Raw genomic sequence first — 56061 nt, 5'->3', positions numbered from 1 at the left:
CGCCCTTCGCCGTCGCTTCGACCACATCGCCCGCCACACTGACGGGTACGGTCACGATCTTGGTGGCAAGACAGGCGGGCAGCGTGGCAAGCATGCCGGCGATCAGAACTAGGCGAATGGCAGGCATGGCAAAGGCTCCTCTGGCTCTGGCCAGACTAGAGCAGAGGAATGTTTAAGCCATGTTACGAAATCAGCAGGCTAGTCCCGCGCCAGCGCCTCATCGATCAGGCGGGCCGTATTGGCCACACCATACAGCGCCGCGAAGCTGCCGAAGCGCGGCCCTTGGCTCTGGCCGAGCAAGACTTCATACAGCGCCTGGAACCATTCGCGCAGATTCTCGAATTCATGCTCCTTGCCGACCGAGAAGGTCAGCGTCTGGAGATTCTCCGAGGTCGGCTCGCCATCGAACGCCTTGAGGTGGGCAGAGAGGTCTTCCATCGCCGCGCGTTCCTTGTCCGTCGGCGCGCGATAAGTCTTCTGCGGCAGGACAAAGTCCTGGTAATAGCTCATCGCATAGCCGGCGAGTTCGTCGAGCAGACGGTTCTTCTCGGGTGAGGCCTCCGGCGCATATTGCGAGATGAAGCCCCAGAGCTGGCTCTTGTCTTCCGGGTTCGCCACGGCGACGAGGTTCAGCAGCAGCGCAAAGCTGACCGGCGTGGTCTCGGCGGGCGGGTTGCCGGAATGGATGTGCCAGACCGGATTTTCCAATTGGCGCGCAGGCTCCTCACTCGGATACTTCTCAAGGAAGGTCAGGTACTCGTCCACGGCCTTCGGGATGACGTCGAAATACAGCTTCTTCGCCACGCGCGGCTTCTGGAACTGGAACAGGCTGAGGCTTTCGTCCGGCGCATATTTCAGCCAGTCCTCGACCGAGATGCCATTGCCCTTGGTCTTGGAGATCTTCTCGCCTTTTTCGTCGAGGAACATCTCATAGACATATTGCTCGGGCGGCCGGACCCCCAGGATGCGGGTAATCTTGGAATAGATCGGTGCATTGGCCTGATGATCCTTGCCGAACATTTCAAAGTCCACGCCGAGCGCGGCCCAGCGCATGCCGAAATCGGGCTTCCACTGCATCTTCACATGGCCGCCGGTCACCGGCAGCGTGAATTCCTTGCCGGACGCATCTTCGAACGTCACGGTCCCCTTCTCTCCGTCCACGGCCTTCATCGGCACATAGAGCACTTCTCCCGTGTCCGGATGGATCGGCAGGAACGGGCTATAGGTTGCCTGGCGCTCTTCGCCCAGCGTTGGCAGCATCACATCCATGATGTCCTGATACTTCCGCGCGGCCTCCAGCAGCATGGCGTCGAACCGACCGGATTTGTAACATTCCGTGGCCGACAGGAATTCATACTCGAACCCGAACTGGTCGAGGAAGGCGCAGAGCCGCGCATTCATGTGCGCGCCATAGGAATCATGCGTGCCGAACGGGTCCGGCACCGCCGTCAGCGGCTGTTGCAGGTACGGCTCCAGCTTTTCCGGGTTCGGCACGGTTGGCGGCACTTTCCGCATCCCGTCCATGTCATCCGACACACAGATCAGGCGCGTTGTGTATTTGCTGCCCGTGAGCACTTCAAAGGCGTGGCGCACCATGGTCGTGCGAACGACTTCGCCGAACGTGCCGATATGCGGCAGGCCCGACGGGCCATAGCCGGTCTCGAAGGTCACAGGGTCGCCAGCCTCACGCTGGCCGGCCTTGATCTGCTGCTCCACGCGCTGTTCCAGCTTGCGGGCAAGCTCGAACGGCCAGGCCTTTGCGGAATGGGCGAGCGTGGAGAGATCGGTCATCGGAAATGTCAGTCATTGTTGAGAAATAAAGGGTCCGCCGGACCTAGAGGCCGCACGGGCTCTGGTCAAGCGGCGCGAACTTTCTTGTAAAAAATGTTTGACATGTCAAAAATCTTTGACCATATAGGGTGTGTAAGAAATTTTTGACCTACAAAGGAACTCCAACAATGTCTTTTCACGAAAAATCGGCCTGGATCATGGGCCTCCTCATCAGCCTGACCGGGGTCTGGTATGTGTCCAGGGTCTGGAAGATGTCTCAGGCGCTGGGCGAGACCGCGCCGCCCACCCTCGGCCTGATCGGCGGGGCCACACTCATGCTGGTCGTCGGCGCCATTATCAGCCACATAATCATTGCCAGCATTTCGCCGGAAGACGCCGACGATACCGAGGATGAGCGCGACAAGCAGGTGCTCCGCCGCGCCGGGAACATCTCCGGCTACGTGCTCGGCTTCGGCATCTTTGCGGGCCTCTGGCACTATTACATCAATTCAGATGGAAACCTGCTCTTCCACATCGCGGTCGGCAGCCTGATTGCCTCGCAAATCGCGGAATATGTCCTGACCATCCTGTTCTACCGCCGGGGCACCTGAGTCATGGCCAAACGCCCCCCTATCCTCAACCGCGTGAAGCAATTGCGCGAGGCCCATGACGGCATGAGCCAGGCGGCCCTGGCAAAAGAGATCGGCGTGACCCGGCAGACGGTGATCGCCATCGAACAGGGCCGCTATTCCCCCTCCCTCGAGAGCGCCTTCCGCATTGCGCGGGTCTTCCAGGTCGGCCTTGAAGACGTGTTCCAATGGGATGACACCGCCGAGGCCTGAGATCAGGCCCGGCGGCCATTCCGCGTCTGCAACAAACCGCAAAAACTGGATTGACAATCATTCGCAGTGTCGTGCAAATGGTTCTCATGATCATCTGTGTCTGCAACCGCATCAACTGCAAGAGCGTCCGCACCGCCGTCGACGCCGGGGCGCGCAGCCCCAAAGCCGTGCAGGCGCATCACGGGTGCAAGTTCCAGTGCGGAAAATGCAGCTGCTCCATCGGCGAGATCATCTCCGAAGAGATGGACCAGCGCCCGGTCAGCCCGGCCCTGATCGCCGCCGAATAGGCGCTCACCCCCTGAAATTGCTGGCCCTTTGGACGGTGTGAAACCGAATGAAGCGGATTTGCCCCGTTTAGACACGCGGCTGCAACTGTGTCGCACTTTCATATGCAATTGTTTTCATTGGATTTTTTGTTGCTCCCATGACACAATCACCCTAGGTGCTGGCCCATACGAAATCCAAAGCGCAGGAGCTCCCCATGAAAGGCGACCCGAAGGTCATCGAATTTCTGAACAAATGTCTCAAGAACGAGCTGACGGCGATCAACCAGTATTTCCTGCACTCGCGCATGCTGCACGATTGGGGTGTCAGCAAGCTCGGCGATTATGAATACAAGGAATCCATCGAAGAGATGGAACATGCCGACTGGCTGATCGAACGCATCCTGTTCCTCGGCGGCCTGCCAAACCTGCAGGACCTCGGCAAGCTGCGCATCGGCGAATCGGTCCACGAAATCCTCGAATGCGACCTGAAGCTCGAAAACGACGCCATCCCCCTGCTCAAGGACGCAATGGAATATTCCGAAAGCATCCGCGACTATGGCAGCCGCGACCTGTTCGGAAAGATTCTGAACAATGAAGAAGAGCATGTGGATTATCTTGAAACGCAATTCGACCTGATCGAACGCATCGGTATCGAGCGGTACACAATGCTCCAGTCCGAGGCCAACGGCTCAAAAGCCCAAGACTAGACCCTATCAGGCGCTGCTCTCTTCCGGGGCAGCGCCGGCTTGCGCTTCGGCCGCCTCCACGCGGTCCTGAAGCTTCTGCAGCTGCCGCTCGCGCAGCTCGTCCGAAAAGGCGCTGGCGAACACACCCGCCGGCAATGCGACCACCCCGATCCCCGCAATCGCAATCACGGACGCCGCGATCCGCCCCAGCACGGTGACCGGATAGATATCACCATAGCCGACCGTGGTCAGCGTTGCGATGGACCACCAGATGGCCCGTGGAATGGAGCCGAACTCCTCACGCCCCTGCCCCACGCCCTCGATGAAGTAGAGCAGCACGGCCGCGACATAGACCAGCGCCAGCGCCATGGCGAGCGTGGTGAGGAGCTGCGTGCCGGCCCGTTTCATGGCCGCGCCCAGAACGTCAAACGCCGGCACGAACCGCGCAATCTTGATCAGGCGGAACAGGCGGAAGACCCGCAATGCGATCAGCGGAATGCCGCCGCCGACCACCATGACGATCAGCTCCGGCAGGAAGGCCAGCAGGTCGGCAATGGAATAGAAGCGCGTGACATAGCGCAGCCGTCCGGTGAAGCCTGCATATTCCGGCCTCAGCCCGGCAATCGCGACCCGCAGGACGTATTCGACGGCGAAGACAATGACGACCCCGACATTGAACCAGTCAAACACCATACGCCATTCGGGAATGGCCAACAGGGTTGGCTCGGTCTCAAGCGCCAGGAACAGGAAGCTGGCCAGGACAAGGCTGATGATGATCCAGTTGGTAACCGAGATGCCGGACTTGCGGGCCTCGGGCACCAGTTCATTATGCAACCACCGATACAGCCCCATTCATCACCTTCGCAGCCGGTTTCCTGATAGCTAGCCTCTTAGCACGCCGCCCGTACCCTTGGCGACCGACGCGACCACCTTGTCCATCAGGGCCTGGATGTCTTCATCCTTCATCTTTTCCTGCGGCTGGACCGTCATTTCAAAGGCGACCGATTTCTGCCCTTCCGGCACACCCGTGCCCTCATAGACATCGAACACGTCCACTTTCGAGATCAGCTTCTTGTCGGCGCCCTGGGCATGGCGCACGAGATCTGCGGACGGGACGGACTGATCCACCACAAAGGCAAGGTCGCGGCGGATCGGCGTCAGCTCGGCACGCTCGAAGACCGGCTTGGTCTTGGTGGCCTTCGCCTTCATCTGCGGCAGCGCATTGAGGTTCAGTTCGAACCCGAACACCGGCCCGTCAACGTCCAGCTGTTTCAGCACGCCCGGATGCAATTGGCCGAAATGCGCAACGGTTACTTTCGGGCCGAGCTTCAGGCTGGCCGCCTGCCCCGGATGCCAGTGCGGCTGCGCGGGTGCGGCGACCTGGAAGCGTTCGCCCGGTTGCCCGAGGGCCTCCAGCACGGCGAACAGATCGGCCTTGGCATCGAAGGAATCATATGGCTCAGGCGCCCCCTGCCAGTGACGCTCATTGAACGGACGCACAAGCGCGGCCACGACGCTGCGCTGGTCTTTCGGCCCGTCCCCCAGATAGATCGGCCCGGCCTCGAACAGGCGCACGCCGCGCTCGCCATGATTGGCAGCGCGCTGGGCGGCCTTGGCCAGATTGCCAAGCACGGAGGGGCGCATATAGTCCAGCTCGCTGGCCACTGGATTGGCGACCGTCAGGGCCTCATTGATCTTGCCGAACAGCGCCGCGTCGGCTTTCGCCATGAAGCTCCAGCTGACAGTTTCCAGGAAACCGCGCGAGGCCATCACCCGGCGCGCCGCGCGCACACGCCCCTGCATCGGCGTGGTGATCGCCTTCACGCCGCCCTTGGGCGCAGGCAGGGACGCGGTCGGCAACTGGTCGAACCCGACAAGACGCGCAATTTCTTCCACGATGTCGGCAGACTGTTCCATGTCAAACCGGAAGGTCGGCGGACGCAGATACCAGGCGTCGCCAGCGTCCTCGATATTGAACTCAAGGTCTTTCAGCATGCGGCGCATGTCAGCGGGCTTGACGGTAAGCCCCGTCAGGCGCTCCACATCGGCCGGATAGAAGGTCACCTTGTTCGGATTGACCGGTGCCTCGCCGGCAAGTGTCGGTTTGGAAACGACCCCGCCGCCATATTCCACGATCAGCGCAATGGCGAGGTTCAGCCCGTCCATACAGCTATGCGGGTCCACGCCGCGCTCAAAGCGATAGCGCGCATCCGAATGAATGCCGGTCGCGCGGCCGGTGCGCGCCGTGCGCAGCGGATCGAACCAGGCGCTTTCGAGGAAGACATCGACCGTCTCGTCGGAGACAGCCGTGGACTGCCCGCCCATCACCCCGCCGAGGCCAATCACGCCGCTATCGTCCGCAATGACGCACATCTCTTCGCCGACAGGATAGGTCTTTCCGTCGAGCGCTTCCAGCTTCTCGCCCTTCCGGCCAAGGCGCGCCATAACCGGGCCAGACAATTTTGCTGCGTCATAGGCATGCAGCGGGCGGGCGCGGTCGAGCGAGATATAATTCGTCACATCGACCAAGAGGGATTTCGGCTGGATGCCAACGGCCTTCAGGCGTTGCTGTATCCAGTCTGGCGACGGACCATTCTTCACGCCGACAATGACGGCGCCCGCGAAGACCGGGCAGGCTTCAGGCGCGTCGAGCTTGATCTCGACAGGACAGGCCTTGGTACCGGTCACCTTTTTCACTTCGACATGCAGGAAGCGCCCTGCCCCGGCCGCCGCGAGGTCCCGCGCGATGCCCTGCACGCCCAGCCAGTCCGGACGGTTCGGCGTCACTTCGAAATCAATGACCGGATCGCTCAGGCCGAGCGCCTCGGCGGCCGGCATCCCGAGCGGGAGGGAGTCGTCAAGATCGGCGATGCCGTCATGATCCTCGCCCGCCTCGATCTCCTTGGTGGAGCACATCATGCCATAGCTCTCGATACCGCGGATCTTGCGCGGCTTCTTGTCGAGCGCGAAGTCGAGCCCCGGAATGAACGTCCCCAGCGGCGCATAGATGGCCGTCATGCCCGCGCGGGCATTTGGCGCGCCACACACGATCTGCTTTTCGCCATCAACCGTATCAACCGTGCAGACACGCAGCTTGTCCGCATCCGGATGAGGCTCGGCCGCCTTGACCTTGCAGACCGTGAAGGCCGCCAGCTTCTCGCGCGGGTCGATGACCTCCTCCACTTCGAGGCCAGCCTGCAGCATGAGGGCCAGAATATCATCCAGCGTCGCCTTGGTGGCGAGGTGGTCGTTCAGCCAGGACAGGGTGAATTTCATCGTCTATTCCAGTTCAGCGGTCGTATTGGTTTCGGGCGTATGCGCATAGTTCGCCAGGGCCTCGAATACATCTGTTTCGCTACGTTCGCAGCGCTTCACACGTTCGGCGCGCGCGATGCTCAGTCCCATCTCTCGACCTATCGCGGTCCAGCATTTGTTAAAGACCGAGCAATAGCAGATCTCCACATCCATCTCGCTCCAGGCCAAAGCGGCCGCGTCGCGTTGTACGATTGAAACGGCATCGAGAGGCCAGTCGACCCTCAGCGGAATAATCTCATCGCCCGGTGCAATGGCCCGGCCAATCAAGCTTGCCCAGGATTGCTGATAGCCGGGTGGAAACTGGTCCACATATGGCTTGAGGCTTTCGACGGGCTCGCCATTTTTCAACATCTCAACCCGCTCGATCAAGGCTGGCCCGACTCCGCTGTTTGAGACGCGAAGCCCCATGGACGCGGTTTCGGCAGTCGACGACACAAAGCCTTCGATCTGAACGACCGGATAGACCGCACCATGCTGTTGCGCGCGCATGACCCGGCCCTGATCCCAGGCAATGAAGACGGCAATCGCGCTGGTCAGCACCGCGCAGATCGCAATCAGCATTTCCACTTTGTTGCCGGTGCCCATGTCCCCCTGCTCCCTAGCTCAATCCGCCGCTGACGGATGGCGTGCTCCAGGGCGAGAAGCCGTAATGGCGGGTCCATTGCGGGTCGGCCTCGAAATAGGGGCGCAAATCCGGCATGCCGTATTTCAACATCGCCAGCCGGTCGACGCCCATGCCGAAGGCGAAGCCCTGATATTCGTTCGGGTCGATGCCGCAATTGCGCAGCACATTCGGATGCACCATCCCGCTTCCGAGGATTTCCATCCAGCTGTCGCCAGCGCCAATCTCGATCGTCTCGCCCTTGCGGGTATATTTCACGTCCATCTCGGCCGACGGCTCGGTGAACGGGAAGAAGTGCGGGCGGAACCGCGCCTCGACATCATCAACTTCGAAGAACGCCTTCACGAAATCGATCAGGCAGCCTTTGAGGTGGCCCATATGAATGTTCTTCTCGATGACGAGGCCTTCGACCTGATGGAACATCGGCGTGTGCGTCGCATCCCAGTCATTCCGGTAGACCCGGCCCGGCACAAGAATGCGGATCGGCGGCTTCTGGCTCATCATGGTGCGGATTTGCACCGGCGAGGTGTGCGTGCGCAGCACTTTCGGTGCGTCGCCTTCCTGCGCCTGCATGAAGAAGGTGTCGTGCGTCTCGCGCGCCGGATGACCTTCGGGGAAGTTCAGCGCGGTAAAATTGTGCCAGTCGTCTTCAATGTCCGGGCCTTCGGCCACAGTGAAGCCCATGTCGCCGAACACGGCGGCGATTTCCTCGAACACCTGCATGACCGGGTGTAGCGCGCCCGCTTTCGGGCCCGGCGCCGCCGGCAGGGACAGGTCAACCGTCTCGCTGGCCAGCTGGGCCTCCAATGCTTCGGCTTCCAGCGTCTCCTTGCGGGCGCGGACGGCGGCATCGACGCGATTCTTCAACGCATTCAGCTTCGGGCCGTTTTCCTTGCGCTCTTCCGGGCTCATCTTGCCCAGAGAGCTCATCAGGCCGGACACGCGGCCCTTCTTGCCCAGTTCGGCCACGCGCACATCGTCCAGCGTGGTCAGGTCCCCCGCCGCCTCAATCGCCGCAAGGGCCTCTTTTTCAATCGTACTGATATCGGACACGGGGGTCGCTTCCCTTTGCTGTTCCAGCGGGCTTTTTAGGCGCTTCGCGCCCGCATGCAAACGCCCTTAAAGAAAAAGCCCGGCTTTGAGGGCCGGGCTTTGTCACTTGTGCCTTGCGGGCAGATTAAGCGAGGGCAGCCTTGGCCTGTTTGACCAGGGCGCCAAATGCTTCCGGCTCGCGGATGGCGATGTCGGACATGACCTTACGGTCGACTTCGATCCCGGCCTTGGTCAGGCCGTTGATGAACTGGGAATAGTTCATCTCGTCGTCATGGATGCGGACAGCCGCGTTGATGCGCTGGATCCAGAGCGAGCGGAACTTCCGCTTTTTGACCTTACGGCCGACATAGGCGTACTGACCGGCTTCCCAGACGGACTGGTGCGCGATGCGGAACGTATTCTTGCGGCGGTTACGGAAACCCTTTGCCTGCTTCAGAATCTTCTTGTGGCGGGCGTGGGCGGGAACTTTGTTACGTGAACGGGGCATCTTAGGCCTCCTAAATCAAGATCTTGAAGGATACGGGCCTAAAGGCCGTAAGGCAGGAATTTCTTCACAACGCGTGCGACATCAGCGTGAGAGGCGACTTTCGTGCCGCGGTTCTGACGAATGTACTTCGAATTGTGGCTCATCAGGCGGTGACGCTTACCAGCGACGCCGTGCTTGAGCTTTCCGGTTGCCGTGATCTTGAACCGCTTTGCAGCGGCCTTTTTGGTCTTCATCTTCGGCATTTCATCTCTCCTGTAGTCGAGCTCACACCATATAGGCGGCCCAGGGTTCATGAGCTGGAGGGCATGCCGTTCGCCCAAACCGCTCGGAAGTGGCGGCTTATGACGGATCAGGGAGAGAGAATCAAGAGGCGGATATGCTGATACTGCAGGCGATTTCGCCGATGGCTTGCCCTCGCCTCTTCCCCTGATAAAGTCGCGAAGTGTTATAAAGTTTCAGGGGCTGTTTTCATGCGCACACTAATTCTCGTCGCCTGCATGGCGATTCTCGTCTTGCCCGGTCTTGCCGAAGACAATGGAAACGGCGCGAAAGAGACGCCCGACATTCCGGAGGCGCAAAGCTTCACCTCCGATCATACGCTGCGCCTCGGCAGCAAGACGGTGAAGTACAAGACCGTCGCGGGTGAGACCTATCTGCGTGACAACAAGGACGAGCCGACCGCCTCGGTCTTCTCGGTCTCCTATATCGATACCAGCACGAGCAGCGCCGCCCAGCGCCCGGTGACGTTCGTGTTCAATGGCGGACCGGGCTCCGCTTCGCTCTGGCTGCATATGGGCGCGTTTGGTCCGAAACAGGTGATCACCCCGTCTGATGCCTCGGACGTTGGCGCGCCGCCCTATACGATGCGGGACAATCCAAACTCCCTGCTGGACGTCACGGACCTCGTCTTCATTGATCCGGTCGGCACCGGCTATTCCCGCCCGCTGGGTGAGACTGAAGGCAAGGAATTCTATGGCGTGAACGAGGATGCCGAGAGCATTGCCGAATTCATTCGTATCTGGCTGACCGAGAATGGCCGCTGGAATAGCCCGAAATACCTCGCCGGAGAAAGCTATGGCACGACCCGCGCCGCAGCCCTGACCGAAAAACTGCAAGGCGGCTGGAACGGCATCGGCCTGAACGGCGTGATCCTGATTTCCGCCATCCTGGATTTCCAGACCGCCCGTTTCGCACCGGGCAATGACACGGCCCACCTCGCCTTCTTCCCCACCGAAGCCGCAACCGCCTGGCATCACGGCAAGGCCAACAAGGCGAAATGGAACAATGATTTCGACGCCTTCATCGAAGACGCGCGCACCTATGCCACCGATACGCTGGCCCCTGCCCTGATCCGTGGCTCAACGCTGAGCGAAGCTGACGAGATCCGTATCGCGCAGGAAATGAGTGATTTCATCGGCCTGTCGCCGGAATGGATTCGCCTCGCCAATCTGCGTGTTGATCCGCACCGCTTCCGCAAGGAACTCCTGCGCCGCGAAGGCTATACGGTTGGCCGGTTCGACAGCCGCTATAAAGGCGTCGACAGCGAAGGCACGGGCGAAACGCCAGAGAATGATCCGTCCGGTTACGGCATGGACGTCGCCTATGTCGCCGCCATCAATGACTATCTCACCCGCGAACTCGAAGTGGACTTCACCCGCCCCTACAAGGTTCTGACTGGCGAACCGGGATCACAATGGAACTGGAGCACGAGCCAGCAGGGCTGGCCGGCCTATGTCAATGTCACGCCCTGGCTCGGCAAAGGCATGCGCGAGAATACCGAGTTGCGTGTGTTGCTGGCGTCCGGCTGGTATGACCTCGCCACGCCCTTCTTTGGGGCCGAGATGGCACTCCGCAAGAATGGCGTCGTGCTCGACCGTGTCCAGTTCGACTATTACGATGCGGGCCACATGATGTACCTCGCCGAAAGCGACGGGAAGAAACTGTCCGACGACGTGCGAGACTTCATCAAGGCGGGTCAATAGGGCCTGAATGGCCGGGGGAGCCGACACCGCTCTCCCCGGCCAGTTTCATCTTCCTGTTACAGATATGACCGTCTGAATCCGACAGAGCCACGCAGGGGCCATTCTGTTCAGGTCATCCCGGTGAGCAGCCTTGCCGGGATGGGGACCTGACACGTCCCGGCAGGCGGTAGAGGCAGGGTCGCAACCTCCTCTCCTCCTCGATGAGCTTTACCTGCGGCCTTGTCTCTCCGCATGCCACATACGAAAAAACCGGAGGGCTTGTGGCCCGTCCGGCTTATCGTGCTGGATCAGCTGGCGCCGAAATCAGCGCGGTGCGAGCACCATCGTCATCTGGCGACCTTCGAGTTTCGGCTCGAGTTCGACCTTGGCCGTCTCGTCGAAATCATCGCGTACCCGCTTCAGCAATTCCATGCCGAGATGCTGGTGCGCCATTTCGCGGCCCCGGAAGCGCAGGGTGACCTTCACCTTGTCGCCCGCCTCGAAGAAGCGCGCCATCGCCTTTGCCTTCACGCCATAATCATGCGTGTCGATGTTCGGGCGCATCTTGATTTCTTTGAGTTCGGAAGACTTCTGCTTCTTCTTCGCAGCCGCCTTCTTCTTGCGTTCTTCGAACCGGAGCTTGCCATAGTCGAGAATCTTGACGACCGGCACTTCCTGGTTCGGTGAAACTTCAACCAGGTCCATGCCCGCTTCACGGGCTGCATCCATTGCGGCCATCAGGGGCATAATGCCCTGCTTTTCGCCGTTCTCATCAATCAAGAGAACCTTGGCGGCGCGGATGTCATCATTGATACGTGGGCCAGTGGATTTCTGTGGTCCACCGGTGTCTGGTCTGCGAGCTATGGCGAATCTCCTTTTTCGCTATTTCAAGAATGCCTGAATATGCCCGTTAATGCAGGCATCTTCAAGGCGGACGGGCATTCTATACTTCCGGCGGCCCGTCAAGATGGCAGCACACCCAGCGCTCTGACCGATTGCCAGACATCATCGACGCTGAGTTCGGCGAGCGTGGGCGCGGAATTGATGATGATCGTCTTGGCGCCGCGCGGGGCGGCATGGTCCGGATTGCTCTCTGTCAGGGCAAAAAGGGCCACCCCCGGCGCGCCGGCAATCGCCGCCATATGCATCGGGCCGGTATCGTTTCCGACCACGAACAGGGCTTTCTCGGCCAGGCCCACGATCTGGAACAGGTCCGTGCGGGTGGTCAGGCTTTTGGTGCGCGGCTCCTTGCGCACGATCTCGTGCGCAAGCGGGCCTTCCGCCTTTCCGCCAATGATGACGGGCGTCACGCCCGCATCGGCCACGCGCTTTGCGAGTTCGGCATAGTTTTCAACCGGCCAGCGCTTGGCTTCGCGGTGAGCCGAGGCCCCCGGAATCAGCAGCATGTAAGGCTCTTCAATGCTGAAATAGGCCGGCTGCAGGCGCGGGGCATCGCGTAATTTCGGCCGCACCCATGACAGGTCCGGCTTCGGCGCCGTATTGCCGAGCCACCGCCCGCCCGGTGCCACGCCTGCCACTTCCAGCTGCTCGGCCAGACGGTCGATGGAATGCATCGTCCCCCGCTCGCCATTGTCATGGAAGAAGGCCGCCTTCTCATGATGGCCTGACCAGAGGGGTGCCTTGCCGGTCTTGCTGAGCGCGGTGAAATAATTTTTCGTGCGCCCGCTGGTCTGGAAATCATAGATGATGTCGTATTTCGCCTTGCGGATACGGGTAATCAGCGCCGCCGTGGCCTTCATGCCGTCCGGCCGGCCATCGGTCTCGACCGCGTCCACATAGGGGCACAATTCGGCAAATTCCTTGAAGAAGGGCGTCGTCAGCAGCGTGATGCGCGCTTTCGGGTGCATTTCCCGCACGGCCTTCATCGCGCCCAATGCCAGCACAAAATCGCCCAGCGCGCTGAGCTTGATGACCAGCACATTCAGGGCTTTTGCGCCCGGATTGACGGGACTTGCCGGTTTCACCGGTTTTGCCATACGACCCTCGATTTCCCCTACTCCAGCAAGGTCTTATAGACTCCGAGTGTCGCCGCCTGAAGCCCCTGCTTGGAGAAATGCTGTCGAACATGTGCCTGGCCCGCCCGGCCCATGCCGTCCCGCGCCAGGGGACCGACGGACAGCAGGGCCCGGATTGCCCCGGCCAGCGCTTGGGCATTGCCCGGCTCGACCCGCGCGCCGGTCTCGCCCTCGATCACGGTTTCCCGCCCGCCGCCATGATCGGTGACAATCACCGGACGGGCCATCGCCGAGGCTTCGGCCGCCACGCGTCCAAAGGCTTCCGGCCGCACAGACGGCGCCAGCACGATGTCGCTCGCCAGATAGGCCGCCGGCATGTCGGTGATGTGCTCGGACATGATCACGCCCCGGTCGAGCCCGTGGGAAACCACCGCCTGCTCCAGCCGCGTGACATAGGTATTGCGGCCCTGCGCGTCGCCCGCCAGCACGAGCACCAGCTTGTCGCGCTCATCCGCCGCCAGCATGGCCAGCGCCTCAATGGCGATCAATTGCCCCTTCCACTCGGTCAGGCGCCCCGGCAGGAGCAATATCTGGCGCGGATCATCGGCGAGGCCCAGCGCTTCCCGGACCGCTTTCACGCGCGCCAGCGGCACAGCCGCCGGATCGAATGCCTCAAGATCCACGCCGCGGGGAATGGTCACTACCCGCTCGAATGGCACGCCATGTTCGGTCTGCACATGCGCGGCGATCCATTGCGAATTTGCGATCACGAGATCGCCCTTCGCCATGACCGAATTGTAGCGTTTCTTCAGCTTGGTCTTGCCCGAATAGGCGCCGTGATAGGTGGTCACAAACGGCACACCCATCGCCTTGGCGGCCCAATAGGCGCTCCAGGCAGGCGCGCGCGACCGGGCATGGACAAGATCCACCCCTTCGCGCGCGATCAGACGTTTCAGTTTGCCTTCATTCAGTTTCAGCGTGATCGGATTCTTGGATTTGGCATCCATCCGGAACAACTCCCCGCCCAGGGCCTCGAAGGCCGCTTCCTGACGTCCGCCGCGGCTGGCCAGCAAGGCGCGGCCGCCGGCCTTCACGATGGCTTCGGTGACTTCCAGCACGGTTCGCTCGACCCCGCCGGCCGACAGTTCAGGGGCCACCTGGAGAATGGTCTTGCCAGTCAGATCCGGAAAATCGGGCAAGGCGTGATCCCTCCACTCGCTTGACAGGCGAGACAGATGACGGAACGGGAGAGGAATGACAACGACCTATTTCACCTCTCCCGAGGGTCGCCGCCTCGCTTATCGCGCCTCGGCCCCGACCCGTTCGCCCCTCACCTATGTCTGGCTGTCGGGGTTCAAATCCGACATGAGCGGCACCAAGGTGACCGAACTCGAAGCCTGGGCCACCGGGGCCGGGCATGGCTTCCTCGCCTTTGACTATTCCGGGCATGGCCTGTCGGAAGGCGCCTTCGAGGACGGCACGATCTCGGCCTGGCGCGCGGATGCTCTCGCCGCCATCGACGCACACAGCACCGGGCCGGTCGTGCTCGTCGGCTCCAGCATGGGCGGCTGGATGGCCCTGCTCGCCGCCCTCGCCCGCCCTGCCCGCGTGGCAGGTCTTGTCCTGATCGCCCCCGCGCCGGACTTCACGGAAAGGCTGATGTGGCCGGAATTCTCCGCCGAGGCGCAGGCCGAGATCATGGAGAAGGGTTCCACCCTGCGCCCGTCCGACTATGACGAACCCTACACGATCACCCGCGCGCTGATCGAGGATGGACGCACCTGGCAAATTCTCGACGCACCGATCACGCTCGATATCCCCGTCCGCATCCTTCAGGGTATGCAGGATGCGGATGTGCCGTGGAAGCATGCCGAACGGCTAGTCGAAGCGATCACGAGCGAGGATCTCGTCTTTACCCTGATCAAGGATGGCGACCACCGCCTCTCCCGCGATCAGGACATTGCCCGGCTGAAAGCGACCTGCGCCGACATTTCCATTGCCGCCAGGGCCTGACCTTTCCGCGAGTTAATCGGAACGATGGCCCCGGCCAGTCATTGATCTTGTGCAGGACGGGCTGTTCCGTCCGCCCGCGCTCCCCCACCAAAGGTCGCAGCGCGGTGACCACACCAGATCAAGGAGACATGCCCTATGTCAAACCAACGCGCACAAGGCCGGAAAATGGCAATCCTCGCCGCTGACGGGTTTGAGGAAATCGAACTCACCAGCCCGAAGGAAGCCATCGAAGCAGCCGGCGGCGAGACGAAAATCGTTTCCGCCGAAAAGGGCTTCATTCAGGCCAACCAGCACCGTGAACATGGCGACAAATACCAGGTCGACCTGTCTCTCGACGAGGCAAAGGCCGAAGATTTCGACGCGCTGCTCATTCCCGGCGGCCTGTTCAGCCCGGATACCCTGCGCACCAATGAGAAGGCGAAATCCTTCGTCTCGGACTTCTTCGCACAGAAGAAACCCGTTTTCTCGATCTGCCACGGCCCACAAATCCTGATTTCGGCGAACCTTGTGAACGGCCGCGAAGTGACCGGGTTCAAGGCAATCCAGCAGGACCTCAAAAATGCCGGCGGCATCGTGAAGGACCAGTCCGTCGTCGTCGATGGCGGCCTCGTGACCTCCCGCTCCCCGGATGACCTTGGCGACTTCAATGCCAAGATCGTTGAGGAAATCTGCGAAGGCAAACACGAACGCCAGAGCGATTCCGTCACCGCATAATCGCGAGAAACGATCCGTTAGACCTGCCCCCTCCGCTTGGAGGGGGCTTTTTTATGCGCCGCGCTTTAAAGCCGCGACCCGTCCAGTTCGACGTCCGAATGGCGCCAGACAATGTCGAATTTTTCCTGGACCGTAGCCGCCTCATCAGACTTGTCCTGACTTTCCAGCGCCTTGACCAGGCCGAACATCGACCAGCCATTGCGGGGATAGTCTTCGAGGTCTTTCTTGTAGACAGCTTCGGCCGCTGCGAACTCACCGGCAGCGATGTATGCCTCCCCCAGGGATTGCCGCGTCGGATAGTACCAGAAGGGCGGCTCCATATAGGGCAGCGAATCCTGCGCGGCGACGGCCGCCGCAAAATACGGGATCGCCTGATCGGGGCTCCCCTCCGCCATCGCGATTTCCCCCTGCAGCAGCGCATCGGCGATGCCGAGCAACACACTGGCCGGATAGTCCGACGTATCAAGGAAACTGATCTGGACACTGTCCTTCAAGCCGGCCAGCACTTTGCGATCCGCACGCGCGCTCTCCATGTCGCCCGTGCGCGCTGCCGCCACGCCGCGCGCATAGCGCCAGATGGCGTTCGAATAGTCGAGCGACTCCGGCGGCTGCTCCGCGGCGAGAATGTCCTCCCACTGTCCGAACTGTACCAGTGACAGGAGCGGGATCGTCTTGAAGAATTCCACGGTCGGAAATTGCTCGATCTGCTCCATGTGCACATTGTCGGCCACTTTCTGCCCGGCCTCGATGGCCATGTCCTGCTGACCGGACATGCTGGCGGCCGCCCAGAGGAAGTGGATATTGTGCGGATAATAGAGCGCCGGATAGAAACCCTGCGCATTGCACTGAGCGATATAATCTTCATCCACAGAGGCCGCCGTGATGTTGGCCTTGGCCGCATCATCATAGCGCCCAACGCGCCAATAAATGTGCGCCGGCATATGCACGAGGTGGCCCGATCCGGGGACCAGATTGGCGAGGCGGTCGGCTTCATCCTCGGCCCGCCCCGGATTTTGCGACGCCTCCACCGCATGGATGTAGAGATGCAGGGCGAGCGGATGCTCGGGCGACCGGTCAATAATCCCTTCCAGGGACTCGATCACTTTCACCGTTTCCGGCTTCGGCGCCCCATCAGGCGACCAGTAATCCCACGGCATCGTGTTCATCCAGGCTTCGGCATACATTGCCGCAGCATCATCATCCGCCGGATGTGCGGCCACATAGTCGCCCATCGCTTCGGCATAGGCGATGTCCAGCGGCTCACGCGAGGTGGACGGATCGCCATTGTAACGCGCCGCCATCGCCGCAATCAGCGCCTGTTCTTCCGGCGTGGCCGTTTCTGCCAGCTCTTGGGCCTTTGTAATCGCAGCAAAGGCCGCCTGCCGGTCTGCGTCCGACATCACGGCCCTGCCCTTGCTGGTCACATTGATGTTGGGGCCGGTGGCCATCGCCTCGCCCCAGAAACACATGGCACAGGACGGATCGAGCGTCTGGGCCGCCCGGAAAGAGCGGATGCTTTCGGCATGGTTGAAGCCAAAGGCCAGCACCATGCCCTGGTCGAAATATTTCTGCGCATATGGATTCGACGTGGTGATGGGGCGATGAAAATCCCCCATGCCGTCGAACAATGGCGCCCCGGCTTTCTCGGTGATCTCGGCCAGACTCATCTCGGCGTCAGCCGCAGATGCGGTTTCAGCCGCGACCGGCCCCTCCGAGCTTCCAAACTTGTCAGTATACGCGCAGCCGGATAACGCGATCAGGCTTGCCGCGAGCAGCAAATGTCGTGAAGTCATTTTTCGTCCCTCTTGTGGCCAGAAGCTGACGAACATTCGTCACGGCCGCACCCTGAGAGGGAGTTTACCACAATCCCGCGAAAGTGGAGGGAAAGACCAAAAAAATTTTCAATCTGATCCGCCCTCTGCAGTCAATACTGCAGGTAACCCCTCACGATAGGTCGGATACACCGGCCGCCATCCAAGGGCTGCTTTCGCGCGCGCATTGGAGACACGCTTGCATTCGGCATAGAAACTGCGGGCCATCGGGCTGAGCCCGGCCTCGTCGAACGGAACTTCCGGCGGCGGCGCAATGCCGAGGAGGGTCGCCGCGAATGCCGTCACATCCTGCGGCGGTGCGGGCTCGTCATCACACAGATGGAAAATCCCATGCAGATGCGGCCGCTGGACCAGCGCCTCCAATCCGCTGGCAATGTCGTCCACATGCACACGGGAGAAGACCTGACCCGGCTTGACCGCGCGGTGGGCCCTTCCCTCTCTCAGTTTCTGGAAGGGCGAGCGGCCCGGCCCATAGATGCCCGGCAGCCGCACGATGCGCGCTGCGCCATCTGTGGCGTCCATCCATTGCCGCTCTGCCAGCACGCGCGCCCTCGCCCGGTCTGACCCCGGATGGACCGGGCTCCATTCCATGGCCCACCCGCCGCGAAGGTCTCCGTAGACGCCCGTGGTCGAGAGGTAAGTCACGCTCGCTGCGCCGGGCTCGGAATATGTCGCGACGCGCGCCGCAGGGCATCCCCCCTCATCCGGCGGCAATGTCACCAGCCAGTGCGCACCCTCCGGAATGTCGGGCAGCCCCTCCCCGGACCAGGCCTGCGCCGCGATGCCTTCCGCGCGCAAGCGCGCTGCCTTCTCCTCGCTTCTGACGGTTCCAGAAACCTGGAATCCGATAGCTTTCAAGCGTCTGGCCAGGCGCAAGGCGCTGTAACCAAGCCCGAAAACAAAAAGCAGAGATGTCGTATCTGTCATTTGCGCTGGCCGCTCCTGTCGGGTCTAAGACCCGTACTACAGTTTCCGGAGCGCTTGATCCATGTCCATCCTTGCCCTGGCTATCGCCTCCCTGGCCCTGTCGCAGTCTGCTGGCGCGACGATTGAAGCCCGGGAAGCCGACCGGCTGGAAGCCTGCGTCGCCAAGATCGAAGTGGATGCCGAGGAAGCCTATGAGGATGGCCTCGCCTGGATTTATCAGGGCAACCGCCCCAATGCCCGCCAGTGTACAGCCCTCGCCCTGATTGCCCTCGGGCGCCCCGATGAAGGCGCCGCCCGGCTGGAACAGCTGGCCAATTCGGTCGATGGCGGCTCGATGGAGCAACGCGCGGAATATCTCATCCAGTCCGGCAATGCCTGGCTCCAGGCTGGCGCGCCGGAAGCCGCGATCGTAACCTTTACCAATGCCCTGAAACTGAAACCGGGCGTGCCGGATCTTCTGGTCGACCGGGCCAGCGCCAACCTGATGCTGGGCAATTGGACCGAGGCCAAGGAAGATCTCGACCGCGCCCTCACCCTCGCGCCAAGCATGGCGATTGCCCGCCAGCTGCGCGCCGAGGCGCACCTCAATCTCGACCAGCTGAACCTTGCGATGGCCGACATCGACGCCGCGATGGCCGTCGATCCGGAAAATATCGACACGCTGGTCCTGCGCGGCCGTGTGCGCGAAGCTCTTCGCCTGTCGAAAGTGCGCGTGCTCAGCCCCGAAATCGTCGACTGATCCCGTCAGGGCGCCCATGCGCCCAGCCCATCATTCCGGCTCGGCAGTCTCCAGCAGGCCCCGCGCGGTCATCCAGCGCATGAACTGATCGAACCAGCCGTCTGCCGTCACGCCGCGCTTGTATGATCCAAAGCCGTGACCCCCACTTTCATAGACATGCAATTCGGCAGAGCCGCCTGCCCCCATCCAGGATTCGACCAGCCCGAACCCCTGATCTCCGAAAAGCGAGTCATTGGCTGCGAGGGCCGCAAACAGGGGCGGGGCATCGCCTGGAACTTCCACCGCTGTCATCGGGCCATAGATGTAGCCGATGAAATCCGGATGCGGTGCATCGCTGTCCTCCAGCACCACGCCAAGGCTTGTGATCGCGCCAGCGGAGAACCCCAGCAGGCCGATCCGGCCTGTGTCGATCCCCCACTCGGCGCTGCGTGCCTCAACGAGTTTCAACGCGGCCTGTGCATCTGCCACAGCAAGGGGAATCCCCGTGCTCACATCGATTGGCTCGGTTTCCGGGGTCGGCGAAAACATACGTTGCATGTGAACAGCGAACTCGTCTTCCGGCGCCGGCGTTTCCATCACGCGGTACTTCAGCACAAAGGCCGCAACGCCCTGATCGGCCAGCCATTCCGCAATCGGATACCCCTCATTGTCGATGGACACGAACTGGAAACCGCCGCCCGGAATAACGATGACCGCCGCCCCGGTGGCCGTCTCGTCATCTGGCAGGACGGGCAGCAACGTGGGCTGCGTTACATTCCGCACCCAGCGCTCTGTCCCGACATCCGTCCAGATTTCCTCGACCTCACTGCCTTCCGAGCCGGGCGCCTGCCCGTCATAAAGCGGGATCGCCCCCACATCCATTTGAGCGGGCACACGGGTCATGTCAGACGTCTGGGCAACGGCAAACGCTGCAAACAGGGGAGCCATCAGGGCCAGCAAGAATTTCCGGGGCATCATCTCACCTCTTGCGTGTCATTTGTACCGTGTCTGGAGCATATGCCACACCGCCCGCAGGCCGCAAGGCGCGCCCCCTTCCGGACGGCCATACTTGCCGAGCCGCCATGCCCAGACGTCGAAATGTGTCCAGCTCTTTGCCTCGACGAATTGTTTCAGGAACAGGCCTGCCGTGATCGAGCCGGCAAACCGGCCCCCTGAATTGACGAGGTCGGCAATCGGGCTTTTCAAATCGGCGAGATACGGGTCCCAGAGCGGCATACGCCAGACCGGGTCGCCGGACTCGGATGCCCCTGCTTCGATGGCGTCGGCGATGTCCTCATCATCGGTGTAGAATGGCGCCAGCTCTGGCCCCAGCGCCACACGCGCCGCGCCGGTCAGTGTCGCGAAATCGATCAGCAGGTCGGGCGTCTCCTCGCAGGCCCGCGCCAAGGCATCCGCTAGGATCAGGCGGCCTTCGGCATCGGTATTGTCGATCTCGACCGTCAGCCCCTTGCGGCTGGTCAGGATATCGCCCGGCCGGAAGGAATTGCCCGCCACGGCGTTCTCGACAGACGGCACATAGAGTTTCAGATGGACCGGCAAATTCGCGCTCATGATCAGCTGCGACAGCGCAATCACGTGCGCCGATCCGCCCATGTCCTTCTTCATGATCCGCATGCCCGAGCCGGGCTTGATATCGAGCCCCCCGGAATCAAAGGTCACCCCCTTGCCGACCAGCGCGAGGCTCGGATGGGACGGGTCACCCCATTCCAGCTCCATGAAGCGCGGCTCATAGACGGCGGCCCGGCCGACGGCGTGCACCATCGGATAATTCTGCGTGAGCAATTCCTCGCCGATGATCGTCGTCAGCTTCGCGCCGAACTGTTCCGCAAGATCGGAAATCGCCGCCTGAATGTCCTGCGGGCCCATATCGGCGGCCGGCGTGTTCACGAGGTCGCGCAGCAGGGCGCAGGCATCGGCCTCACGGCTCAGCGCGTCGACATCCGCGTCTTCCGGGATGACAAGCTGAGGGGGCGCCGCCTTTTCCTTCAGGTAGCGATCAAACCGATACGCCCCGTCGGCCCAACCAGCCGCAATTTGCTGAAACGCCAGGCTCCCGGTCTCGACAATACGGTACGATCCTTTCGGCAGCTTTGCCGACAGGCCCGCAACCGCGAGCGCATCCTTGCCCTTCCCCAATCCGTACAGCACATGGGCGAGCCCTCCAGACTCTCCCGGCACCAGCACGACTTGCCCGGATGCCCCCGTGAATGCTTGCCCGTCTGCAAAGGCGCGGGCGTTCGGGAACGGATCATTCTCGAGCGATTTGAAGGCCTCGGTGGTGTAGAGGAAGACGTCAACGGCGCCCGTCGGGTCGGCGGTGAAGCTCTTGTGCATGGAATTCAGCCCTTTCAGGGGGAAGAGTTAATGGAATCTGCTGAGGCGTTAACTGATCCTTGACGCCCTTCGGTCCAGACTCACTGCAGTGCCCCAGATACAAACCCGGAGTCCGCTCATGTCCAGAGCCAAAACGTCACTGACTGCGCTGATCCTGGCGCTCGGTGCCTGTGCATCGGCCCCGGATCCGGAAGCTGAGGCCCAGGCAGAATTGGCGCGCGCCATCGAGGACGCGACAAAACCGGCCACGCCGGAAGAAATCGAGGCCGCCAACAATTCAGACCCGCTGACCAAGGCCAATTTCTGGTCCAATGAATACAACAAGGACCCGAAGAATCTCGACGTGGCGATGACATTCGTGTCCGCCTTGCGGGGGATTGGCTCGAATGAGCGCGCCATCGAGGTGCTGTCGCAGACATTGGTGGAGTATCCGGACAATCCGGATCTGCTGATGGCGCTCGGCAAGGTATTCTCGGCGGAAGACAATCTGATGGGCGCCGCGCGCGCTTTTGAAAAAGCGGCCGTCGTGATGCCGGAACGGGCAGACGCATGGTCGGCCTTTGGCATCACCCTGGACAAACTGGAACGCCATGACATGGCGCAGGCCGCCTATGACAAGGCGCTGGCCCTGGAACCAACCCGCACCACAACCTTGGCGAATTATGGCCTGTCCCTCGCCCTGAGCGGAGACCTGACGGGCGCCGAGACAAAACTGCGCCTCGCTGCCGAGCAGCCTGACGCCGATTTGCGCGTCACGGAAAATCTGGCCCTGATCCTCGGGCTTCAGGGCCGGTATGACGAAATGGCCGCGGTGAGCAGCCGGTACGCACCAGAAAGTGTCGTCAAGAAGAATACCGCCCTGCTGCAGGAGATGGTCCAGCCGGTCCGCTCCTGGGACGCGCTGGAAGAGGCCCCGAGGGCCAGCGCGCCGTCACGTCCGGCAACCGCTGAACGGCCCAAGGCGAGCGCCTCCAAGCCAGTGGCTTCCGAAAGCCTGTCGCTTGCCGGGCCTGCCTCGGATGACGAGACGCAAGCTGACGCCCCTGCCCCGGCCGCCACCGGGCTGCGTCTGCGCCGCACACCCGGCTGATACCTGTCCCTGAAAAAGCAAACGCGCCCGCCAGACGAGCCAGCGAGCGCGCTCTACTGAAGTCACCCGGACCTCAGCCCCAGTTCGTATCCGTCTGTTCAATCGCTGGCGTCGAGGCCTGTTCGCCTGCCTGCGATGCCTTGAAGCCGATATAGGCAGGGCCCAGCACAACCAGGAACAGGACCGGCAGGAAGAACAGGATCATCGGCACGGTCAGCTGCGCCGGCAGGGCAGCCGCTTTCTTCTCGGCATGCGCCATACGCATATCGCGGTTTTCCTTGGCCATGACCCGGAGCGCGTCGCCCAGCGGCGTCCCGTAACGTTCTGCCTGGCCGAGCGCCATACAGACGGCCTTGATGCCATCATTGCCAGTCCGTTTGGCAAGGTTTTCATATGCCTGGCGACGTTCCGGCAGATAGGAAAGCTCCGCGACGGTCAGGCCGAACTCTTCAGCCAGTTCTGCGGAGGCCGAGCCCACTTCCTGACTGACTTTTGAAAAACCCAGCTCAATGGACATGCCCGCTTCGACGCAGATCAGCAGCATGTCGAGCGCATCCGGGAAGGCGCGCATGATCGATTGCTGGCGCTTCTGCGCGATATTGGACACGTAGATATTGGGGGCGTAGAAGCCGGCCGCTGCCCCGAACAGAGGCGAGCCATATTTCAATCCCGGCGCAAACCCGTGATCATTGACGAAGAAGATGTACAGGAACACCAGTACCGCCCCGGCGAAGGGCAGCGTCATCCGGGCGAAATAGAATGCTGCCAGCGGCGCAGGGCCGCGCAGGCCCGCCTTGGCAAGATTGTTGACGATGTTCGGGTCTTCGAGCGCTTTTGCGAGATTGAGCTTGGACGAAATATTGCCGATCGCGGAATCATCCGTGCGGCGCAGGCCCTTGGGATTGTCCAGAGCGGCGCGGCTCTGCTTGCGCAGTTTTTCGCGTTGCTCCGTCACGGCCTTGAGACGCGTCTCAAGCTTGTCCGTTTGCAGATATGGCAGGAGCACCGAGATGATCGTGCCGAAGACAGCAAGGGCAATCAGCAGCGCGGCAACGGCGTCGGGCTTGGCCAAGGATGAAAGGATGTCTGTCATCGCTGCGCCCTACAAATCGAAATTGATCATCTTGCGCATGACGAAGATGCCCATGGACATCATCACCACACCGATGGTGAGAAACAGGTGACCTGTGTCGGTCGTGAACAGCTGCATGATATAGGCCGGCGTCGTCATGTAGACGAGAATGCCCACGACAAAGGGCAACGCCCCGATGATCATGGCCGAGGCCTTGGCCTCCGACGACATGGCTTTCACCTTTTCGCGCATCATCTTGCGCGCACGGATCACGCTGGACAAATTGCCGAGCGCCTCTGACAGGTTACCCCCCGCCTTCGACTGGATCATCAGCACGATCATGAAGAAGTTCACTTCCTGCAGCGGCACGCGCTTGTAGAAAGTGTTCAGCGAACGTTCGAGCCCTGCCCCCATTGAGAGGTTGTCGGTCAGCATGGCGAATTCCGTTCGCAGCGGCTCTGGCGATTCCTTTGAAATGATCCGGACACATTCATTCAGCGGCAAGCCAGACTTCACACCACGCACAATGATATCCAGGGCATCTGCAAACTGGTTGATCATTTTCTTGTTGCGGCCATTGGTGAGCATGCCGAGCAGGATACGCGGGAGGCCGACGGCGCCGAAGAAGAAAGCGCCACCCACCAGGGCTGGACGGCTCTTGAAGGAAATTCCGCTGATCACGAGTCCATCGAATCCAAGGATATAGACGGTGCCGCCCAGGGCCAGGCCGAGGACGAGCGAGAAAATCCAGAAGGCCGAAACGGGCACATCCAGCCCGGCCTGCGTCAGGCGGGATTGCAGGTTTTGCGGCCGAATGGATTTGCGCCGCTCCTTGTCCTGCTTGCGCATCGTGTCCAGCATGTCCTGGGTCTTCTGGCGGCGCTTGGCATTCTCATCCATCACCTTGCCGCGCCGGCCCGACCCCGTACCGCCAGTACCGATTGCCTTTGCCCGCTTGCGGGCTGCGCCGGAATTGTCCCCCGTCAACGCGAGACCGACCCCGGCAATCGTCAGGAAGGCCAGTCCGCCGATGACATATATCAACATGTTACCGTCCATGCGTCAGGCTCCCAACTCGTCGAGCGCCGCGGCAAGATCGCGTTCCATGTTATAGTAGGAAGCACGCTCCCAGAAACGCGGCCGGCCGACGCCGGTGCCCCTGTGGGTGCCGGCTACCTTGCCGTCTTCATCTTCGCCCTCGATCTCGTATTTCAGGACATCCTGCAGCACGATCGTTTCGCCCTCGAGGCCCATGACCTCGGTAATGTTCATGATGCGGCGCGAACCATCCCGCAAGCGGGACGCCTGGACCACCACATCAATGGACCCGACAATCATTTCACGGATGGTCTTCGCAGGCAGCGAGAAGCCGCCCATGGTGATCATGGATTCCACACGAGAAAGGGCTTCGCGGGGGCTATTGGCGTGCAGCGTGCCCATTGACCCGTCATGGCCCGTGTTCATGGCCTGCAAAAGGTCGAAGGCTTCTGGTCCACGCACCTCGCCCACGATGATCCGCTCAGGACGCATACGCAGACAGTTCTTGACGAGGTCGCGCATGGTGATCTCGCCTGAGCCCTCAATGTTCGGGGGCCGCGTTTCGAGCCGCACGACATGTGGTTGCTGCAGCTGGAGTTCCGCGGAGTCTTCGCAGGTGATGACGCGCTCGGTCGGATCGATAAAGCCGGTCAGACAGTTGAGCAGGGTCGTCTTTCCTGAACCGGTACCGCCGGAGATCAGGACATTGCAGCGCGAATGGCCGATGATGCGCAGGATTTCCGCGCCCGGTTCGGAAATGGATCCGAAATTCACGAGATCCTGAAGGCGCAGCTTGTCCTTTTTGAACTTACGAATGGTCAGGGTCGGGCCATCAATCGCCAGCGGTGGCGCAATCACGTTCACACGAGACCCGTCCAGCAGGCGGGCGTCACAGATCGGCGAGGAATCGTCGACGCGGCGGCCGACCTGGCTCACAATGCGCTGACAGATGTTCATCAGCTGTGCATTGTCGCGGAAGCGGATATTGGTGCGCTCAATCTTGCCGTTGACTTCGATATAGGTTGTGTCGGCGCCATTGACCATGATATCAGCGATGTCATCGCGGGCCAGCAGCGGCTCCAGAGGGCCATAGCCCAGCACATCATTACAGATATCGTCGAGCAGCTGTTCCTGCTCCGAGATCGACATCACGACATTCTTGATGCTGATAATTTCGACGACGATGTCGCGAATTTCCTCGCGCGCACTCTCGGCGTCCAGCTGAGCCAGCTGCGACAGGTCGATCGTGTCGATCAGCGCGTTGAAGATGGTCATCTTCGTCGCGTAATACTGGTCCGATTGCTGATTGACCTTGCGGACAGGTTCCGGCTTGGCTTCTGGTGCCTGGACGCGCACCGGCTTGGAGCCCGCCGAAGGGGGCTTCGGCGCGCCTTTCACGGGCACCGGTTCGGGCACCGGTGGTTTCTTGGGTGTGGGTTTCGGCTTTGCTTCCGCCGCCGGGGCCGGCTTTGGAGCCGGCGCAGCGGGCGTCGTCAGTTGCGCGCTTGTGGCAGGTCGTTTTCCAAAGGCCATATGAAATTCCCCCTAAGGGTCACTTTCCCAGCAATTTCTTAAAGAACGACTTCTCCTGGGGCTCCACGACCCGTCCAGTCAGTGTGGAGGCCAGGTGGTCTATCGCCTGTGCGGATTTGGATGCCGGATCGGTCTCGGAGATCATCTGGCCATTATTGGCAGCCGTCCCGAACAATTCCGGATCGAAGGGCAGGATGACATCCGGCTCGACCCCAATCGCCGCCGCGAAATCCTTCACAGGAATTTCCGGACGCTTGGGCACACCGCTCATATTCAGCACAAGGCGCGGCGGATGATCGTTCGGACGCTTCGCTCTCAACTGGTCAATCATGTTCTTGCCATTGCGGAGCGAAGCCAGGTCCGGCTGACACACCACGATCACCTCGTCGGAGGCGACCAGCGTGTTGAGCATCCAGGTCGACCACATATGCGGCAGGTCGAGCACCAGGTAAGGCACATTGCGGCGCACGCCTTCGATCACGGTCGAATAGGCTTCGTCGGGAATGTCCATGATCTGGTTGATCGTGGCGGGCGCGGTAAACAGGGACAATCGGTCTGTCGGCTTGGCCAGCAGACGTTCGATCACGCTCTCATCCGCCCGCTCTGGTGCCAGCAGGGCATCGGCAACGGTTTGCGGCGTTTCCTGGTTGAAGTCGAGCGCGGTGGTCCCGAAGGACAGGTCAAGATCGACCAGCGTGGTATTGACCTTGATGTTCTCGGAGAGGGCCCAGGAGAGATTGTGTGCAATCGTCGAGGCCCCTACTCCGCCCTTGGCGCCGACCACGGATATCTGCTTACCCACAAAGGGCGCGTCCGGATTCACGAACAGGTCAGCGACCGACCGGATGATCTGAAGCGGCTGGAAGGGCGGCACCAGATACTCGCTCACCCCACGCGAAATCAGCTGGCGGTAGAGCGTGATGTCGTTGACAGCCCCGATCACCATCACCTTGACGGAATCATCGCAATGCTCTGCCAAAGCGTCGATTTCGCGGAGGACCTGCCCGGCCGAATCAGAAGATTCGATCATCAGAAGGTTTGGGGTCGGATTTTCGCTCATATACGCGATGGCCGCCGGGATTCCGCCCGGGATGCACTCGATCGTCGCGCGCCCCATACGGCGATCCTGGGCACAAACCTCCAGAAGGCCGCGCGTTTCTGCGCGTTCGTAGAACAGCTTGATGGAAATGGCCGGCAACATGACGTCACCACCTGTCGGCTCTGCATGCCCCAGGCCGTGTGCGTCATTGTCAGCCGTCAGGCCTGAATGAGCAGGCTCCGGAGCGGCCTCTTCCGTAACAATCTGGGCCTCTTCCATATCCGGCTGATCAAGATCAGACAGCGGATCATCAGAAAAGACGTCTTCGAAGTCGTCGTCGAACAGTGCGTTTTCGTTAGACATGATCTACTAAACCCTTTTCGTGCCCACTAATTGCCGACCGCAGTCGACACGGCGCCGGATTCGTCCTGGCTCCGTTCGGCGCCAGTTGCTTCACCATCGCGGAACTTGCCGAGAATTGTGCTGCGGCGCAGAGAGTCGCCCTCATCCAGGGACCGTTGGCCCAGAAGGTCGGCCGGATCGGCGATCATTGCCGCAAGATTTGTTCTGACCGCACAACCAAGTGTCGGCATTTCATTGTTCGATGAGATGTCGGCCATGTTGATCTCGGCCAATGACGGGCAGTCCGGAGCAATCGCATCATAGGCCTGATAGGCAAGGATCAGCGGTTCGGAGACGGTCGAGTCCGCGCCGTGACTGCTGCCAGAAATCTCTTCATACTCCACGCCGTTTTCCCAGGCGATCTCCCGCGCTTCGACCACAGCCGACACTGCGAGTTGCGGATTAGCCGAGGATTCCGGCAGAGACATGATCAGCGGACCATGTCCGACCGATCGATAGCTCGCCACAAAATTCTGAATGCGGGCCTTGTCGCTGAGGCTCAGCTGGCTGGCGGCGGGATGAATATCGATTTCGAGAAATTCCGTCCGTTTCGCGACCGTGATCGCATTGCGATCCAGCGGCGTGCCCTGCAGGTACGAAGCAGGCACCGCGGTCGGCGCGGCACTGGAACATGCCGTGACGGCCAAGGCGCCAAACGCCGCGGCCAGAGCAAGAGGTGAAGTCATAAGCCTGGTCATCCTGGATCCCCTACTCCTCAATGAATCCGACGGGTGCACGATAGTCGGCGGCGTCAACCTTGGCGCCGTTCTTGCCATACTGTTCGTTGATCTTTCCGAAGAAGATGGTCTTGGCATCCGACGCATTGGCAAAGCCGTCTGCCGGCGTGCGCAACTGATCCTTGGACGCCGGATCCACCAGATATGGCGTCACGATCACGACCAGTTCGGTCTCTTCCTGGATAAAGTCGCGGGACTGGAACAGCGCGCCCAGAATCGGCAGCTTCTTCAGGCCCGGAATCTGGTCGAGTGTCTGACGTGACCGCGTCTGGATCAGGCCGGCCATCATCATTGATCCGCCCGATGGCAGTTCGATCGTGGATTCAGCCCGCCGAACCGACAGGGCGGGCAACGTCACGCCCTCGACCGTGACGACGTTGCCGCTGTCATCAATCGTGGTCGTGCTGGTGCCCTGAAAGGCGCCCTCGGACGACAATTCGGAGACTTCCGTGGAAACTTTCAGCGAGATACGGCCTTCCGACAGGACGACCGGCGTGAATCCGAGGCCGACACCATACGGCTTGAACTCGACCGTGATGCGGCCATTGTTGTCCTGACCTACAGGGACCGGGAATTCACCGCCTGCAAGGAATTTCGCGGCTTCCCCTGACATGGCGACAATGTTCGGTTCCGCCAGCGTGCGCACGATGCCGATGCGCTCAAGCGCATTGATCTCGGCGCCAATGCTGGATTGCAGATCGGTGCCGACATAATTCTGGTAACCGATCGTCCCGCCGAAACCGCCAAGGCTCTGCCCCTGAACCGGGAAGCTCAGAGAACTGCCAATATCGCCATTGAAGGAATATGGCAGGCCGGGAGCCAGCGTCGTGGTGCCGGTATCGATAGGAACCCCGGATCCGTTATCAGCGAAAAGCTGGCGCTCGACCAGCGCAGCCAGATCGCCAAAGCCCGGCGAGCCCGTCAGATTGATTCCCAGCTGCTTCACGGCATTGCGTTGCATTTCGACAATACGGACCTCCAGGAGGACCTGGTCTTTCGCCGCAATGCTGACCATGTTGATGACCTGCGTCGCTTCATCGGCCTGCACATAGGCTGATACGAGCCGCTCAACCGCATTGAATGCCGTGAGACTGTCAGCAGTCCCCGTCAGGACCACACTGCCATTCATGCCTTCAATGCGCACGCGCGCACCCGGAACATGACGCGCCACCAGCTGCTCCAGCGAGGCCATGTCCATTTCAACGCCGATTTCGAGATTGAGAATCTGGTTTCCGGCGCGATCGAAGACGAATGCATTAGTCTGGCCGAAACTGACCCCGCGGAAAATGATTCGCTTGGCGGTCTGCACAACCGCGTCCGCAATCGCCGGATTGGTGATGACCACATCAGATGCAGGCGTGTCGAGTTCGACAATCATCGACTTGTTCAGGCCAAGCGTGACCTGCTGACTGTAATCCGACTCGCCAGGATGGGTGATGCGTGTACCCATCCGTGCCGACTCGGCCTGTGCCGCCGGCATGCACGCAATGGCCACCGCCAGCGCTGCTATACCCGACAAAGACTTGGACATTCTCATTCTCAGCTTCCCCCAAGACCGGCATTCGATGCCTGTCCGCTGCGATAGATCATAATACCGCCATTGCTGTTCCCACCATTCTCCAGCATGTCGGTCCGCGCTGCGCGGTCATAGGATTCGCCGACATCCGACCACGGCCGGAGAGACAACGAGATCGCGCCTTTGCGCTGGGACAGCGCAATCAGTTCCGCTTCCTTGCTGTTCACTTCCAGCGTGGCCGTATTGCCAACCTGGGAAGCGCCGCCTTCATCTTCGGTCAGGTAGATCTGGTCAATCGCCAGCACACGCACATTCTGAAGAATGGTATCCGTGGCAGTCCGCTCGACCATGTCGCCGCCGGACTGCAACATGACCTGATGAGTCAGGATCACGTCCACGCGGTCATTCGGAAGAATGAATCCCCCGGACGCCGATTCCGTTGAAATCTCGACAGACATCGCGCGCATGCCCGGCTCGATCAGGGCTGCCATGGTCCCTGTATCGCCCTTCTTCACCAGCTTGCGTGGAAGAACAGGCTCATTTTCAAAGATTGGGACACGCACAACGCTGCCGGCCAGTTCCTCGATCGCGTTGGGTGAGTCGGCTTCCGTCCGATAGCCGAGTACAATACTCTTCTCCGGCCAGTCAGCCCATTCCAGATCATCGACCGTGACGAAATCGCCAATCTCCAGATCGCGGCGGGCAATCAGGACCTTGGTCTCTGAGATTTCCTGGGTTTCAATAACGGTTTGCTGCTCGGTCTGGATCACCGGCGCGGGCGCCTGTGCGAGGTTGCGCACCAGGAACGCGGCAGCAATTGCTGCGACAGCGGCACCGATCAGGATGATTAGACGAATTGGCGACATGAGGCCCCACTCCTCCGGAAACAAGACACCTCGGACAGCTCTGAACGATTCAGTGTGGTCCGGTCATGGGCGACCTTTTCACAAGGCCACTAAAGCATCGTTAACTGAATAGACTGATCCGGCTTAAGATTTCGGAAAGGAATGGAGAGCCGGCGCCCGCCGCAAACACGCCTGCGGCAATGGCGACACCATAGGGCACACCAGCATCTTCCTTAAAAGGTGCACGGATCGCCCCTGGGACCACTTCTTCCGGCATCGTTTTCCGCACGAGAATGATGAGGATGGCGCAGGCACCTCCGACCAGGGCCATCGTGAACAAAAAGCTCACACTGGCATTTGGGCCGACCCAAAGCATTACAGCCGGGATCATCTTGGCGTCCCCTCCCCCGACAATATTGAAGGCGAACAAACCAAACGCGACCATAAAAGCACACAGCGCCGCCACCAGATGCCCGCCTATGATTTCTATGGGGATTCCGGAAACGGCGGCCGCCGGCACGAAAAGCAGGGCGAGCGTCAGGTTCAACCAGTTCGGGATGGTCAGGCGGTTCACATCATGAAGCGCTGCAAAAACGCACAAGGCCAGGAACAGGCCGGCAAGAATGGCCAGGATCATCGAAGGCTTCCTTCACATCAGTTCCAGGTCATCCTGACGGAAAAGGCTGAAGGAAGTTTTTATATCCGTCCCGCCAAAACAAAGAAGCCGCCAGGTTTCCCCGGCGGCTTCGTTGGTATGTATTGGACTGTTACGTCCTGGCCGATTACGAGCCAGCACCGTCCATAGTCGTGGCAACGCCTTGGAACTTATTGTTCACAGACTTACCGAGGGCGGTAGCACCGCCGATGATAGCAACAGCGATAAGTGCAGCGATCAGACCATATTCAATAGCCGTGGCACCGGACTCGTCTTTCAGAAAACGTGCAAACATTGGAAACTCCCATCATGCAATTGTTTTTTGCCCCGGCAAAATCCTCTACCCGGAACATGACGGAAATTACCGGATCATTCTCAACATCACATGAAAGAAAAGAGAAAATCCATGAAGGCAAAACAGGGTTTCATTTACCTTTTGAAGGCCCGAAAACATTGGGCTTTTAGTGATTCGATCTGTTTCCGGTTATTCCATATAAAGACAATCTCAGGGAAATTCGTCCCACGCGCATTCTCTTATTAGGAAACGCGCAACCTTATTGAACGAGTGTGCCCCTGCTGAATAATTCTGGAGACAGCAAGATGAACCTGTTCGCGAAGATCTGCGCCCTGCCGGTCACCGCTGCGCTCTTGTCACAAGCCGCACTGGCCGCCCCTCTTTCGGTGGAGATCAACAAGACGATACCCGTTCACTTGCGCAACGCAGCCGCCAGTGTCGTTTTGGGCAACCAGAAGATTGCCGATGTGGCCGTGCATGATGAACAGCTTATCTTCATTACGGGTAAAATGTTCGGCACGACCAATCTGCTGATCTTTGACGATGCAGGCCGCCAAATTTATTCTACTGACATCGTCGTGGTCGCAAATGAGGCGAATTTGGTGACGATCAACCGATCCGGTACCAACTTCACCTATGATTGTGCGCCCAATTGCCAGTCGACACTGAGCGTGGGCGATGACCCCAGCCATTTCGAGCAGTACATCGAACAGCAGACAGGGGCACAAAGCCTTTCGGGTGGCAATTAGCGTCACGCCTGCCCCAAAAGCATGAAATTCAACCGATCGACGAAACCTGCTGATCACCCACATCTGATATTCCACCATCTAATCATGTGGGTCTGTTTGGGTGATGACAATGACAGCACAAACCGGAATCCTTGCGCCGCGCCTGCGCCGCAAATTCATGGAATGGTGTGAGAACCGCCGCGGGGCAACCGCTGTCGAGTTCGCACTTGTTTCCGTCCCTTTCTTTTTCCTGATCTTTGGACTTCTGGAAATCTGTCTCCTGTTCATCATGTCTACGGTGCTGGAACACGCCTTGGGGGAAGCCTCGCGCAAGATCCGTACGGGCCAGGCGCAGGATAGCGGTTTTACCAAGGTGGAATTTCGCAGGGAAGTCTGTTCAAAACTCTACGATTTGCTCGATTGCGACGACCGTCTCTATATTGACGTACGCTCGCTCGACAAGTTCAGTGCGGCCGACCTTACAACGCCCCTGGATGGTGACGGCGAAATTGACGACATCGACTTCAAATATGATCCAGGAACGGCCAACGATATCGTGGCAGTCCGGGTCTTTTATGAATGGCGTCTGATGACGCCTTGGGTCTCCGCGCCTTTATCAAATCTCCCGAACAACCGTCACCTGATCCAGACCAATGCGGTGTTCCGCAACGAACCTTTCGGAGACTGATGGTCATGACCAAGAAATCTCTTCTCTCCCGACTCAATCCCCGCCTCAAATGGCGCGGTGTGCGCGGCATTCGCTACAATCAGGAAGGCGTTTCCGCCGTTGAATTCGCCTTGATCGCCCCGCTCCTGATCTTCATCTATCTGGGCGCGGTCGAGCTCAGCCTGCTCATGCGGGTTGATCGCCGGGTCACGTCGACCACAGCCAGCCTGGGAGACCTGACGGCCCGTCTGGCAACCGTGACAGACGATGACATGAAAGAAATGTTCGCCGCAGCCGAAGTCATGATGCAACCCTATCAGGCTCAGAGCTCCACCATGCGGATCACCAGCATTGTGGATCATGGCGATGGGAAGCCCGTGGTGGAATGGTCCGACGCGTACAAGATGGCGGCTTATTCGAAAGGCGCAAAAGTGACTGTGCCGGATGGCATCATCTCATCGCCCGGCTCGATCATTCTGTCCGAAGTCGTCTACGAATATGACAGCCAGATCGGCGGCTTCATCAACACGACCAAGACAATCAAGGACGAGTTCTATCTCCGTCCCCGCCGGGTTGATGAAATTGCCCGGGTTACGAAGGGTACCGGCAACGCCTTCGGCCCAACCAGCTAGGTCTCGCCTAATCCCGCCCCTACTCGGCAGGCGTTCGCGAGACCTTGACCGTCGTCAGCATGGCAAATCCGCAGAAGAACAGCAGGGCAATGGCCGACATGCCAACCCGCTGGCTGTTTGACCAGGTGGTGAACAATTCGATCAGGAGCGGCCCAATCCAGACCGTGACTGTTCCGGCAATCGCGTAAAGCCCAAAGAATTCCCCCCGCATATGGGTCGGCGCGATGTGTACAAGCATCGACCGGCTGGACGATATGTTGGCGGTCGCGAAGACGCCGATCAGCGCCCCGTTCAGCAGATAGGTCACATCTGACAGGCTGGAGAAGAATGGAGCCTGCCACAGCTCCCGGTTCTCGATCAGGCCGAACAGGATGGAATCCCGCGTTACGGAAAGCCCGAAGAACAGGATGGCGACAATCGCCAACAGCTCCATCAGGAGCGCATTCTTGGGTCCGAGCTTGGAGTCGAACCAGCCGCCGGCCACGCCGCCAATCGCCGCCCAGACCGAGGCCCAGATGGCATAGATGGTCAGCTCCACAATGCCCCAGCCCAGGAACAGGCTGACATACACTGCCGCCAGCGCCAGCAGGGCGAACATCCCGTCGGCATAGATCGTCCGCGCAATCAGGAATTTGAACGCCTCGCGATACTCCGCTGCCCGGCGCACGGTGCGAATGACCCCTTCGGCCCCTTGCCGGACAGAGGGCAGGAAGGGCGTGCCTTTCACCCCGGAATCCTTCGCATACAGGAAGAATGGCACAATCATCGCGACCAGCCAGACCGCACAGAGAGGGCCCGCGATCCGGAAATGCTCGTATTTCGCCGTATCAATCCCGAACAGGGGCTCCTCGAACGGCCAGCCCAGCATATCCGGCAGGGCGAACATGAGGATAACGGCCACAAACAGGAGCGTCGCGGCGGCATTGCCGAGCGCCAGCCCAAGCCCCGAGACGGCCGGCAGCGCGGTCGGTCGCGCCGCATCCGGCAGCATGGAATTATGTGTCACCTCGCTATAGGTGTAAGTGACATAAGCGGCGATCAGGATGCCGATAATGGTGCCGGTAGAGAAACCGGACTCGCCCGGCACGGCCCACCAGAGCAGGAAGCTGAGCACCGACAGAACGCCGAGGAACAGGATCAGCAACGGTTTGCGACGCAGGCCCCGGTCAAACGCCGCCCCCAGGAAGGGCGCCGTCAGCGCCGCGATCGCGCCCGCCCATTTCGACAATGAGGCCACCACCGCCTGCCCTTTCGCGCCGGCTATCTGGCGTGCGGTCTCCGGGTCCAGGCCGTCCAGCTCGCCGCTGGCCAGAATGTCCGCGCCAATGATGTCACGCGCGAAATACGGCGCGAACACATAGATGATGATCAGGATATAATAAGGGTTGCGGGCCCATTCGAACCAGGCCCAGGCCAGACCCGTCTTGCCAAGGGCACCCCCTTCGCCGGCCGTGCGCGTTCCCTGGGAAGCCACAATGGCAGCTTCTTCGTCCTGGCCGGGCGAAATGGATGTCTCGGTCATGCAGTTTCCTCCCAAGTGCCGCTTGCCGGCATCTGTTGCCTAGCCTGCACATTCGCAAGGAAAGGGAAAGCGGTTTTCCCGCTGTCTCTACGTCAGGCCGAGAGTTTTTCAGCCAGCTCCGCCGCATACTTGGTGATGTCCCCTGCCCCGAGACAAACCACCATTGCGCCAGGCTCAGCGAGCTCCTTCAGCGTCTCCGGCAAGGCCTCGATGGAGGCGAGCGTCGCGGCGCCCCGATGACCATTGCGCAGAATGCTGGCGACGAGCGATTCGTGGTTAAACCCCTCGATCGGGCTCTCGCCGGCCTCGTAGACGGGCGCGACCAGCACATGGTCAGCCTGATCGAAACAGCGGGAGAAATCCTCAAACAGGTCGCGCAGGCGCGTATAGCGGTGCGGCTGGCAGACAGCGATCAGCTGTCCCTGTCCCTGCATGGCGCGCGCAGCCTTCAGCACGGCGGAGATTTCCACCGGGTGATGACCATAATCATCAATGATGCGGACGGGCGGCTTGCCTTCGACCGGCACCCATTCGCCGACTTGTGTAAAGCGGCGCTTCACCCCGCCAAATTGCCCCATCGAGGTTCGGATCTGATCGTCGCTCGCGCCAAGCTCCAGCGCGACCGCGACAGCGGCCAGCGCATTCTGGACATTGTGCTCGCCTGCCATCGGCAGGGTCAGCCCTTCGATCATCCGTGGCTGGGCCGAGCCGGGACGGCGCAGCGCCACATCGAAATGCGCGCCGGACAGATCGGTCTTCAGATTTATCGCGCGGACATCGGCCTGACGGTTGAAGCCATAGGTGATGCGGCGCCGGTCCGTGACCCGCGCGGCAAGCCCCTGCACTTCAGGATGGTCCGTGCACAGGACGGCAAAGCCATAGAATGGCAAATTCTCGACAAAGGTATCAAACGCCTCGCGGAGTTTCTCCATGGAGCCGTAATGGTCCATGTGTTCCGCGTCGATATTGGTCACCACGGCGCACGTCGGGTGGAGCTTGGCAAAAGTACCGTCGCTTTCGTCACTCTCCACGACCATCCAGTCGCTCTCGCCTGCCTTGTAGTTCGACCCATAGGCATGAATGATTCCGCCATTGATGACGGTGGGGTCGATATTCGCGCCATCTAGCAGCGCCGCGACCATCGACGTCGTCGTCGTCTTGCCATGCGTGCCCGCGATGCAGACCGTGTATTTCAGGCGCGTGATCTCTGCCAGCATGTTGGCGCGGCGCACGACCGGAATGCCTGTAGCGCGGGCCGCATCGACCTCTGGATTGCCGGACTTGATCGCGGTCGAGATGATGACCGTGCCGGCCCCCTCCACATTCTCGGCGGCGTGACCGATGAAGATCTTCGCGCCGCGGTCGCGCAGGCGCTGGATATTGTCGGACTCACGTATGTCAGAGCCCTGCACCTGATAGCCCATCGTGATCATGACGTCGGCGATGCCAGACATGCCGATGCCGCCAATGCCGACAATGTGCGCGGGACCAAGATCAAAGGGAGTGGGAGAAGTCATGCAGGATCGTCCAAATGAGGAAACGGGAACGCCTAGCGATACCGTGACGCGGGAGCGCGAAGCAAGGATTGCTTGCGCATGACACATTCATGAAACCGAAGGCGATTTTCTTGAACAGGCACCGTGCGATCCCAAAATGACTGGAATGAGGCACAATCCGGGTGCTTTATGGTGAGGGGGAATAATCATGAAAATGCATCTGGCCCAGCTCAATGTCGGCCATCTCGTCGCGCCGACGGATGATCCGCGCGTGAAGGATTTCATGGACAATCTCGATCTCATCAACGGACTCGGCAAATCCATGCCCGGCTTTGTCTGGATGATGGAAGGGTCGGGTGAGCCCGGCCAGGGCAACACGGAAGCCAAGATTGACGGGGATCCGCAATTCGTCGCCAATCTGACCGTCTGGGAAGATGTGCAAAGCCTCGAACGGTTTGTCTGGGGCACCATCCACCGAAAATTCTATGAGCGTCGGGCCGAATGGTTCGAGCTGATGCGGGAGATGCATTTCGTCATGTGGAAAATCCCGGAAGACCATACGCCTACGCTCGAAGAGGCGCTCGAACGGCTCGCCCTGCGCCAACAGAAAGGCGACACGGAAGATGCGTTCGGCTGGGAATGGCTGCGGGATGCCGAGATGCACAAGACTCATGCCTGCGCGCCGCGCGTCGCCTAAAGCTCTGCGACCCGTTCTGCCATGTCAGCCAGGTCTTTCGTGGCATTGACCTTGGCCGAGGCCTTCGCCGCCGCAGCGCGCGCGCGCAAATCATCCGTATCCTGCAGGCGGGCCGTGATCAGCGCGCCCAGCAATTGCGGGTAGAGATTGCTTTCCAGCACCATGTCGGCGGCGCCGATTTCCGTCAGGGCCTCGGCATTTGCGGCCTGATGGTCATCCATGGCAATCGCCAGCGGGATCAGGATGGAGGGGCGACCAACCGCAGCAATTTCCGACACCGTGCCAGCACCGGACCGGGCGATCACGAGATGCGCCTGCGACAGCTTTTCCGGCATGTCGGAAAAGAACGGAGCCAGCTCGGCGTCGATCTTTACCCGGCGGTACATGTTGTCGACAAAGGCGTATTGTTCTTCCCGTACCTGCTGGATAACGCGCAGCCGCGCCTGCAGCGGCGGGGGCACGAAATCGACAATCGCCGTCGGGATGGTCTCGCCGATGATCTTCGAGCCTTGGCTACCTCCCGTAATCAGGATTGTCAGCGTATCGTCCGTAGAGGGATAGGGATCGTCCCGCCGCGCCAGGATCGCCTCGCGCACCGGATTGCCCACGGCCAGATGCGCGCTCCAGGAGGGCAGCTTGTCGAGCCGCTCGAACCCGCTGGCGACCAGCTTGGCCTGCCGGGCAAAGCGGCGGTTCACCCGCCCGAGCACGGCGTTCTGCTCATGAATGATGATCGGCACTTTCATGCGGCGCGCCGCAGCGAGCGCCGGAAAGGCCGGATAGCCGCCGAAGCCCGCCATCAGGCTGGGCCGGGTTTCCCGGATCAGCGTCTTGGCGCGGGAAATGCCGGCATTGATCTTCATCGCCGCGCCTGGCAGCGTCCACGGCTTGCGGAAATTCGGAGAGGCGGCCTGAACCTGTTCCAGCCAGTCGGCCGGAAAATCCTTGGCATATTTCGCGCCGCGCTTGTCAGAGATCAGGCCAATCTTCCAGCCCCGCGCGCGCATCTCGTCGGCAAAGGCCCTGGCGGGGAACATGTGCCCCCCGGTTCCGCCTGCTGCGATGATGACGAGCTTGTCTCTGTCGTTAGCCATAGCGGCCCCTTGTGCGCGTACCTTGTCCGCGCACAAGTGCCAGCGCAAGGCCCAGTGTCAATCCCGTCCCGATCATGGACGAGCCGCCATAGGACACAAATGGCAGTGTCATGCCCTTTGGCGGGATAAGGGCCAGATTTACGGCAATGTTTATGGCAGCCTGAAGGCCAAATAGCGTGAAGAGTCCGGCACTCGCCGCGCGCGCATAGCCATCATCCACCCGGGAACTGGCGCGGAAGCCGCGCAGGATCATGAGAACGAAGATCGCCATCAGCACGAGTGCTGCGATCAGGCCGAACTCCTCGACCATGACGGCATAGATGAAATCGGTGTGCGCGTCCGGCAGATGGATCTTCACCTGCCCCTCGCCCGGACCAACACCGAACAGGCCGCCCCGGCCGATCGCCTCGGCCGCGCGGTCGATCTGATACGTGTCGGCGGAATCCGGATGGATGAAGCTGTTCACGCGGTAGCGGACATGCGGCAGCAAGGCATAGAGCGAGGCCGACAGGCTGACGCCGCCAACCGCAAAGCCCGCTGCCCATCTCCACGGCAGGCCACTGACAAAGAAGGTCACGACAAACGCCGCCGTCAGCAGGACCGACTGACCCACATCCGGCTGCAACAACAAGAGACCGAGCGTGACCGCATAGAACAGGAAGGCGATCACCGCCCACGGGCCGGTCGGGTAAAGCTCGCGCTGGGCCAGCAGCCAGCCGCCGAACACGATAAGGGCAGGCTTCACCATCTCGCTTGGCTGCAAGGAGAAGCCGGCGATCCGCAACCAGCGTTGCGCGCCTTTCGCTTCATGGCCCCAGACCAGGATGAAGAACATCAGAGTCAGGCTGACAATGAAGACCAGCGTCGCGAAGCGCCGCGCCCAGGCCCGGTCCAGCATGCTGACCGCCACCATGATGAGGCAGCCGAGACTTGCGAAGCCGACTTGCCGGAACACGAAGAAATACTCGTCAGCATAGCCGATGCGCGCAGCCGCCGTCGGCCCTGCCGCGAGCGACATGAGCAGGCCGATTGCAATCAGGAAGAATGCGCCGCCGAGCAGGCCCCAATCGAGCGTCCGCCGCCACTCGGTCAGCCAGGACATATCCGAGCGTGCGAGCAATGGGGCAGACGATACGTAGGTCAAGCCAACTCCTTCAACTCCTGCGGCATCATGGACTGGACGATGCTCCGGAACACATCCCCGCGATGTTCAAAATCGCGGAACTGGTCGAAACTCGCACAGGCAGGTGAAAGAAGAATGACCGGATTTTCATCTCCGACGGCTTTCGCATCCCTAAATGCAGCCTGGACTGCATTTTCCAGCGTGCCGCAGGTTTGCAGGGCGACCTTGCCCTTCAGCGTGGCGGCGAAGGAGTCTTCCGCCTCCCCAATCAGGTAGGCTTTCGTGATGTTCGGGAACAAGGGCGCCAGGGACCGGATGCCTTCCGCCTTGGAGACACCGCCTGCAATCCAGTAGGCCTTCTTGTAGGCTTTGAGCGCCTGCTCGGCGGCTTCGGCATTGGTGGCCTTGGAGTCGTTGACGAATTTCACGCCGTCGATCTCGCCGACCATTTCAAGCCGGTGGGCGAGGCCTGGAAATGTGCGGATGCCTTCCATGATGGTCTGCGGGTCGAGGCCCAGCGACCGGCAGGCCGCATAGGCGGCGGCGGCGTTCTGATGGTTGTGACGGCCCGGCAGGGCCATGCAGTCGGACAGGCTTCCGACAAACTGTGCCTGACCGCTGTTGCTGTCATAAAGCCGTCCGTCTACGGCGCTCACGCCCCGTCCGAGCGCATAGGTCGACGAGGCCTGCACCACGCGGGCCGGGCCGTTTGCCGACAGGCCGATGGCGATGGACTGGGTAATCACGTCATCAAAGCCGATGACCGCGACATCCTTTTCGGTCTGGTTCTGGAAGATGCGCATCTTCGCGGCCTGATAGCCATCCATGCCGCCATGCCGGTCCAGATGGTCCGGCGTGATGTTCATCAGGACGGCAACATCGCAATGCAGGCTCTTCACCAGGTCCAGCTGGTAGGAGGACAGCTCCAGCACGTAAATCGCATTGGCATGCAGCGGGGCGAGGTCCAGCACACCCGTGCCGATATTGCCGCCGATGCGCGCATCCCTGCCTGCATGTTTCAGGATATGGCCGATCAGGGCCGTCGTTGTCGATTTGCCGTTCGTGCCGGTGATCCCGACAATCTTCGGGCGGCCACGCTCCGGCAGGGCCTGCACGGCGCGCGCGAACAATTCCATGTCGCCGACGACCGGCACATTGGTCATTTCCGCCATCCGTACGATGCGGTGTGGCTGCGGGAATTTGTAGGGCACGCCGGGCGACAGGACGAGCGCGGCAAAGGTCTGCCAGTCGCGCTTGTTGATGTCTGACAGGGTCAGGCCGGCGGCCTCTGCCTTGGCGCGGGTCTCTTCATTGTCATCCCACGCATGAACACGCGCGCCGCCAGCCTTCAAGGCCTTGGCAGCCGAGAGGCCTGTCCGGCCAAGGCCGAACACTGCAACATCTCTTCCCGCATATTCAGTAATCGGAATCATAGGTCTCGGTTTACCTCAGCTTCAGGGTTGCGAGGCCCGCGAGGGCGAACAGGACGGACAGGATCCAGAAACGCGCGACGACACGGGTCTCAGGCCAGTTCTTCTTCTGGAAATGGTGGTGCAGCGGCGCCATGAGGAAGATGCGCTTGCCCTCCCCCGTAAGCTTGCGGGTGATCTTGAACCAGCCAACCTGCATCATCACCGAGACGGCTTCCAGCACGAACAGGCCTCCAATGATGACGAGCGCAAACTCGTGCTTGGCCGCGACGGCCACGACACCGAGCATACCCCCCAAGCCGAGCGAGCCGGTGTCGCCCATGAACACCTTGGCCGGATAGGCATTGTACCAGAGAAAGCCCATGCCTGCGCCAATCATCGAGGCAAGCAGCACGGTCAGTTCCCCGGTGCCCGGCGTGAACTGGATGCCGAGATAGTCGGCGAACACGAAGTTGCCGGTCAGATAGGCGATCAGGGCATAGGCGGCGGCGGCAAAGGTCATCGGCACAATGGCGAGACCATCGAGGCCATCGGTGAAGTTCACGGCATTGGCGCTGCCCACGACCACGATCATGCCGAACAGGATGAAGAAACCGCCGAGCGGGAAGAAATAGTCATTCACGAAGGGAACCGCGACGCCGCCGGAAAAGGCCGGGTCGGCAGGCTCAACACTGGTCTTGGGCGCGAGGCCGGCAATCGTCTCCGCAAGACCGTTCAGCGGGCCCCATTCGGCATGACCCACAGGCGTATGCGCGCCATGCAGGCCCATGATGAACGCACAGGCGAGCGCCGCAATGCCGAAGCCCGCCAGCAGACGGACACTTGCCGGAACCCCCTCGGCGCTCTGCTTCGAGACTTTGGCAAGGTCATCCAGGAAGCCAAGCCCGGCATAGGACAAGGTCACGAACAGGGTGACCCAGATATACGGGTTTGTCAGATTGCCCCAGAGCAGTACGCCGACCACCAGGCCGAGCCAGATCAGGAAGCCGCCCATCGTAGGCGTTCCCTGCTTCGACAGCTGCGCTTCCAGCGACAGGTCGCGGATCGGCTGTCCCTTGCCCTGCCGGGCACGGAGGAAATTGATGATTGCGTCTCCGAACAGGACGGTCACAAGGAACGCCGTCACCACGGCCGCACCGGACCGGAAGGTGATATAGTTCAGAACATTGAATATTCCGCTGTCAGCGGCCAGCCACTCGTATAGCATCACCCAACCTCTGCGGTGCCTTCTGCCCCGCGTTCCATCTTACCCATTGCCGGCTCGCTCCATTGGCGAATTCGGTCAGCTAGTTTCGCCATCCCGGACGCATTCGAGCCCTTGATCAAGAGCACATCTCCATCCCGGAGTGCGTTTTGCAGAGGATTCCACAGCTCTTCCCATTTGCGGGTCCAGATCTGCTCCAACTGCGGCGGAAGTGCGTCCGAAAGGTGAGTCATCTTGTCACCCACCAGGAAGATTTCAGCCGGTCCGGTATCGGCCACCGGACCTGCCAGGGCCGCATGTTCTGCATCCGACGTTTCGCCAATCTCAAGCATTTCGCCGAGCGCGATCAGTCGCCGTCCGCTGCCACGCCGCGACAAGGCGGCGAGCGAAGCCTTCATACTGGCAGGGTTCGCATTGTAGGCGTCATCGATCAGCGTGATGTGTCCGCCCTGCGGCAGCTGCAGCTGCTCGGCCGTGCCGCGTCCCGGTGGCGGTGTGTAGCCGGACAGGGCCGCCGCGCAATCCTCAATCGCCAGGCCGGACTGGCTGGCGGCCAGCACAGCTGCGGCGGCGTTCATCGCCCAATGCTCGCCAACCGCATTGATCGTGACCAGCACCGGCTTGCCGACAATATCCAGCTGGATGCGGCTTTCATTGCCATCGGTCTCATAGCCGACGATCCGAGCCGTCGCCTCTGCGCTGCGGCCAAAACTTTCAAGGTTCCCGGTCGGGCAGAAGCGCCGCGCGCGGCCAGCGAGATAGTCGAAGAATTCGTCATCGGCCGGCAGGATGAACGCGCCTCCGGCTTCCATGCCGCTGAAGATGTCGGCCTTTTCGTGCGCCACCGCGCTCAGCGAGCCAAGCCCCTCAAGGTGTGCGCCAGCGATGCAGGTGACGACACCCGTATGCGGACGGACCATCTGGCTGCGCGGCGCAATCTCGCCCGGCGTCGACATGCCGATTTCGAACACGGCGCGCAGGGTCTCTTCCGGCATCCGGGCCAGAGTCAGCGGCACGCCCCAGTGATTGTTGAAACTCTTCACATTCCAGTGCGCCGGGCCGAAGGCGCGATAAATCTGGGCCAGCATTTCCTTGACGCTGGTCTTGCCGGCCGAGCCGGTCACCGCCGTGCGATGCGCGCCGCAGCGAACCCGCGCGGCCACGCCCAGCAATTCAAGCGCCGCCTGCACATCCTCCACGACAAGCTGCGGCCCCTGCCCGACCTGCCGTGAGACAAGCGCGCCAGCAGCCCCGGCCGCGAAGGCCGCCTCGACAAAATCATGCCCGTCGCGCTGGTCTGTCAGCGCCACGAACAAATCGCCCGGCTTCAGGCTGCGCGTGTCGATCGACACAGAGCCGGTCACCGCGAACGGGTCCGTCGCCTTGCCGCCCGTGACGAGGGCCATGTCGGAAGAGGTCCAGAGCGGCGCGCTCATCCGGCACCGCCTTTCAGCGCATCCAGCGCTGTGTCCTGATCGGAGAACGGGATCACTTCATTGCCGATGATCTGGCCGGTCTCATGCCCCTTGCCAGCGATCACCAGCGTGTCGCCTTTTTTGAGTTCCGCAATGACTGTCCGGATCGCCTCGCCGCGATCCCCCATTTCGCGGGCATCCGGCGCCGCAGCAAGGATGGCATGACGGATCATGTCCGGGTCTTCAGAGCGCGGGTTGTCGTCGGTGACGATCACATCATCAGCCTGGCGCGCCGCGATCTCGCCCATCAGGGGCCGTTTCTTGGCATCGCGATCACCGCCGCACCCGAAGATGACTTTCAGTCGTCCGGCTGTGTGCGGACGAACGGCGCGAAGCAGCACATCCAGCCCGTCCGGTGTGTGGGCATAATCGACAAACACGCCTGCGCCCGCCTCGGTCTTGCCGACCAGTTCGAGCCGCCCCTTCACGGGTTTCAGCCTGGAGAGGCCCTCCATCACCTGATCGACGTCCATGCCGAGCGACAGGCAGATCGCGGCAGCCGCCAGCGCATTCAGCGCCTGGAACTCGCCAATCAGCGGCAGTTCGAACGGCTTCAATTCCACATCGCGCCAGAACAGGCTGAGCACCTGACCCGTCGCACGCGGCATGATCTCGTCAATCCAGAGATCCTCGCCGCGCCAACCAAATGAGACGATTTGCAAGCCATGATCGGCTGCGGCTTTCTCGAAGACTTCGCGATGATCGCTGTCGGCATTCACGATGGCCGGCAGGCCCTGCCCGCCAAAGTCGCGGAACAGGCGCAGCTTGGCGTCGAGATATTCTTCCATCGTCGCGTGATAATCGAGATGGTCCTGCGTGAAGTTCAGGAAGGCGACCGCTGCGAGATCCACGCCATCAAGGCGATGTTGCTCAAGGCCGTGGCTGGAGGCCTCCATTGCGCAATGAGTCACCCCCTGCCCGGCCAGCTCGTGCAGGGTCTCATGAATGGTGACCGGATCGGGTGTCGTATGGCCGACATCGATCTTGCCCTTCGGGCCGATGGCACCAAGCGTGCCCATCGAGGCCGCCGACAGGCCGGCATTCGCCCAGATCTGGCGGCAGAAATCCACGGTCGAGGATTTGCCATTCGTGCCGGTCACGGCGGCAATGGTTTTCGGCTGCGCGACATGGAAGCGCTTTGCGGCAAGGGCCAGCGCGCGGCGCGGCTCGTCTGCAATCACATGCGCCGCGCCATCGACGGCGATGCCGCCTTCGGACAGAACGGCAACCGCGCCCTTCTCGACCGCCTGCGGAATATAGTCCCGGCCATCCGATACGGTGCCTTTCAGCGCCGCAAACAGATAGCCCGGCGCCACCCGGCGGCTGTCAGCGGTCATGCCTTTGATTTCGATGTCTCCCTGCTCGATGAGCGGGAACAGGTCTTTCAGTCTGGTCACAAGGAACTCCTCTTCTCCTGGCCGGAGCGGAGGACGGCGCCTGCGGGGCGAATATCCTCGAAACGCGGAGCGAGGCCCAGGAGCGGGGCAACACGTTCGATTATTCGTCCCGCCGCCGGAGCCGCATTATACGCCGCCGTGACGCCGGCCCCTGATCCGGCCTTCGGATCATCGAGGGTCACGATCAGGGCATATTGGGGGCGATCATAGGGAAAGACAGCCGCAAAGCTCGTGACATTGTGGTCATCATCATAGCCGCCAAGGATCGGCTTCTCCGCCGTGCCGGTTTTTCCGGCGACGCGGTAGCCGGCCACTTCGGCATTCTTGCCCGTGCCGGTCAGCACGGCTTCCCGCATCATGACATTGACCATCTCGGCGGTCAGGGCGGACATCACCCGCACAGGCGCAGGCCGGTCGCGATTGTTCATGATCAGGGTCGGCTGCACCCGCTCGCCCCCATTCGCAAAGGCGGAAAAGGCGGCGAGATAGGCCATGGGCGACACGGCAATGCCGTGTCCGTAGGAGACCGTCGCGGAATAGAGATCGTCAAACCGTTCCGGCAGGATCGGCGCAGAACTGCCCGCCAGTTCGATCTTCACCCGCTCCATCAGGCCGGACCGTCTCAGGAAATCCTGCTGGCGGCGCGGGCCGAGTTTCTCATTGATCCGGACCGTGCCGATATTGGAGCTTTCGGAAATGATGTGCGTGATGTCAGCATCGCCGTGGAAGGGATGGTCATCCTCGATCGTGAAGCCGAGAATTTCCAGCGGGCGGCGCACATCGAACAATTCCTTCGGGTGTACCACGCCTGCTTCGAGCGCGGCGGCGACCGTGAACGGCTTGAAGACGGACCCCAATTCATAGACCGCGCCGGTCGCGCGGTTGAGGCGCGAAGAATCCGACATCGGAATGTCGACCGAGCGGTTGGGATCAAAAGGCGGCCAACTGGCCATGGCGCGGACTTCGCCGGTCTGCGCATCCAGCAGGATCGCCGCGCCGCCTTCAGCTTCATGTTCTGCGGCCGCTATCGAAAGTTCCGCCTCGACCGCCGCTTGCACGCCATTGTCGATGGTCAGGCGAATGGGCTCGCCGCCCGCGGCAAGACGCTCATTCTGGCTGTATTCGATGCCGCCCGCGCCGATGCCGTCAATATTCGTATAGCCCAGAACATGTCCGGCCAACGTGCCGCGCGGATAGGCCCGGCGGCTCTCTTCCTCGAAACGCAATCCTTCAAGGCCAAGGTCGAACACGGCCTTGCGCTGGCGCGGGGTCAGGCCGCGCTCCACCCAGACAAATTCCCGGCTCTGGTCGGACAAGCGCCGGGTCATCTCGGCGACATCCAGGTCCGGCAGCACGGTGGCCAGCGCGTTGGCGACGTCCGCGCCGTCCCAAATCAGTTTCGGATTGGCGACGAGAGAGTATGCGGAGACAGAGGTAGCGAGCAGCTCCCCATTGCGATCGACAATATCGGCCCGCACGACACGCTCGGCCTTCTGGCCAGACACATGCGCAGGCGCCTTGCCCCCCGCAAGCGACAGATAGCCGGCCTTGCCAGCCAGAACGACAAACAGCGCGCTGACCGCGAGGCCAGCAAGCCGTGTCCGGTTCCGGGAGGCTTCGCTCACTCGGGCCCCTCCCCGTCTTCGGTGGGTGCGGGAGCTTTCACAGCGAGGCTGTTGGGTTCGCCCACCAGCGCATCAAGGTCCCCCTCGGATGCCATTTGCTCCGGCTTCGGCGGGGCCATGCCCAGCTCGGTGCGGGCATATTCCTCGATCCATTCGCGGCGGCTCATATGCGACAGTTCGGTTTCCAGCAGCGCCTTTTCCTCACGCGCTTCCTCAATCTGTGCCTCGACGGCCATCAGTTCAGCGGCGGTATCCTTCGCACCATATTTGGCGCGGTAGAGACTGACGATCAGCAGGCCGACAACGACCAATCCAAACAGGAACGCACGACGGCTCATAGGGCATCCTCCAGGTCTGAGAGGGGCGGCAGGTTCATGCCGTCGCTGGCCTCTTCCTCAATGGCGGGCGCGCTGGTCCGGATCGCGGCCCGCAACTTGGCGGAGCGTGCGCGCGGATTGCCTTCAACTTCGTTATCAGACGGCAGAACCGCTTTGGAAACAGCGAGTTCGAACGTGGAGTCCGGCCCCTTTTGCGCAACCGGCAGATGGCGTGATCCGCCGCCCATTTTCCCGGCCCGCTTCTTCAACCATTGCTTTACCATACGGTCTTCCAGCGAATGGAAAGCGACGATCACGAGACGGCCACCGGGGCGCAGCAGGCGTTCCGCCGCGTGCAGCGCGCGGGCCAGCTCTCCCAGCTCGTCATTCACATACATGCGGATGGCCTGGAAGGTCAGCGTGGCGGGATGGATACGCGCGCCCTTGCGCCCGCCCACGGCCTTCTCGACCGCATCGGCCAGTTCGGTCGTTGTCTCGAAAGGTGTCTCATCACGATGCAGGACAATTGCCCGGGCAATCCGGCGCGCCTGGCGCTCTTCGCCGAGCCGGAAGATGATATTGGCGAGATCCTGCTCGCTCATCCTGTTGACCACATCCGCCGCCGTTGGGCCGGTATCGCCCATGCGCATGTCCAGCGGGCCATGCTTCATGAAGGAAAAACCGCGCGCGGCCTGGTCAATCTGGAAACTGGAGACCCCGATGTCGAGCACCACGCCATCGACCTGCTCATATCCCGCCGCGCGGACGATTTCGTCCATTTCGCCGAAGCGCCCGGGCAAGGGTACGAGGCGTTCCGTCTCTTCCGCCATCTTCCGGGCGCGCTCAATGGCATCCACATCGCGGTCAATGCCAATCAGGGTACATTTAGAAGACCCAAGAATGGCGCGGCTGTAGCCGCCGCCGCCAAACGTGCCATCAACAATGATCTCCCCATCCCTGGGGGCGAGCCATTCCAGCACTTCATCCAGCATGACGGGCTTGTGGCCGGGGTCCGGAGCGAGGGGCGCGTCCTGTGTCATCAGCTATCGCCCCCATCCACGAGTTTCAGGGCGGCGTTCCCGGAGGCCTGCTGGTGCAGCACTTCGGAATACGCGTGCCCGAGCGCTTCCAGCGTGTCTTCCTTGGCGGCTTCGGCGGCCATGGCATCGAAATGCTCGGCATGCCGGTCCGGGTTCCAGATCTGGAAACTGTCCATATTGCCCGCGAATTTCACGCGATCTGTCAGGTTTGCGGCCTTCATCAGCTCGTCAGACAGCTTGATGCGGCCCGTATCATCCATTTTCAGGTCGGCGGACCCGGCAATAATGCGGGTGACGAGCGCCTTGCGGGCGGGGGAGTGCGGGGCAAGCCGGGTCAGTGTCGCGCGATACATTGCCATCAGGGCTTCGCCGCCGCCTTCCAGGCAGCCCGATCCATCCAGCGCCAACCAGAGGAAAATCCGGTTTCCACCGCCCAGCGCAGCGCGAAAGGAAGCGGGGATCGAAACCCGTCCTTTTGCATCAATAGCGCTTTCATAGGTGGAAACAAACACCCGCCAACCCTGACTTATTCTGCCTAAACCCCGCATGGGTAAACCATGTCTTAACGTGGAGTATCATGGGACACTATGGGCCTCAATGGGCGGGGTGGAGGAATTGAAATATCCACATCCGGAAACCATTGGAACAAAGATGAAATATATAGGGAACATACCGGAACTCCCATATGGGCCAGAATGGGCGGGGCGAAATTTTCCGTTCTGAATCAGGCCGCTGCCCTCCCCTGCCGTGGCAGGCAACGCATGAAGAAAAGGACATGTCTTTTTTTGCCGTTTTCCACAGCTGGTCAGGGCGATGACCTGCAATTGGTCATTTCGGCTCCGCATCACTTCGCGAATGCTTCGAATCGCAAAAAAGGCCCCGAAGCAATGCTTCAGGGCCTCTCTATGGGTCTTGGGTCGCGCGGGTGCGAGACTATCAGGCCGGCTCTGCGACCGTCACGGCTTCTGCGGCCAGAACGCGGGCGACGGCATTGACGACTGCGCCGATCCGGATGCCAGCTTGAATCTGCTCCGTCGACAGGCCGTGCTTGCGCAGTTCAGCCTCATGCGCGTCCAGGCACATGCCACAGCCATTCACGGCCGACACGCCGAGCGAATACAGCTCGAAATCAGCCTTCTCGATACCCGGCGCGCCAATCACGTTCATGCGCAGCTTGGCCGGCAGCGTCCTGTAGGTGGCATTGCTGATCAGGTGGATCGAGCGGTAGTAGACATTGTTCATGCCCATGATGGCACTGGCCGCTTTCGCAGCCTTCAGGGCGTCGGGGCTCAGCTTGGCCGCGGCTTCGGCTTCCAGTGCGGCCAGGGTCTGGGGCTCGCCCACAGCATGGGCACAGGCAAGGAAACAGCCATATTTCTGTTGGTCGCTCAGCAGCGTCTCATTCATCAGCGAGCCGAGATTGAGTTTCAGGTCCTTCGCATAGTCAGGCAGCGAAGATTTCAGGGACTCGATAGACATGAATCCTCATCCTTCCGGAGTCAGTAGTACGATGTGGGGGAGCGAATGGGCCCGACAAGCCTTCTGGCTTTGGGGTGGGAGTGCCAACGTCCTGGAACTGGGTGGACGGAAGACCTGCCGGACCTTTCGCGACGCTGAAGGGAAGACGCCCCATGGGTGGGGGAGGGAGTAGGACGTCTTCCCAGGAGTTCCAGCGTGCGCTCTATATATGCGCGACCTAGGCAGCTGGTTCCAAAATATCTCCGCCAACCGGACGATTACATGGGCACAGCTCGTCGGTCTGCAGCGCGTCGAGCACGCGGAGCGTGTCTGCCGGGCTGCGGCCAACGTTCAGATTGGTCACGTAGACGTGCTGAATGACGTTGTGCGGATCGACCACGAAGGTGGCGCGATAGGCAACGCCTTCGGATGGTTCACGCACGCCGAGACCATCAACCAGCTCGCCGCGGGTGTCGGCAAACTGCCAGATCGGCAGTTCAGCCAGATCGGCATGGTCGCGGCGCCATGCCAGCTTCACGAACTCGTTGTCGGTGGATCCGCCGAGCACAACCGCGTCGCGGTCTTCGAAGTCGCCAGCCAGGCGGGCGAATTCAGCGATTTCGGTTGGGCAAACGAAGGTGAAGTCTTTCGGGTAGAAGAAGATGACCTTCCATTTACCCTCGAAGGAATCCTGCGTGATGGGCTCGAACGCGCTCTCGCCATTCTGCTCATGCTGCATGAATTTCGGCTTTACGCCCGTAACGGTGAACTCGGGAAGCTTTTCGCCAATGCCAAGCATAGTGGATCTCCTGGGATAAGATTTTAGGCTGCCGGAACGGTGGGCCCGGTGCGCGTGCTTTCTCGCAGTTGCGGCAAAAAGGAAAATTGATAATTCCCATTCGCGGTATAGATTGTCTCTATGATTATACCCACTCTTCGCCAACTGCAGTATCTAGTGGCTCTTGGAGAGACCGGCTCGTTCTCGCGGGCGGCCGAGGCGTGCCATGTGACGCAGCCCACCCTGTCCGCCGGAATCAAGGAGTTGGAGGATCTGCTGGGGGTGAAACTGGCCGAACGCGAGCCCCGCGGCGCCAAGCTGACCCATGCCGGCGAACTGGCGGTGGCGCGCGCCAATGCGCTGATCAATGACGCCCACTCCCTGGTCCAGTCGGTCCAGAGCGCCGGCGCCCTGCTGACCGGCCCGTTCCATCTGGGCGCCATCCCGACCATCGCCCCCTTCGTGCTGCCCGCCACGGTGCGCGCGCTCAGCGAGCAATACCCTGATCTCAAGCTCTATTTGCATGAAGAAAAGACCCCCCGCCTGATCGACCAGCTGCGCACCCGCACGCTGGATGCGGCCCTGATCGCCCTGCCCTGGGATGTGCCGGGCATCGAGATGCTGCCCCTGTTCGATGACGAATTCCTGTTTGCCGCCCCTGCCGCGCACCCGCTGGCCAGAAAGAACGGCCTGTCGCCAGAGGATTTGTCGGGCGAAAATCTCCTCCTGCTCGAGGATGGCCATTGCCTGCGGGACCATGCGCTCTCAATCTGCCGGATGAAGACCGGCAGCGGAACCGATCAGGTGGCCGCCACCTCGCTCGGCACGCTGGTCAACATGATTGCCGGCGGGCTCGGCGTCTCGCTCCTGCCAAAACTCGCGACCGACAATGGCCTGAACATCGGCCCGGACGTGGCCGTGCGCGAATTCGTCAATCCTGTCGTCGGCCGCCAGATCGGCATTGCCTGGCGCACCGGCAGTCCGCGCGAAGCCGATGCCCGCAAGATTGGCGAAATCGTCAAGGCTTACACCCGGCATTAGGCCCCTTCCCCGCCCGGAAGATCAGGATTTCATCTTGACGAAGCCTTTGCCTGAGCCTAACCGCATAACACGTTATATAACTGATTATGGAAATCCATGATGAGCCAGGATATTCTCACACACATCGGCTATCTCGGCCTTGCCAGCCGGCTGAAGCGCCTTGCCGACCGGCTGCAGGCTGAGGCTGTCAGCGTGTTCGACGCGCGCGCCTACCCGATCCAGACGACGCACTTCCCTTTGATTGCCGCTCTGGAAGCAAACGGCCCGCTCAGCGTGAGCGCCGCCGTCGAGACCACCGGCGTCAGCCAGCCCGCCATCACACGCATTCATAATGCGCTCCAGAAGATGGGCCTGACCGACACGCGCCCGATCGAAGGCGACAATCGCCAGAAGGAAATCTTCCTGACCCCGTCCGGCGAAGCCCTTGTCGCGGAAATGCGGGCCAGCTTCTGGCCCGCTGTGCGCGAGGCCGCCCAGCAACTCTGCCTCTACCCTGATCACGACTTGCTGGCGGAAATCAGCCTCGTGGAATCACGTCTCGCCGACCAACCCCTGTCGGGGCGGATCGAGGCGCTGGCCAATCCGGCGGGTCTGAAAATCGTGGAATTCTCAGACGAGCTCGCCCCACATTTCGACCGCATCTCCCGCGAATGGGTCGAGGAGATGTTCCGGCTGGAAGCGGAAGACATCGCCATGATCGAAAACCCGCGCGCCAAGGTGATCGACAAGGGCGGCACCATCCTGTTCGTCGAAGATCCGGAACTTGGCATCATTGGCACCTGCGCGCTGATGCCGATGGAGGATGGCGGAGTGGAGCTGACCAAGATGGGCGTACTGGCCTCCGCGCGTGGGCGCCGGGCCGGAGATTTCCTGATGCGGCAAATCCTGAAACGGGCCCGCCAGATGGAAATCCAGAACCTCTTCCTGCTGACCAACTCGAAATGCGCCTCCGCCATCCGGCTCTATGAAAAATACGGCTTCCGGCATGATGACGAGATCATGCGCCGCTACGGCCACCGCTATGAGCGCTGCAACGTCACCATGTCCTACGCGATGCCTGCCGCCCAATGAAAAAGCCCCGCCGGTGTGGCGGGGCTTTATGGCCGGTCTGAGCCGGCATTTCCCTTTGGCCTTGGCCTAGCTCGCCTCGCGTTCCTGGCGCTCCTGGCGCACGTCGAGATCGTATTCGCGGACCTTGCGGTAAAGCGTCGAGCGGCCAATCCCCAAACGACGGGACACTTCGCTCATATGGCCTTCATAGAAGTCGATGGCATACTGAAGAATGTCGCGCTCGATATCGCTCAGCGTGCGCAGTTCGCCTGCTTCATCCTGGATGGAGACCGGACCTGCATCGCCCGACGGGGCTGGCTCGGCAGAGTCCTGAACCATGCTAACCGGTGATTGCGGCAGCGTCGCCGCATCCGGCATCTGGCCGGAAATCTGCGGGAAATCCTGCGGGCGCAACTGGTCACCATCACACAGAACCACCGCGCGGAAGACGGCATTTTCCAGCTGACGGACATTGCCCGGCCAGTCAAAGGCATACAGGATCTTCATCGTGTCATCGGCCACGCCGGACACTTTCGCGCCTTCGCTGGCATTGAAGCGGTTCACGAAATGATCAACCAGGGCCGGAATATCGTCGCGGCGCTCGCGCAGGGACGGCATGTCGACCGGATAGACATTGAGGCGATAGAACAGGTCTTCGCGGAACGTGCCCTCGGCAACTTGCTGCGACAGATCGCGGTTGGTTGCGGAAATGATGCGCACATCCACCTTGGTCGGGCGGCGTGAGCCGACGGCATCCACCTCCCCTTCCTGCAGCGCGCGGAGCAGTTTGACCTGTGCGTCCAGCGGCAGTTCACCGACCTCATCGAGGAACAGCGTGCCGCCATCGGCCTCGACAAACTTGCCGAGCGCTTTTGAGACCGCACCGGTAAAGGCGCCCTTCTCATGACCGAACAGGATCGACTCGACCAGATTTTCCGGGATGGCACCGCAGTTCACGGTCACAAACGGCTTGCCCGCCCGGCCGGATGCGCCCTGGATACAACGGGCAACAACTTCCTTACCCACACCGCTTTCGCCGAGGATCAGCACCGGAATATCCGAGCTGGCCGCGCGTTCGGCGAGGCGGATAACCTGGCGCATGGGCGGCGCCGTGGCGATCATGTCGTCAAAGCTCATGCCGCCTTCGGCCTTGCGGGACAGGCGCTTCACCTCCCCCGACAGCGATTGCAGCTTCAATGCATTGCGGATCGAGACGACGACGCGTTCCGGATTGGCCGGCTTCACGATGAAGTCGACCGCGCCGCGGCGCATGGACTGAACAATCGTGTCAATCCCGCTTGTGGCGGTCAGCATGATGACGGGCAGGTCGGCGCGTTTCGCCGACAGGCGCTCCAGCGTATCCATGCCCGACAGGCCCGGCATGGTCAGGTCCAGCAGGACCACGTCGATGCCATCCTTAGGGTCGGCGGCAAGCGCGAGGCCCGCTTCGCCGTCAGGTGCCGTGCGGCAGGCAAACCCGGCCTTTTCAACAGCCGCCTGAAGCAGGCGGCGCTGTGTCGGATCGTCATCAATTACGAGTACCGTCTTGGCCATCTCGAATACTACCCTTCCATACACGGAGCGGATTTGAAGCCGCCCCTGAACCCTGTTTTTCTGACACAAAGCGGAACAGTCTCGTCCCGTATCGTTACGCCCCGTTCTGACACAGCGAGGTGGAAGTCTGGTTGAATGGAAGGGTGAAATTTCACTCAAATCTGAATCGCCCTACGGCTTCGCCTTGCGAGGGCAGCGTGGCAACGCGCACTTGCAAACGTTGAAACTGCTCACCCCTGAGGGACGAAACGGCTTAAAGCCGGGCGCATGGGCTTCACGGTTTATTTCAATCTATTTCAACGCCGGGAATCAGGGACACCTCCGTATTGACGGTCTTCGCACGTGCGAAAACCCTTATTACCGCCCCGGCCCGATCTCTGCCTCTGCAATATTTGCAACACGTTCCGACTGGTCATACTAATTTTCCACACCCGTTCCGGGATGCCCCCCCTTCACGGGACATTCGCCCCGCCCTCCGCCCCGTGATCACAATGCGGGCCAGAAAGCCAATTGTGCATGTGCACAGGCCGTTAGGGGCCCGAAGGGACCATCGACAAGGTTCGCAAAACTTCCTAGAGACCGTCGCTGATTTAGGCCTTTTTCGGCCGGAATAGACCAGCTGAATACCTAAGGCTGCGCGGGTGTGTGGGACGCAGGCATGCAGGAAAAGAGACAGCTTATTTTTCGTTCGGACGACAATGAAAATGAAAAGGACTCGCCCCGGGATCCGCTGCGGGACGCGCTTCGGAAATCCTTCGAGGACAGTTTGAAAGCGCCGCCGTCCCCGCGTCTGGAAGACTTGATGGCGCAGCTGCGCATCAGGGAACGCGCAACGGGCCGTGAAAATCTGGATTAGATCAGATCAGGTCTGGCCGAGGGCCGCGCCGCCTAGTGCGCGTAAAGGGGCTGACGGATCAGTTCGGCGAGCAGGTATCCGCCAAGCGAGCGCTCAAACTCGACGCCCACGGCCGCTCCGGCGCGCCAGCGCACCGTGCAGTCGACCTGGAAATGAGGCTCAGCCGGCGTCCGGCGCAGCAACAGGTGAAACGTTTCCGGCAAATCGGACCAGTCGCCAATCATCAGGCAAGCGCCGTCGACCGACAAATCCTGCACCAGAATGCTGCGGGCGTCGCTGTAATCCTTCAGGACAATCCGCCCGGCCGTCTGGAGGCGCACACGTACGCTGCGTCGCATCTCTGTGGGGCCGGCATCCGTCCTGGACTGAGTTGGCATAATATCGGTCATCGCAATTAGTATGCGTGAACGACGTATTGGTTCCATTCGCGTGCAGTCTTTCAGCAGGCGATCAAAGCCCGTTTATCAGACCCCGGAAGCCCCCGCGTCAGACGAGGTCGAGAGCCCGCAGCACGGCGCCCTGGTCGAAATAGGGCCGCTCGCAGATAATCCGGTCACTGCCGGGCGCGAATTCGAACGTCGCGGCCATGCGCACCTTGAAACGCCGCCCTGTCGGCTCGATCGTGGTCTTGCCGACCTGCAAGGGCCCGGTATGCGTTCCGGTCAGCCAGAATTCGACCAGCAATTTGTCCGTCGCCTCATCCACCGCAATCGAGATGATCTCATTGTCCTGGTCCGGAAAGGGCGTGCGCGACAGGTCGAAATAGCGCCGCACAGCCGCCTCCCCGTCAAACACCTGCCCGCCCCCATGCATCTCGTAGCGGGGATGCTCGAACGTCGCGATGACCGCATCCCAGTCATGCGTCACCTCCAACGCCATATGATTGCGGACATTCGCGATACGGGCTTCGGTCAGGGGGTTCATGTCAGCTTCTTTTTTCCAGTAACTACTTATACGGAAGCCACTCTACGGCCGATTTCCAGCATAGTAAGCTCGTTCTCACTCACTGGCCTTAGAGTCTGAATCAAAATGCTCATTCATAAAATCAGGCTCTTGCAAGCCTTCGCGTTGCGATACGGATATGGGCGATGAAGAGCCAGGCGATGGCGCTTTCGAGG

Annotated in this window: 58 protein-coding genes (1 of these 58 only partly in view); 17 read left to right on the top strand and 41 right to left on the bottom strand. The window is 61.1% G+C overall.

What is annotated here, in order from left to right; translation table 11 throughout:
* Both V7660_RS12430 and V7660_RS12425 read right to left on the bottom strand, forming a co-directional pair.
* On the bottom strand, positions 1–127 hold the beginning of the coding sequence (locus tag V7660_RS12430) for a hypothetical protein (RefSeq protein WP_335603367.1). 212 nt of this gene lie to the left of the window's left edge; only the first 127 of its 339 coding nucleotides appear in the window; its start codon is at positions 125–127; its stop codon lies beyond the left edge, outside the window.
* Positions 128–198: 71 nt separating this feature from the next.
* Entirely contained in the window at positions 199–1791 is a 1593-nt protein-coding gene (locus V7660_RS12425; RefSeq protein ID WP_335603366.1) for a lysine--tRNA ligase, read from the bottom strand.
* Between the two features lie 167 nt (positions 1792–1958).
* Between V7660_RS12425 and V7660_RS12420 the strand changes: the two genes are divergently transcribed.
* From V7660_RS12420 to bfr, 4 genes are all read left to right on the top strand, one after another.
* A complete protein-coding gene (locus tag V7660_RS12420) occupies positions 1959–2381 on the top strand; it encodes a hypothetical protein (RefSeq protein ID WP_335603365.1) in 423 nt (140 codons plus the stop codon).
* Between the two features lie 3 nt (positions 2382–2384).
* Complete coding sequence (locus tag V7660_RS12415; RefSeq protein WP_335603364.1) at positions 2385–2612, top strand: helix-turn-helix transcriptional regulator; 228 nt, start codon at positions 2385–2387, stop codon at positions 2610–2612.
* Between the two features lie 86 nt (positions 2613–2698).
* On the top strand, positions 2699–2899 hold the full coding sequence (locus tag V7660_RS12410) for a (2Fe-2S)-binding protein (protein ID WP_335603363.1): 201 nt from the start codon (positions 2699–2701) through the stop codon (positions 2897–2899).
* Positions 2900–3093: 194 nt separating this feature from the next.
* Complete coding sequence (gene bfr / locus V7660_RS12405; RefSeq protein ID WP_335603362.1) at positions 3094–3585, top strand: bacterioferritin; 492 nt, start codon at positions 3094–3096, stop codon at positions 3583–3585.
* 6 nt (positions 3586–3591) lie between these two features.
* Here the strand turns inward: bfr and V7660_RS12400 are convergent, their stop codons facing one another.
* From V7660_RS12400 to rpmI, 6 genes are all read right to left on the bottom strand, one after another.
* A complete protein-coding gene (locus V7660_RS12400) occupies positions 3592–4416 on the bottom strand; it encodes an ion transporter (protein WP_335603361.1) in 825 nt (274 codons plus the stop codon).
* Between the two features lie 30 nt (positions 4417–4446).
* Positions 4447–6840 carry a phenylalanine--tRNA ligase subunit beta gene (pheT, locus tag V7660_RS12395; RefSeq protein WP_335603360.1) on the bottom strand — a complete coding sequence of 798 codons (2394 nt, stop codon included), beginning with the start codon at positions 6838–6840 and terminating at the stop codon, positions 4447–4449.
* Between the two features lie 3 nt (positions 6841–6843).
* Positions 6844–7464, bottom strand: coding sequence for a hypothetical protein (locus tag V7660_RS12390; RefSeq protein WP_335603359.1), 621 nt, complete (start codon positions 7462–7464; stop codon positions 6844–6846).
* A gap of 13 nt (positions 7465–7477) precedes the next feature.
* Positions 7478–8554: a phenylalanine--tRNA ligase subunit alpha gene (gene pheS / locus V7660_RS12385; RefSeq protein WP_442910047.1), complete on the bottom strand. Its 1077-nt coding sequence runs from the start codon at positions 8552–8554 to the stop codon at positions 7478–7480.
* A 124-nt stretch (positions 8555–8678) separates the two neighbouring features.
* Positions 8679–9041 carry a 50S ribosomal protein L20 gene (gene rplT / locus V7660_RS12380; RefSeq protein ID WP_034816464.1) on the bottom strand — a complete coding sequence of 121 codons (363 nt, stop codon included), beginning with the start codon at positions 9039–9041 and terminating at the stop codon, positions 8679–8681.
* A gap of 38 nt (positions 9042–9079) precedes the next feature.
* Positions 9080–9283: a 50S ribosomal protein L35 gene (rpmI, locus tag V7660_RS12375; RefSeq protein ID WP_034816462.1), complete on the bottom strand. Its 204-nt coding sequence runs from the start codon at positions 9281–9283 to the stop codon at positions 9080–9082.
* A 228-nt stretch (positions 9284–9511) separates the two neighbouring features.
* Between rpmI and V7660_RS12370 the strand changes: the two genes are divergently transcribed.
* Positions 9512–11023, top strand: coding sequence for a S10 family peptidase (locus V7660_RS12370; RefSeq protein WP_335603358.1), 1512 nt, complete (start codon positions 9512–9514; stop codon positions 11021–11023).
* 303 nt (positions 11024–11326) lie between these two features.
* Here the strand turns inward: V7660_RS12370 and infC are convergent, their stop codons facing one another.
* The 3 genes from infC to V7660_RS12355 all read right to left on the bottom strand — a co-directional run bounded on the left by infC (position 11327) and on the right by V7660_RS12355 (position 14177).
* Positions 11327–11866, bottom strand: coding sequence for a translation initiation factor IF-3 (gene infC, locus V7660_RS12365; protein WP_339682161.1), 540 nt, complete (start codon positions 11864–11866; stop codon positions 11327–11329).
* 98 nt (positions 11867–11964) lie between these two features.
* Entirely contained in the window at positions 11965–12999 is a 1035-nt protein-coding gene (locus V7660_RS12360; protein ID WP_335603357.1) for a glycosyltransferase family 9 protein, read from the bottom strand.
* Positions 13000–13016: 17 nt separating this feature from the next.
* Positions 13017–14177, bottom strand: a complete 1161-nt coding sequence (locus V7660_RS12355) for a glycosyltransferase family 4 protein (protein WP_335603356.1) — start codon at positions 14175–14177, stop codon at positions 13017–13019.
* 55 nt (positions 14178–14232) lie between these two features.
* Between V7660_RS12355 and V7660_RS12350 the strand changes: the two genes are divergently transcribed.
* Together V7660_RS12350 and V7660_RS12345 are read left to right on the top strand one after the other, a co-directional pair.
* Positions 14233–14991, top strand: coding sequence for an alpha/beta hydrolase (locus tag V7660_RS12350; RefSeq protein ID WP_335603355.1), 759 nt, complete (start codon positions 14233–14235; stop codon positions 14989–14991).
* A gap of 135 nt (positions 14992–15126) precedes the next feature.
* Positions 15127–15705 (top strand): type 1 glutamine amidotransferase domain-containing protein, encoded by a 579-nt coding sequence (locus V7660_RS12345; protein ID WP_335603354.1) that lies wholly within the window; start codon positions 15127–15129, stop codon positions 15703–15705.
* Between the two features lie 65 nt (positions 15706–15770).
* On the opposite strand, the gene V7660_RS12340 is transcribed toward V7660_RS12345, so the two are convergent.
* Both V7660_RS12340 and V7660_RS12335 read right to left on the bottom strand, forming a co-directional pair.
* Positions 15771–17498 (bottom strand): tetratricopeptide repeat protein, encoded by a 1728-nt coding sequence (locus V7660_RS12340; RefSeq protein ID WP_335603353.1) that lies wholly within the window; start codon positions 17496–17498, stop codon positions 15771–15773.
* A 108-nt stretch (positions 17499–17606) separates the two neighbouring features.
* Positions 17607–18464, bottom strand: a complete 858-nt coding sequence (locus V7660_RS12335) for an SDR family oxidoreductase (protein ID WP_335603352.1) — start codon at positions 18462–18464, stop codon at positions 17607–17609.
* A 61-nt stretch (positions 18465–18525) separates the two neighbouring features.
* On the opposite strand from V7660_RS12335, the gene V7660_RS12330 reads away from it, so the two are divergent.
* On the top strand, positions 18526–19203 hold the full coding sequence (locus tag V7660_RS12330; protein WP_335603351.1) for a tetratricopeptide repeat protein: 678 nt from the start codon (positions 18526–18528) through the stop codon (positions 19201–19203).
* A gap of 30 nt (positions 19204–19233) precedes the next feature.
* On the opposite strand, the gene V7660_RS12325 is transcribed toward V7660_RS12330, so the two are convergent.
* Together V7660_RS12325 and V7660_RS12320 are read right to left on the bottom strand one after the other, a co-directional pair.
* Entirely contained in the window at positions 19234–20157 is a 924-nt protein-coding gene (locus V7660_RS12325; protein ID WP_335603350.1) for an alpha/beta hydrolase, read from the bottom strand.
* A gap of 18 nt (positions 20158–20175) precedes the next feature.
* On the bottom strand, positions 20176–21537 hold the full coding sequence (locus V7660_RS12320; RefSeq protein ID WP_335603349.1) for a leucyl aminopeptidase family protein: 1362 nt from the start codon (positions 21535–21537) through the stop codon (positions 20176–20178).
* 118 nt (positions 21538–21655) lie between these two features.
* On the opposite strand from V7660_RS12320, the gene V7660_RS12315 reads away from it, so the two are divergent.
* On the top strand, positions 21656–22627 hold the full coding sequence (locus tag V7660_RS12315) for a tetratricopeptide repeat protein (protein WP_335603348.1): 972 nt from the start codon (positions 21656–21658) through the stop codon (positions 22625–22627).
* Positions 22628–22700: 73 nt separating this feature from the next.
* On the opposite strand, the gene V7660_RS12310 is transcribed toward V7660_RS12315, so the two are convergent.
* From V7660_RS12310 to V7660_RS12275, 8 genes are all read right to left on the bottom strand, one after another.
* Positions 22701–23720 carry a type II secretion system F family protein gene (locus tag V7660_RS12310; protein ID WP_335603347.1) on the bottom strand — a complete coding sequence of 340 codons (1020 nt, stop codon included), beginning with the start codon at positions 23718–23720 and terminating at the stop codon, positions 22701–22703.
* Positions 23721–23729: 9 nt separating this feature from the next.
* The gene (locus V7660_RS12305) at positions 23730–24746 is read right to left on the bottom strand and encodes a type II secretion system F family protein (RefSeq protein WP_335603346.1); all 1017 of its coding nucleotides are present in this window, start codon (positions 24744–24746) and stop codon (positions 23730–23732) included.
* Between the two features lie 15 nt (positions 24747–24761).
* A complete protein-coding gene (locus tag V7660_RS12300; protein WP_335603345.1) occupies positions 24762–26270 on the bottom strand; it encodes a CpaF family protein in 1509 nt (502 codons plus the stop codon).
* A gap of 19 nt (positions 26271–26289) precedes the next feature.
* On the bottom strand, positions 26290–27672 hold the full coding sequence (locus V7660_RS12295) for an AAA family ATPase (RefSeq protein WP_335603344.1): 1383 nt from the start codon (positions 27670–27672) through the stop codon (positions 26290–26292).
* Between the two features lie 26 nt (positions 27673–27698).
* On the bottom strand, positions 27699–28397 hold the full coding sequence (locus tag V7660_RS12290; protein ID WP_335603343.1) for a CpaD family pilus assembly protein: 699 nt from the start codon (positions 28395–28397) through the stop codon (positions 27699–27701).
* A 22-nt stretch (positions 28398–28419) separates the two neighbouring features.
* The gene (locus tag V7660_RS12285; protein ID WP_335603342.1) at positions 28420–29979 is read right to left on the bottom strand and encodes a type II and III secretion system protein family protein; all 1560 of its coding nucleotides are present in this window, start codon (positions 29977–29979) and stop codon (positions 28420–28422) included.
* Positions 29980–29987: 8 nt separating this feature from the next.
* On the bottom strand, positions 29988–30830 hold the full coding sequence (gene cpaB / locus V7660_RS12280; protein WP_335603341.1) for a Flp pilus assembly protein CpaB: 843 nt from the start codon (positions 30828–30830) through the stop codon (positions 29988–29990).
* Between the two features lie 100 nt (positions 30831–30930).
* Positions 30931–31383 carry an A24 family peptidase gene (locus tag V7660_RS12275; protein WP_335603340.1) on the bottom strand — a complete coding sequence of 151 codons (453 nt, stop codon included), beginning with the start codon at positions 31381–31383 and terminating at the stop codon, positions 30931–30933.
* A gap of 3 nt (positions 31384–31386) precedes the next feature.
* Between V7660_RS12275 and V7660_RS12270 the strand changes: the two genes are divergently transcribed.
* On the top strand, positions 31387–31614 hold the full coding sequence (locus V7660_RS12270; protein WP_335603339.1) for a hypothetical protein: 228 nt from the start codon (positions 31387–31389) through the stop codon (positions 31612–31614).
* On the opposite strand, the gene V7660_RS12265 is transcribed toward V7660_RS12270, so the two are convergent.
* On the bottom strand, positions 31592–31759 hold the full coding sequence (locus V7660_RS12265; protein WP_335603338.1) for a Flp family type IVb pilin: 168 nt from the start codon (positions 31757–31759) through the stop codon (positions 31592–31594). The genes V7660_RS12270 and V7660_RS12265 overlap by 23 nt on opposite strands.
* A gap of 14 nt (positions 31760–31773) precedes the next feature.
* Here V7660_RS12265 and V7660_RS12260 point away from each other — a divergent pair, with 14 nt between their 5' ends.
* The 4 genes from V7660_RS12260 to V7660_RS12245 all read left to right on the top strand — a co-directional run bounded on the left by V7660_RS12260 (position 31774) and on the right by V7660_RS12245 (position 33786).
* On the top strand, positions 31774–31929 hold the full coding sequence (locus V7660_RS12260) for a hypothetical protein (protein ID WP_335603337.1): 156 nt from the start codon (positions 31774–31776) through the stop codon (positions 31927–31929).
* Positions 31930–32064: 135 nt separating this feature from the next.
* Positions 32065–32508, top strand: a complete 444-nt coding sequence (locus V7660_RS12255; RefSeq protein WP_335603336.1) for a pilus assembly protein N-terminal domain-containing protein — start codon at positions 32065–32067, stop codon at positions 32506–32508.
* A 109-nt stretch (positions 32509–32617) separates the two neighbouring features.
* Positions 32618–33175, top strand: coding sequence for a TadE/TadG family type IV pilus assembly protein (locus V7660_RS12250; protein WP_335603335.1), 558 nt, complete (start codon positions 32618–32620; stop codon positions 33173–33175).
* Between the two features lie 5 nt (positions 33176–33180).
* Positions 33181–33786 (top strand): TadE/TadG family type IV pilus assembly protein, encoded by a 606-nt coding sequence (locus V7660_RS12245; RefSeq protein ID WP_335603334.1) that lies wholly within the window; start codon positions 33181–33183, stop codon positions 33784–33786.
* A 19-nt stretch (positions 33787–33805) separates the two neighbouring features.
* Here V7660_RS12245 and V7660_RS12240 read toward each other — a convergent pair whose 3' ends face one another.
* Together V7660_RS12240 and murC are read right to left on the bottom strand one after the other, a co-directional pair.
* A complete protein-coding gene (locus V7660_RS12240; protein ID WP_335603333.1) occupies positions 33806–35308 on the bottom strand; it encodes an MFS transporter in 1503 nt (500 codons plus the stop codon).
* Between the two features lie 92 nt (positions 35309–35400).
* Positions 35401–36825: a UDP-N-acetylmuramate--L-alanine ligase gene (murC, locus tag V7660_RS12235; RefSeq protein ID WP_335603332.1), complete on the bottom strand. Its 1425-nt coding sequence runs from the start codon at positions 36823–36825 to the stop codon at positions 35401–35403.
* A 187-nt stretch (positions 36826–37012) separates the two neighbouring features.
* Between murC and V7660_RS12230 the strand changes: the two genes are divergently transcribed.
* Positions 37013–37501: a DUF3291 domain-containing protein gene (locus tag V7660_RS12230; protein ID WP_335603331.1), complete on the top strand. Its 489-nt coding sequence runs from the start codon at positions 37013–37015 to the stop codon at positions 37499–37501.
* On the opposite strand, the gene murG is transcribed toward V7660_RS12230, so the two are convergent.
* The 12 genes from murG to V7660_RS12170 all read right to left on the bottom strand — a co-directional run bounded on the left by murG (position 37498) and on the right by V7660_RS12170 (position 50463).
* Positions 37498–38595 carry an undecaprenyldiphospho-muramoylpentapeptide beta-N-acetylglucosaminyltransferase gene (gene murG, locus V7660_RS12225; RefSeq protein ID WP_335603330.1) on the bottom strand — a complete coding sequence of 366 codons (1098 nt, stop codon included), beginning with the start codon at positions 38593–38595 and terminating at the stop codon, positions 37498–37500. The genes V7660_RS12230 and murG overlap by 4 nt on opposite strands.
* On the bottom strand, positions 38588–39697 hold the full coding sequence (locus V7660_RS12220) for an FtsW/RodA/SpoVE family cell cycle protein (protein ID WP_442910048.1): 1110 nt from the start codon (positions 39695–39697) through the stop codon (positions 38588–38590). The genes murG and V7660_RS12220 overlap by 8 nt, the downstream gene beginning before the upstream one ends.
* 38 nt (positions 39698–39735) lie before the next feature.
* Positions 39736–41151, bottom strand: a complete 1416-nt coding sequence (gene murD / locus V7660_RS12215) for a UDP-N-acetylmuramoyl-L-alanine--D-glutamate ligase (RefSeq protein ID WP_335603328.1) — start codon at positions 41149–41151, stop codon at positions 39736–39738.
* Positions 41152–41161: 10 nt separating this feature from the next.
* Positions 41162–42355, bottom strand: coding sequence for a phospho-N-acetylmuramoyl-pentapeptide-transferase (gene mraY, locus V7660_RS12210; protein ID WP_335603327.1), 1194 nt, complete (start codon positions 42353–42355; stop codon positions 41162–41164).
* Complete coding sequence (locus tag V7660_RS12205) at positions 42355–43788, bottom strand: UDP-N-acetylmuramoyl-tripeptide--D-alanyl-D-alanine ligase (protein ID WP_335603326.1); 1434 nt, start codon at positions 43786–43788, stop codon at positions 42355–42357. The genes mraY and V7660_RS12205 overlap by 1 nt, the downstream gene beginning before the upstream one ends.
* Positions 43785–45224: a UDP-N-acetylmuramoyl-L-alanyl-D-glutamate--2,6-diaminopimelate ligase gene (locus tag V7660_RS12200; RefSeq protein WP_335603325.1), complete on the bottom strand. Its 1440-nt coding sequence runs from the start codon at positions 45222–45224 to the stop codon at positions 43785–43787. Before V7660_RS12200 ends, V7660_RS12205 begins: the two co-directional genes overlap by 4 nt.
* Positions 45221–46849 (bottom strand): peptidoglycan D,D-transpeptidase FtsI family protein, encoded by a 1629-nt coding sequence (locus tag V7660_RS12195; protein ID WP_335603324.1) that lies wholly within the window; start codon positions 46847–46849, stop codon positions 45221–45223. Before V7660_RS12195 ends, V7660_RS12200 begins: the two co-directional genes overlap by 4 nt.
* Positions 46846–47187 (bottom strand): cell division protein FtsL, encoded by a 342-nt coding sequence (ftsL, locus tag V7660_RS12190; RefSeq protein WP_335603323.1) that lies wholly within the window; start codon positions 47185–47187, stop codon positions 46846–46848. Before ftsL ends, V7660_RS12195 begins: the two co-directional genes overlap by 4 nt.
* Complete coding sequence (rsmH, locus tag V7660_RS12185; RefSeq protein WP_335603322.1) at positions 47184–48206, bottom strand: 16S rRNA (cytosine(1402)-N(4))-methyltransferase RsmH; 1023 nt, start codon at positions 48204–48206, stop codon at positions 47184–47186. The genes ftsL and rsmH overlap by 4 nt, the downstream gene beginning before the upstream one ends.
* Positions 48206–48718: a division/cell wall cluster transcriptional repressor MraZ gene (locus tag V7660_RS12180; protein ID WP_335603321.1), complete on the bottom strand. Its 513-nt coding sequence runs from the start codon at positions 48716–48718 to the stop codon at positions 48206–48208. Before V7660_RS12180 ends, rsmH begins: the two co-directional genes overlap by 1 nt.
* Before the next feature lie 424 nt (positions 48719–49142).
* Positions 49143–49685 carry a carboxymuconolactone decarboxylase family protein gene (locus V7660_RS12175; RefSeq protein WP_335603320.1) on the bottom strand — a complete coding sequence of 181 codons (543 nt, stop codon included), beginning with the start codon at positions 49683–49685 and terminating at the stop codon, positions 49143–49145.
* Positions 49686–49902: 217 nt separating this feature from the next.
* A complete protein-coding gene (locus V7660_RS12170) occupies positions 49903–50463 on the bottom strand; it encodes a peroxiredoxin (RefSeq protein WP_335603319.1) in 561 nt (186 codons plus the stop codon).
* A gap of 120 nt (positions 50464–50583) precedes the next feature.
* On the opposite strand from V7660_RS12170, the gene V7660_RS12165 reads away from it, so the two are divergent.
* A complete protein-coding gene (locus V7660_RS12165; RefSeq protein WP_335603318.1) occupies positions 50584–51483 on the top strand; it encodes a hydrogen peroxide-inducible genes activator in 900 nt (299 codons plus the stop codon).
* 99 nt (positions 51484–51582) lie between these two features.
* Entirely contained in the window at positions 51583–52554 is a 972-nt protein-coding gene (locus V7660_RS12160) for a bifunctional helix-turn-helix transcriptional regulator/GNAT family N-acetyltransferase (protein ID WP_335603317.1), read from the top strand.
* A 66-nt stretch (positions 52555–52620) separates the two neighbouring features.
* Here V7660_RS12160 and V7660_RS12155 read toward each other — a convergent pair whose 3' ends face one another.
* The 3 genes from V7660_RS12155 to V7660_RS12145 form a co-directional block, all read right to left on the bottom strand.
* On the bottom strand, positions 52621–54087 hold the full coding sequence (locus tag V7660_RS12155; protein WP_335603316.1) for a sigma-54-dependent transcriptional regulator: 1467 nt from the start codon (positions 54085–54087) through the stop codon (positions 52621–52623).
* 888 nt (positions 54088–54975) lie between these two features.
* On the bottom strand, positions 54976–55281 hold the full coding sequence (locus V7660_RS12150; RefSeq protein WP_335603315.1) for a PilZ domain-containing protein: 306 nt from the start codon (positions 55279–55281) through the stop codon (positions 54976–54978).
* Positions 55282–55429: 148 nt separating this feature from the next.
* Positions 55430–55867: an ester cyclase gene (locus V7660_RS12145; RefSeq protein ID WP_335603314.1), complete on the bottom strand. Its 438-nt coding sequence runs from the start codon at positions 55865–55867 to the stop codon at positions 55430–55432.
* Positions 55868–56061: the final 194 nt, after the last annotated feature.

It is taken from the genome of Hyphomonas sp., from assembly GCF_036964145.1.
Lineage (GTDB): Bacteria > Pseudomonadota > Alphaproteobacteria > Caulobacterales > Hyphomonadaceae > Hyphomonas.
This window is presented reverse-complemented; position numbering and strand designations above follow the sequence as displayed.

Bases quoted from the DNA above. Each gene is read 5' to 3' on its own strand.
- V7660_RS12300 (WP_335603345.1), bottom strand. From the start codon at position 26,270: ATGGCCTTTGGAAAACGACCTGCCACAAGCGCGCAACTGACGACGCCC.
- V7660_RS12340 (WP_335603353.1), bottom strand. From the start codon at position 17,498: ATGACTTCACGACATTTGCTGCTCGCGGCAAGCCTGATCGCGTTATCC.
- V7660_RS12285 (WP_335603342.1), bottom strand. From the start codon at position 29,979: ATGTCCAAGTCTTTGTCGGGTATAGCAGCGCTGGCGGTGGCCATTGCG.
- murD (WP_335603328.1), bottom strand. From the start codon at position 41,151: ATGATTCCGATTACTGAATATGCGGGAAGAGATGTTGCAGTGTTCGGC.
- ftsL (WP_335603323.1), bottom strand. From the start codon at position 47,187: ATGAGCCGTCGTGCGTTCCTGTTTGGATTGGTCGTTGTCGGCCTGCTG.
- V7660_RS12160 (WP_335603317.1), top strand. From the start codon at position 51,583: ATGAGCCAGGATATTCTCACACACATCGGCTATCTCGGCCTTGCCAGC.
- pheT (WP_335603360.1), bottom strand. From the start codon at position 6,840: ATGAAATTCACCCTGTCCTGGCTGAACGACCACCTCGCCACCAAGGCG.
- V7660_RS12310 (WP_335603347.1), bottom strand. From the start codon at position 23,720: ATGACAGACATCCTTTCATCCTTGGCCAAGCCCGACGCCGTTGCCGCG.
- V7660_RS12295 (WP_335603344.1), bottom strand. From the start codon at position 27,672: ATGTCTAACGAAAACGCACTGTTCGACGACGACTTCGAAGACGTCTTT.
- V7660_RS12360 (WP_335603357.1), bottom strand. From the start codon at position 12,999: ATGGCAAAACCGGTGAAACCGGCAAGTCCCGTCAATCCGGGCGCAAAA.
- V7660_RS12165 (WP_335603318.1), top strand. From the start codon at position 50,584: ATGATTATACCCACTCTTCGCCAACTGCAGTATCTAGTGGCTCTTGGA.
- V7660_RS12410 (WP_335603363.1), top strand. From the start codon at position 2,699: ATGATCATCTGTGTCTGCAACCGCATCAACTGCAAGAGCGTCCGCACC.
- rpmI (WP_034816462.1), bottom strand. From the start codon at position 9,283: ATGCCGAAGATGAAGACCAAAAAGGCCGCTGCAAAGCGGTTCAAGATC.
- V7660_RS12255 (WP_335603336.1), top strand. From the start codon at position 32,065: ATGAACCTGTTCGCGAAGATCTGCGCCCTGCCGGTCACCGCTGCGCTC.
- V7660_RS12370 (WP_335603358.1), top strand. From the start codon at position 9,512: ATGCGCACACTAATTCTCGTCGCCTGCATGGCGATTCTCGTCTTGCCC.
- V7660_RS12305 (WP_335603346.1), bottom strand. From the start codon at position 24,746: ATGTTGATATATGTCATCGGCGGACTGGCCTTCCTGACGATTGCCGGG.
- mraY (WP_335603327.1), bottom strand. From the start codon at position 42,355: ATGCTATACGAGTGGCTGGCCGCTGACAGCGGAATATTCAATGTTCTG.
- rplT (WP_034816464.1), bottom strand. From the start codon at position 9,041: ATGCCCCGTTCACGTAACAAAGTTCCCGCCCACGCCCGCCACAAGAAG.
- V7660_RS12320 (WP_335603349.1), bottom strand. From the start codon at position 21,537: ATGCACAAGAGCTTCACCGCCGACCCGACGGGCGCCGTTGACGTCTTC.
- V7660_RS12245 (WP_335603334.1), top strand. From the start codon at position 33,181: ATGACCAAGAAATCTCTTCTCTCCCGACTCAATCCCCGCCTCAAATGG.
- V7660_RS12240 (WP_335603333.1), bottom strand. From the start codon at position 35,308: ATGACCGAGACATCCATTTCGCCCGGCCAGGACGAAGAAGCTGCCATT.
- V7660_RS12220 (WP_442910048.1), bottom strand. From the start codon at position 39,697: ATGTCCTGGCTGACCGAGTGGCGGCGGACGCTCGATTGGGGCCTGCTC.
- V7660_RS12260 (WP_335603337.1), top strand. From the start codon at position 31,774: ATGCAATTGTTTTTTGCCCCGGCAAAATCCTCTACCCGGAACATGACG.
- V7660_RS12230 (WP_335603331.1), top strand. From the start codon at position 37,013: ATGAAAATGCATCTGGCCCAGCTCAATGTCGGCCATCTCGTCGCGCCG.
- V7660_RS12265 (WP_335603338.1), bottom strand. From the start codon at position 31,759: ATGTTTGCACGTTTTCTGAAAGACGAGTCCGGTGCCACGGCTATTGAA.
- V7660_RS12420 (WP_335603365.1), top strand. From the start codon at position 1,959: ATGTCTTTTCACGAAAAATCGGCCTGGATCATGGGCCTCCTCATCAGC.
- V7660_RS12330 (WP_335603351.1), top strand. From the start codon at position 18,526: ATGTCCATCCTTGCCCTGGCTATCGCCTCCCTGGCCCTGTCGCAGTCT.
- cpaB (WP_335603341.1), bottom strand. From the start codon at position 30,830: ATGTCGCCAATTCGTCTAATCATCCTGATCGGTGCCGCTGTCGCAGCA.
- V7660_RS12415 (WP_335603364.1), top strand. From the start codon at position 2,385: ATGGCCAAACGCCCCCCTATCCTCAACCGCGTGAAGCAATTGCGCGAG.
- V7660_RS12145 (WP_335603314.1), bottom strand. From the start codon at position 55,867: ATGAACCCCCTGACCGAAGCCCGTATCGCGAATGTCCGCAATCATATG.
- rsmH (WP_335603322.1), bottom strand. From the start codon at position 48,206: ATGACACAGGACGCGCCCCTCGCTCCGGACCCCGGCCACAAGCCCGTC.
- V7660_RS12205 (WP_335603326.1), bottom strand. From the start codon at position 43,788: ATGAGCGCGCCGCTCTGGACCTCTTCCGACATGGCCCTCGTCACGGGC.
- V7660_RS12150 (WP_335603315.1), bottom strand. From the start codon at position 55,281: ATGCGACGCAGCGTACGTGTGCGCCTCCAGACGGCCGGGCGGATTGTC.
- V7660_RS12290 (WP_335603343.1), bottom strand. From the start codon at position 28,397: ATGACTTCACCTCTTGCTCTGGCCGCGGCGTTTGGCGCCTTGGCCGTC.
- V7660_RS12175 (WP_335603320.1), bottom strand. From the start codon at position 49,685: ATGTCTATCGAGTCCCTGAAATCTTCGCTGCCTGACTATGCGAAGGAC.
- V7660_RS12425 (WP_335603366.1), bottom strand. From the start codon at position 1,791: ATGACCGATCTCTCCACGCTCGCCCATTCCGCAAAGGCCTGGCCGTTC.
- V7660_RS12335 (WP_335603352.1), bottom strand. From the start codon at position 18,464: ATGACAGATACGACATCTCTGCTTTTTGTTTTCGGGCTTGGTTACAGC.
- murC (WP_335603332.1), bottom strand. From the start codon at position 36,825: ATGACTTCTCCCACTCCCTTTGATCTTGGTCCCGCGCACATTGTCGGC.
- V7660_RS12155 (WP_335603316.1), bottom strand. From the start codon at position 54,087: ATGGCCAAGACGGTACTCGTAATTGATGACGATCCGACACAGCGCCGC.
- bfr (WP_335603362.1), top strand. From the start codon at position 3,094: ATGAAAGGCGACCCGAAGGTCATCGAATTTCTGAACAAATGTCTCAAG.
- V7660_RS12390 (WP_335603359.1), bottom strand. From the start codon at position 7,464: ATGGGCACCGGCAACAAAGTGGAAATGCTGATTGCGATCTGCGCGGTG.
- V7660_RS12325 (WP_335603350.1), bottom strand. From the start codon at position 20,157: ATGCCCCGGAAATTCTTGCTGGCCCTGATGGCTCCCCTGTTTGCAGCG.
- V7660_RS12170 (WP_335603319.1), bottom strand. From the start codon at position 50,463: ATGCTTGGCATTGGCGAAAAGCTTCCCGAGTTCACCGTTACGGGCGTA.
- V7660_RS12350 (WP_335603355.1), top strand. From the start codon at position 14,233: ATGACAACGACCTATTTCACCTCTCCCGAGGGTCGCCGCCTCGCTTAT.
- murG (WP_335603330.1), bottom strand. From the start codon at position 38,595: ATGGCTAACGACAGAGACAAGCTCGTCATCATCGCAGCAGGCGGAACC.
- V7660_RS12315 (WP_335603348.1), top strand. From the start codon at position 21,656: ATGTCCAGAGCCAAAACGTCACTGACTGCGCTGATCCTGGCGCTCGGT.
- V7660_RS12250 (WP_335603335.1), top strand. From the start codon at position 32,618: ATGACAGCACAAACCGGAATCCTTGCGCCGCGCCTGCGCCGCAAATTC.
- V7660_RS12270 (WP_335603339.1), top strand. From the start codon at position 31,387: ATGAAGCGCTGCAAAAACGCACAAGGCCAGGAACAGGCCGGCAAGAAT.
- V7660_RS12400 (WP_335603361.1), bottom strand. From the start codon at position 4,416: ATGGGGCTGTATCGGTGGTTGCATAATGAACTGGTGCCCGAGGCCCGC.
- V7660_RS12345 (WP_335603354.1), top strand. From the start codon at position 15,127: ATGTCAAACCAACGCGCACAAGGCCGGAAAATGGCAATCCTCGCCGCT.